We start from the raw sequence: 56,559 nt of genomic DNA on the forward strand, positions 1-56,559 counted from the left end.
ATCCCCGAGCCCGGTCCCGGCCCCGACGAGACGGTCGTCGACCGGGAACGCGCCCTCCTGCTCCACTCCGCCCTCGCCGAACTCCCGCAGACCCAGCGGGAGGTGGTGCACCTGGCCTACTTCGGGGGCCGCAGCTACCGGCAGGCCGCGGTCGACCTCGGCATCCCCGAGGGGACGGCCAAGACACGGCTGCGCACGGCGTTACGTACCTTGGCCGACTCTTTGGCGGACCCGCCCGACCCGGCGCTGGAAAGAGGCGCATGATGGCAGGAGACCTCGCGCGAAAGGGGGGCGTCCGGTGACCACCGAACACGACGGCGTGCGCGACCTGCTGGCCGCTTGGGCCTTCGGGGCCCTGGACCCCGCCGACCGCAGAACGGTCCCGCTGCACCTGGCCGAGTGCGAGAGCTGCGCGGCGGAGGCGCAGCGGCTGCGCGAGGCGGTACGACTCCTCGACGGCCCCGCGTCGAACGGCCCGGGCCGCCGCCCGGCCGCCGGCATCCTCTCCGGCGCCCTGCGCACCCGCCCCGCCGCACCCCGGGTCGCGCCGCACGCCGCCCCGTACGCCGCGGCGGTGGCCGGCCTCAAGGCGCTGCTGCCCGAGATCGAGGGCCGCTGGTCCACCCCGGTCGTGCACGACTGGGACGTGCACGCGACCCTCGCCCATCTCCTCGCCGCCGACGAGCACCTGGCGCGGCTGCTCGCCCTGGACACCCGTCTGCCGCTCTCCCGGATACCGCACGACACCGACTGGGGGGAGGCCTGGAACGCGCGGACCGCCGAGGTCATCGCCCACGAGTACGGCCGTACGCCCGAGGAGACCGTCGCCGACTGGGCGGCGCAGGCCGACGAGCTGCTCACCGCGCCCGAGGCCCTGGATCCCGAACCGGCCGCCCGCGTCGTGACGTTGACAGGGGTACGGCTGCCGGTCGCCGACCACTACGTGGTGCGCGCCTTCGAGGCGTGGATCCACACCGACGACATCGGCCGCGCCCTCGGACTCGCCGTCCCGCCGCCGCCCGAGGCGCACCTGTGGCAACTGGTCCATCTGGCCGTCCGCATCCTCGGCCTGGCCCTGGGCCGGGACGCCGCGCCGGTGCTGTTCTCGGTCACGGGCGGCGAACAATGGGTACTGGGCTCGCAGGACGATCCCGTACGGGCCGAACTCACCCTGGATCCCGTCGACTTCTGCCTGTTGGTGGGCGGCCGCCACACCCCCGACGAAGTACCGCGCGGCACCTCGGGCGACGAGGACGCCGCACAGAACGTACTGGACCAGGCGTCCCGGCTGGCCTGGCTCTGAGCGGTCCTCGCGGAACCTTCGACGCCCCCGACCGTAGGACGTTCTACGGCGGGGGCGTCGAAAGGCTGGACGGACTGCCCGGTGCTCAGCGGACGGGAGTGAAGTCCCGCGCGCCGATGCTGCATCTCCCGGGGGGCAACTCCCGGACCCCCGGCCGGACTTGCCTCACGGCACCGGAGTGAAATCCCTTGCTCCGATGAACTCGGGCCGGCGGATCGGTGCCGCGAACGGCTCCACGGCCGCGTTCTCCACACTGTTGAACACGATGAAGACGTTGCTGCGCGGGAACGGCGTGATGTTGTCGCCGGACCCGTGCATGCAGTTGCAGTCGAACCAGGTCGCCGAACCGGCCTTACCCGTGAACAGCTTGATGCCGTACTCACCGGCCATCGCGGTGAGCGCCTCGTCCGAGGGCGTACCCGCGTCCTGCATCTGCAGCGACTGCTTGTAGTTGTCCTTCGGCGTGGCCCCCGCACAGCCGAGGAACGTACGGTGCGAGCCCGGCATGATCATGAGCCCGCCGTTGGTGTCGTAGTTCTCCGTCAGGGCGATGGAGACGGACACCGTCCGCATGTTCGGCAGCCCGTCCTCGGCGTGCCAGGTCTCGAAGTCCGAGTGCCAGTAGAAGCCGGAGGCACCGAAGCCGGGCTTGACGTTGATCCGCGACTGGTGGACGTACACGTCCGAGCCGAGGATCTGCCGGGCACGGCCCACGACCCGCTCGTCGCGCACCAGATTCGCGAACACCTCGCTGATCTTGTGCACCTCGAAGACCGAGCGGATCTCCTTGGACTTCGGCTCGATGATCGAGCGCTCGTCCGCGCGGATGTCCGGGTCGGTGACGAGCCGTTCCAGCTCACGCTGGTAGACGGGGACTTCGTCGGGGCCGATGATCTGGTCGACGGCGAGGAAGCCGTCGCGCTCGAACGCCTCCAGCTCGCCCGTGGCGATCGGTCCCGGCGCGCCGGGGGCCGACCAGACGACCGGGTCCTTGCGGGGCGTCGACACCTCGGTGGCGCCGCGGCTGGGATAGAGATCGGTGACGGTGGTGGTCATGGGTGCGGTCACACCTCCTCGGATTCGGGTTCGGTGAGCAGCGGGTAGACGCCGTTCTCGTCGTGGTCCTCCCGGCCGGTGACGGGCGGGTTGAACACGCAGATGCAGCGGAAGTCCTCCTTGACCCGCAGCGTGTGACGCTCGTGTCCGTCCAGGAGGTACATGGTCCCGGGCGTGATCGAATGGGTCAGCCCGCTCTCGTGGTCGGTCAGCTCGGCCTCGCCCTCGACGCAGACGACGGCCTCGATGTGATTCGCGTACCACATCGACGTCTCCGTACCCGCGTACAGGATCGTCTCGTGCAGCGAGAAGCCGACCCGCTCCTTGGCGAGGACGATGCGTTTACTCTCCCAGGTGCCGGACGCGGCCTTCACATGGCGGTCGGTGCCTTCGATGTCCTTGAACGAACGGACGATCACGGTGCTGCGATGCCTCCTATGTAGACGGTTGGTGCAGAGGGTGGTTCAGACGGTTTCCCGTACGGAGCGGGCCAGGACGCTGAGCCCCTCGTCCAGCTCCTCGGGGGTGATCGTGAGCGCCGGAAGCAGCTTCACGACCTCGCTCTCCGGGCCCGACGTCTCGATGAGCAGCCCGAGCTCGAAGGCCCGGTGCGCCACCCGCCCGGCGCGCGCCTTGTCGTGGAACTCCAGGCCCCACACCAGCCCGCGCCCCCGGTACTCCTTCACATCGGCGAGGTTCTCCTCGGTGATGGAGATGAGGGCCTGCTCGATCTGCTCACCGCGCTTGCGGGTCTGCTTCTCCATCGCGGAGCCGTCCGCCCAGTACGTCTCCAGGGCGGCGGTGGCGGTGACGAAGGCGGGGTTGTTGCCGCGGAAGGTGCCGTTGTGCTCGCCCGGCTCCCAGATGTCCAGCTCCGGCTTGAACAGGCAGAGGGACATGGGAAGGCCGTAGCCGCTGATCGACTTGGACACGGTGACGATGTCGGGCGTGATGCCGGCCTCCTCGAACGAGAAGAAGGCCCCCGTACGTCCGCACCCCATCTGGATGTCGTCGACGATGAGCAGCATGTCCTGCCGCTCGCACAGCTCGGCGAGGGCCTGCAGCCACTCCTTGCGGGCCACGTTGATGCCGCCCTCGCCCTGCACGGTCTCGACGATCACGGCGGCCGGCTTGTTCAGTCCGGAGCCCTGGTCCTCCAGGAGCCGCTCGAACCACAGGAAGTCCTCGACCGTGCCGTCGAAGTAGTTGTCGAACGGCATCGGTGTGCCGTGCACGAGCGGGATGCCGGCGCCGGCCCGCTTGAAGGCGTTGCCGGTGACGGCGAGCGACCCGAGGGACATCCCGTGGAAGGCGTTGGTGAACGAGACGATGGCCTCGCGTCCCTTGACCTTCCGCGCCAGCTTGAGCGCGGACTCGACGGCGTTGGTGCCGGTCGGGCCGGGGAACATGACCTTGTACGGCAGGTCGCGCGGCCGCAGGACGATGTCCTGGAAGGTCTGCAGGAAGGCCCGCTTCGCGGTGGTGGACATGTCGAGCCCGTGCGTGACGCCGTCCCGCTCCAGGTAGTCGATCAACGCCCGTTTCAGGACGGGGTTGTTGTGCCCGTAGTTCAGGGAGCCGGCGCCCGCGAAGAAGTCCAGGTACTCGTGGCCGTCCTCGTCGAACATGCGGCTGCCCTGCGCGCGGTCGAAGACGGTGGGCCAGCCGCGGCAGTAGCTGCGCACTTCGGACTCGACGGTCTCGAAGACACTGAGGTCGGGCTGGGTGATGGTCACGAAGAATCGCTCCTCGATGCGTGGGGGAGTGCGTTCGGGTCGTCGCGGGTCGTCAGAGGGAGAGGGAGAGGGGGCCGATGCGGTACAGGACTTCGGGTTCGTGCGGCCCGTCGGGGAACAGGCCCGCGTCGAAGAGCACCTCACGCTCCAGGTCGGCGTCATGACGCTCGGCGAAGGCGCCGAACAGCCGCTCGGAAGCGGTGTTGCCGGGCGTGATGGTCGTCTCGACGGCGGTGATCCGCTGCTCGGCCGAGGCCCGCACGGCGAGGGCGTCGAGCAGCGCCGCGGCGAGCCCGCGCCCGCGGTACGCCTCGTCCACGGCCACCTGCCAGACGAGCAGGGTGCGCGGACGGTCCGGCCGCAGGTACCCGGTGACGAAGCCGACCGGCTCGCCGCTCCCGTCCCGGGCGACGGCCGACGTCGCGGCGAAGTCGCGGCACCACAGCAGATAGCTGTACGACGAGTTCAGGTCGAGGACCTTGGAGTCCCTCGCAATCCGCCACAACGCGGCGCCGTCCGCGACGGTGGGTCGGTCGATTTGCAGTTCTGCTGTCGTGTCTGCTGGTGCGGCAGTCATGCGAATTGAATTTACCCAGGGAAATTCAAAATTGCATCGCCGGAAGGGGTTACGGGTCGGCGGTGCATGTGTTATCACGCGGGCGCGGGCGGACGCGTGAAAGGTGCGAGGTATGGCCGGTTTTGACCATGTCAAAGGGTGTAAATCACCCTTGATGTGTAACGCGTCACAGCCATGTAATCCCCATGAGATCTGCCCGAATTCATCCGGTTGGTGTTCGCAAAATCTTTGCGTTTAGGACGAGAGAAAGCGGGCAGGAGAATACGGGAAGCTGCTCTGGAATGAATTCCAGAATTACCCCTGAATTAGGTTCCGGTTACCCCGTCGATTCGTTCCCGCAAGATGTCGGCATGTCCGTTGTGCCGGGCGTACTCCTCAATCATGTGGATAAACACCCACCGCAGACTCACCTCCATCCCGGGAACGGGCCCCTCCATGACCCGCCCCGTGTCGTCCAGTGACCGCCCGGCGACGATCTCGCGGCCCCGCGCGATCTCCCGCCGCCAGACACCGAGCGCGTCCTCGAGCGTGCGGGCGGGATCGAGGCGGTACCCGGTCGCCTCACCGAACACGGGCGGCACATCGAGCCCCGCGACCACCCTCTGGAACCAGTTCCGCTCGACCTCCGCAAGATGCTGCACCAACCCGAGCAACGTCAGCCCGGACGGCTCGGCCGAGGCCCGCCGCACCTGCTCGTCGTCCAGCCCCGCACACTTCAGTTCCAACGTGGCCCGATGAAAATCCAACCAGCTCTCCAGCATGGGGAGTTCGCCGCCGGTGACGAGCGGGATGGGGCGGCCGTCGGGGAGGATGTGGGGCGTGTCGGTGGTCATGCGGGGAGCATGACACGGGGGCACGGCCCGCCGGAACGTACCTTTCAGCCCCGTCCGCACCTTCCAGCCCGCCCGGCATTCAAGGACCAGGATCTGCCGTCCCGATCCCCCACCCGCCCGCAGGCGGCTCCGCCCCGCGACGCCGGTCCAGGCTTTCAGCCCGTCCGGCGTTTGAGGACGAGGCCCTTTGGGCCGATGGGGGTCCAGGGGGCGGAGCCCCCTGGGGGGCGGGGTCGAAGGGGCGGCAGCCCCTGGGGATGGGACGGGTAAGGGCGGCGGGGGCGAGAAAACCCGGCCCCCGCCCGAAACACCTACCGCCAGCTGTCCTCCACAGCCCGCAGCGCCCCCTCCACATCCACATCCAGCCCCTGCTCACTCAACGCGGCCCCCAGCGCCGCAAGACTCGCCCGCACGGCCCCCGGCGTCGCATCCGCCCCGTAGTGGTTGACCCGGATCATCTCCTTGGCCAACGCACCCCCACCCGCGGCCACCGGCAGCGCCGGATCCGATCCCAGCGCCCGAGCCACCAGCTCCGACGCCACCACCCCCGCCGGCGCCCGCAGCGTCGTGGCGACCGGCGCCGCGTCCCGCGCCTCGTACACATACGGCTCGAGCCCGCCCCCCAGCGCCACGGCCCCCGCCCGGACCGCCGCGGCCGCGGACGCGTGGCGGGCCATCACCACGTCGAGCCCGACCGCCTCGATCCGCTCGACGCAGGCTTCCAGCGCCAGCATCTCCAGCTGGGCCGGTGCGTGCAGCAGCGCCTTGCGTCCGCCGTCGACCCACCGCTCCTTCCAGTCCAGCAGCGAGAGGTACGACCGCCGAGGCGCCCGCGGATTCGCTTCCATCCGAGCCCACGCCCGCGAGCTCACCGAAACCGCCGAGACACCCGCGGGCCCGCCCATCGCCTTCTGTGCCCCGATCACACACAGGTCGACACCCCACGCGTCCGGCAGCACCGGCTCCGCCCCGATCGAGGCGACGGCGTCCAGGTAGAACAGCGCACCGTGCGACCGCACCACCTCCCCGATCTCCGCGACCGGGTTGGTGTTGCCCGTCGCCGCCTCCGCGTGCACCAGCGAGACGAAGTCGATCGACGGATGCTCGGCGAGGGCCTCCCGGATCTGCTCCGCGGTCACCGCCGTGTGGAACGGCACCGCCAGATCGATCACGGTGGCCCCGCAGTCCCGCAGCCAGTCCCCGAAGGTCTGCCCGTACGGCCCGGTGATCACGTTCAGCGCCACGGTGCCGGGACCCGCGGTCGCCCGGATCGCCCCCTCCAGCGGCAGCAACGCCTCCCCCTGCATGATCACGACATCCTGCGAGGTGTTCAGCAGCCGCGCCACGCGGTCCTCGATCGACGCGAAGTGCGCCGCGCTGAGCGGGGCCAGGTCCAGGAAGGGGTGCGTCACAGTGGTGCTCTCTTCACTCACGGGATCAACGAATCGAGGGTAACCGGCCCCCTGGGCACCCCAGCCCGCCACCGACTTCTTAGGTCAGACGGCTGTATAACCATCGGTTTGATTTGAGGGCCTCAAACTTCTCCTTATAATCGGAACCCGATATCCGGAACAGACAGTTCCCTCACAGGAGGCTTCCCCGTGAAGACGATCCTCGGGCGTCGGGCCCGCGTCCTGGCCGCCACCACCGTGACGGCCGGGCTCGTGCTCGTGGCCGGCTGCTCCTCGGACGACGACGGCGGCAGCGGCACCAAGACCGCCGCCGGCGGTGTCGAGCTCGTCAAGGCGGGGCAGCTCACCACCTGCACCCACCTTCCGTACCCGCCCTTCCAGTCGGAGATCGACGGCAAGGTGCAGGGCTTCGACGTGTCGCTGATCGACCTCGCCGCCAAGGACCTCGGCGTGAAGCAGGAGATCCTCGACACACCGTTCGAGAACTTCAAGACCGGTGCGTTCCTCAACTCCGGCGAGTGCGACCTCGCCGCCGCCGGCATGACCATCACCGACGAGCGCAAGAAGAACGTCGACTTCTCGGACCCGTACTTCGACGCCACCCAGGCCCTCCTCGTCGACAAGGGCAGCGGCATCACGTCCCTCGCCGACGTCAAGTCCAAGAAGATCGCGATCGGCGCCCAGGCGCAGACCACCGGCGAGGACTACGCCAAGAGCCAGGGCTTCGACCCGGTCTCCTTCGAGTCCTCCGACGCCGTCCTCAACGGTCTGCGCTCCGGCCAGGTCAAGGCCGTCGTCATCGACTACCCGGTCGTCCAGGGCTGGCTGAAGACCAAGGCCAACGCCGACGCCTTCCAGGTCGCCGAGCAGATCAACACCGGTGAGCAGTACGGCTTCACGGTGAAGAAGGGCAACACCAAGCTGCTCGCCGCCATCAACAAGGCTCTCGCCGAGGCCAAGTCCGACGGCACGTACAAGACGCTGTACGAGAAGTGGATCGGCCCCTACGACGAGTCCGCGGCCTCCGCGTCCCCGTCCGCCTCATGACGAGCTCCGACGCACAACTCCAGCCTCGCAAGAAGGGCCTGACCCGGAGTCAGAAGCGCCGCCTGTCGCGTGGCGCCCAGTACGTCGTGTTCGTCGCGGCCGTCGTCGCCTTCGCGGCGTCGGCCGACTGGGACCGGCTCAAGAACCAGTTCGCGCAGTGGGACATCGCCGAGCAGATGTTCCCCGACGTCATCACGCTCGCGCTGAAGAACACCGTGCTCTACACGCTGTCCGGCTTCGTGTTCGGACTCGTCCTCGGCATGGTCATCGCGCTGATGCGGCTGTCGTCGGTGGGCCCGTACCGCTGGTTCGCCGGTGTGTATATCGAGATATTCCGCGGTCTGCCCGCCCTGCTGATCTTCATCTTCATCGGCGTGGCCGTACCGCTGGCCTTCCCGGGGACCGAGATCCCCGGCGGCACCTACGGCAAGGTCGCCCTCGCGCTCGGCCTGGTGGCGGCCGCGTACATGGCCGAGACGATCCGTGCGGGCATCCAGGCGGTGCCCAAGGGGCAGATGGAGGCGGCCCGTTCGCTGGGCTTCTCGCCCGCGCGGGCCATGGTCTCGATCATCATCCCGCAGGCGTTCCGGGTCATCCTCCCGCCGCTGACCAACGAACTCGTCCTGCTCTTCAAGGACTCCTCGCTGGTCCTCTTCCTCGGCGTCACCCTGGAGGAGCGCGAACTGTCCAAGTACGGCCGTGACCTGGCCAGTACGACCGCCAACTCCACGCCGATCCTCGTCGCCGGCCTGTGCTACCTGCTGGTGACGATCCCGCTCGGCTTCGTCGTGCGCCGTATGGAGGCGAAGGCCCAGGAGGCCGTGAAATGAGCCGACCGGAAATCGAAGTCCGCGCACTGCACAAGTCGTTCGGCGACAACGAGGTCCTCAAGGGCATCGACCTGGAGATCGGCCAGGGCGACGTCGTCTGTGTCATCGGCCCCTCCGGCTCCGGCAAGTCCACGCTGCTGCGGTGCGTGAACCTCCTGGAGGAACCGACCGAGGGCCGGGTCTTCGTCGGCGGCACCGAACTCACCGACCCCGATGTCGACATCGACGCCGTACGCCGCCGTATCGGCATGGTCTTCCAGCAGTTCAACCTCTTCCCGCACCTCACCGTGACCGAGAACCTCACGCTGCCCCAGCGCAGGGTGCTCAAGCGGGACAAGGCGCAGGCGGCGAAGGTGGCCGCCGAGAACCTGGAGCGGGTGGGCCTGTCCGAGAAGGCGAACGCCTACCCGGCCTCCCTCTCCGGTGGCCAGCAGCAACGGGTCGCGATCGCCCGCTCGCTGTCGATGGGCCCCGAGGTGATGCTCTTCGACGAGCCGACCTCGGCACTGGACCCGGAGCTGGTGGGGGATGTGCTCGCGGTGATGCGGATGCTGGCGCAGGAGGGCATGACCATGATGGTCGTCACCCACGAGATGACGTTCGCGAGGGAGGTCGCCGACAGGGTGGTCTTCATGGACGGCGGAGTGATCGTGGAGGACGGCACCCCGGCCCAGGTCATCGGCAGTCCCAGCCACGAGCGGACGCGCCATTTCCTGTCGCGGCTACTGGACCCGGCGATGGCTGATGTCGAGGAGGAGACGTCCGACCAGGTCGGCGACGGTGGCTGATTAAGCTCCTGGGCATGAGCGATCACCCGGTGCTGCACGTGAAGGGCAGGGTCCTGGTCGGACCCGACGACGCCCGCGACGAACTGTGGGTCGTCGACGGCCGGATCTCCTACGACCGTCCCGTCGGCGCCCAGGACGTCCGTACCGTCGCGGGCTGGACCCTGCCCGGTCTGGTGGACGCACACTGCCACGTGGGCCTCGGCCCCCACGGCCCCGTTCCCCAGGACGTCGCCGAACAGCAAGCCCTCACCGACCGGGACGCCGGTACCCTGCTGATCCGCGACGCGGGCTCCCCCTCGGACACCCGCTGGACCGACACCCGCGAGGACCTGCCGAAGATCATCCGTGCCGGAAGGCACATCGCCCGCACCCGCCGCTACATCCGCGGCTACGCCCACGAGATCGAACCGGAGGACCTGGTCGCCTATGTCGCCCAGGAAGCCCGCCGAGGCGACGGCTGGGTCAAGCTGGTCGGCGACTGGATCGACCGCGACCTCGGCGACCTGGCCCCCAGCTGGCCGCGCGACGCGGCGCGGGCGGCGATCGCCGAGGCCCACCGCCTGGGCGCAAGGGTCACGGCCCACTGCTTCGCGACCTCGTCCCTCCGCGACCTCGTAGAGTCCGGCATCGACTGCATCGAACACGCCACGGGCCTCACCGACGACCTGATCCCCCTCTTCGCCGACCGCGGCGTGGCGATCGTCCCGACCCTGGTCAACATCGCCACGTTCCCGAAACTGGCCGAGGGCGGCGAGTCCAAGTTCCCCCGCTGGTCGGCCCACCTCCGCCGCCTCCACGAACGCCGCTACGACACGGTCCGGGGCGCCTACGACGCCGGCATCCCGGTCTACGTCGGCACCGACGCCGGCGGCACCCTGCCGCACGGACTGGTCGCGGCCGAGGTCGCGGAACTGACCAAGGCGGGCATCCCCCCGACCGAGGCCCTCGCGGCGACGACCTGGGCGGCCCGCGAGTGGCTGGGACGCCCCGGCCTGGAGGAGGGCGCCACGGCCGACCTCGTGGTGTACGACGAGGACCCACGGGCCGATGTACGCGTACTGGCGGCGCCGCGACGGGTCGTGCTGAACGGGCGCGTCGTTGACGGATCGTGACCGAAATTCGCCCCACGTCGTTGTGCACCCCGGCTCTCGAACCGGCGCGTCAACGGGAGCGCTCGCACACATGGGGGCCCAGGGGTGACTTCGAGGAACACCCGTGCCGCACGATTCGAAAAGGTTCACGGAAACACCACGTTGGGTGAAGTCCCGCCGGAGTGCTGACTGTTCACTCTGAGTGCGTAATTCTTGCCGGGTCCCGAGCACGTCTCCTCTGAGGGGTCCCCACCGTGAACGGCAAGAACCTCCGCATGCCCGCACGCCGTCTCGCGACCTTCGCGACGGCCACGGCCCTGGCCGCAGGTCCCGCGGTCCTGGCCGGCGCCGGCTCCGCGCACGCGACCGGTGACGAAGGGCGCGCGAGCGCCGTCGTCCTGCGCACCGGGCTCGACGTGTCCCTGCTCAACAAGACCGTGAACGTCCCGCTCGCGGTCTCCCTCAACGAAGTGCGGGCGCCGCAGAGCGCCGAGAAGACCGCGCTGAGCGCCCGGTTGGACGGCGTCGACGGCGGAAAGGCCTTCAGTGTGCTCGACGCGCAGGTGGCGTCGGCGAAGGCGGACGTGACCGGCACCAAGGCCGAGGCCTCCACCACCCTCGCCCACGCCAAGCTCCATGTCCCCGGCCTGCCCCTGCTCTCGCTCATCGAGCTCGGCACGGTCACCTCCAAGGCGACGTGCGAGGCCGGTAGGACCCCGACCGCCACCTCCAACCTGCTGGGCTCCGTCACTGTCCTCGGCAAGAAGGTCACGCTCACCGCCGACGGCCCGACCGACGTCGAGGTGCCCGGCGTCGGCGAGGTCCGTCTCGACCTCTCCAGGACCGAGACCACCACGGACACGGCAGCCGCCACCGCCCTCGAACTCACCGTCTCCATCAACCCGTTGAAGCTCAACGTGGCCGAGGTCGAGGGAACCCTGACGCTGGCGAAGGCCACCTGCGAGGCCCCCGCCGCACCCGCCGCCGCGACCACTCCCGCCAAAGACGTGAAGCCCCAAGGCGCCCCCGCCGAAGCGGGGTTGGCCGAGACCGGCGGCAGCTCGACGACCCCGTACATCGTGGGCGGAGCCCTCGCCCTGCTCGTCGCCGGCGCAGGAGCGGTCGCCCTCGCCCGCCGCGCCAGGAACTGATCCCGGGGTCCCGAAGGTCAACAGCCTTTCTCTGTCAGATCTGTTGACCGGCCAATGAAAACGTTTTAACTTCCTCTCGCTCCGACTTCGAGACGTGAGGGGGACCCGTGGCCGCTGTACTACGGGAACGTGCAGGTACCGAGGAGGTGAAGGAGGCGCGCCGTCGATCCGGCGGTGCGCCCCGACGGCGAAAAGGTTTTCAGGGCAAGGCCTCACGATCCCTGGTCCTGCTCATGCTGCCCGGCCTCGCCTACTTCCTGCTCTTCCACTACGGCGCCCTCGTCGGCAACGTCATCGCCTTCAAGGAGTACGTCCCCTTCGACGGCATCTGGGGCAGCCCCTGGGTCGGACTCGGCAACTTCCAGCGGATGTTCGAGGACGCGGCCTTCTGGGACTCCGTCCTCAACACCCTCTGGATCTCCGTCCTCCAGCTGGTCTTCTTCTTCCCGGTGCCGCTCGCCCTCGCCCTGCTCCTGCACAGCCTCACCTGGAGCAGCGTCCGCCGGTTCGTGCAGTCGGTGGCGTATCTCCCGCACTTCATCTCGTGGGTGATCGTCGTCGCCCTCTTCCAGCAGCTCCTCGGCGACACCGGGCTGCTCAACTCCGGCCTGGACGGCATGGGCCTGCACACCGTCGACATCATCGGCAACCCCGACGCCTTCAAGCCGCTCGTCGTCGCCCAGGTCGTCTGGAAGGACGCCGGCTGGGGCACGATCATCTTCCTCGCCGCCCTCGCCCAGGTCGACGAGCAGCAGTACGAGGCCGCCGCGATCGACGGCGCCGGACCCTGGCGGCGCTTCTGGCACGTCACGCTGCCCGCCATCCGCCCGGTGATCGTGCTGCTGCTGATCATGCGGCTCGGCGAGATCCTCTCCGTCGGCTTCGAGCAGATGCTGCTCCAGCGCGACGCGGTCGGCCCGGAGGCCGCCGAGATCATCGACACCTTCGTCTACTACCAGGGCATCGTCGGCGGCGACTACGGATTCGCCGCCGCCGCGGGCCTGTTCAAGGGCGTCATCGGCGCCCTCCTCGTCTACGCCGCCAACAAGGTCGCCCACCGCCTCGGCGAACAGGGGGTCTACAAGTGAGCAGCCCCGTACGGCCCGGCTGGATGGAGAAGCCGAAGCCGCTGACCCAGGCAGCCAAGGGCCTCGCCCTCGTGGCCGTCGTCCTCCTGGTCTGCGTCCCGTTCCTCGTCATCGTCTCGACCTCACTCGCCTCCACCGACGAGGTCGTGGCCAACGGCGGCTGGGTGCTCTGGCCGACCGAGCCCTCGCTCGACGCCTACCGCGACATCCTCGACGGCGGCATCGTCACCCACGCCCTCGGCGTCAGCGCCGGCGTCACCATCGTCGGCACCCTGCTCAGCCTCGCCTGCACGGTCACCCTCGCCTACGCCCTCTCCCGCCCCGGCGTCTTCGGCGGCAGGCCGGTCCTGCTGCTCGTCCTGTTCACGTTCCTCTTCCCGCCCGGCATGATCCCGAGCTTCCTGCTGGTCAAGGAGCTCGGCCTGCTGGACAGTTACGCCTCGCTCGTCCTGCCGGTCCTCGTGAACGTCTTCAACCTCGTCGTCCTGCGCGGCTTCTTCCAGGGCATCCCCGAGGAGCTGTACGAGGCCGCACGGCTCGACGGGGCGGGGGACTGGCGGGTGCTGTTCTCCGTCGTACTGCCGCTGTCCAAGGCCGCGTTGGCGGTCGTGGGACTGTTCTACGCGGTGGCCTACTGGAACTCCTGGTTCTACGCCTCGCTCTATCTGGAGAGCGATCACTGGCCGCTCCAGCAGGTGCTGCGCACCTATGTGGTGGCCGGCTCCGGACTCACCGACGCGACCACCGGCGAGGGCACGGTCACCGCTCCGCAGACCGTGCAGATGGCGGTCCTGGTGATCGCCACCGTGCCGATCCTGCTGGTCTATCCCTTCCTGCAGAAGTACTTCACCAAGGGCGTGCTCACCGGCGCCATCAAGAGCTGACGCAAGCTCCCACAAGCTGACACGAGGTGATTCACCCATGCCCCGCATGTCCCGTCGCACCCTGCTCGGCTCCATGGCCGTCGTCGCCGTCCCGGGCGTACTGACGGCCTGTTCCACCGGCTCCGGCGACAGCGACGTCTCCAACGCCGGCAAGAAGCTCGCCCCCTGGCCGTCCTACCGGCCCGCCACCGGCCCCAAGCCCGACCTGGCCCCCACCGACGCCGGTGTCCAGGCCGGATACACCGCCTACCCCGCCGAGTTGGTGAAGTCCGTCGCCCGCACCCCCGGCGACGGCTCCACCGTCAAAGTCATGTCGGTGTCCTTCGGCACCCCGCCCAAGCCGGCCTCCGCCAACCAGTTCTGGGCGGCGGTCGAGAAGGCCCTCGGCGTGAAGATCGAGTACACGATCATCTCCCAGGCCGACTACCAGAAGAAGATGGCGACGGTGATGGCGGGCGACCCCGACAGCCTGCCGGACATCATCAACATGTTCTCCGGGTTCGTCCTGCCCCGCGAGGCCGAGTTCGTGCAGCGCAGGGCCGAGGACCTCACCCCGTTCCTGTCGGGTGCGGCCGTCGCCGACTACCCCAACCTCGCCAACATCCCCACCCACGCCTGGCGGGACATGGGCCGCATCGGCGGCCGCGTCTACGGCATCCCCCTGGAACGCCCGCTGCCCGGCTCCACCCTCTGGCTCAACCAGGGGATGTTCACCGACGCCGGCATGACCGAGGGCTGGACCTCCGAGGACTTCGCGGCCGTCGCCAAGAAGGCCACGAGCGGCCGTACCTACGCACTCGGCGCCGCCCAGGGATCCCTGTTCGGCAACGCCGTGCACTCCGCCGCACACAACGCGCCCCAGGAGTGGTCCGTCACCAAGTCCGGTGCCTTCCAGCCGGGTTGGGCCGACGAACGCTTCAAGGCCGCGATCGCCTTCCAGGCCGGACTGCGCAAGGGCGGCGCGTACCACCCGGACGCGACCTCCATCTCCCAGATCGACCTGACGACCCTCTTCTACAACGGCACCGTCGGCTCCATGCAGGACGGCTTCGGCGCCTACCTCCCCAAGTACCGTGAGACTCAGGGCAAGTTGACCCCGGCCGCCGCCCTCCCGTACAGCGTCGACGGCACCCCCGGCGGCATCGTCGCCGCCCGCCGCTCCTTCGGCTACACCGTCCTGAAGAAGGCGAAGAAGGAACGCGTCGAACTGCTCCTGCGCATCCTCGACTACCTCGCCGCCCCCTTCGGCAGCAAGGAGTGGGAGCTCGTCCACTACGGCGTCGAGGGCACCCACTTCACCCGCGGCAAGGACGGCTCCCCGCAGCCCACCAAGCTCGGCGAGGTCGAGAACAACACCAACCTGCCGCTGAAGTACCTCGCCGAGGGCCCGCAGGTGCTGTTCGTACCAGGGATGCCGGACGCCGTACGGGCCCTGCACAGCTGGCAGCAGCAGACGGTGCCGCACGCCGTCCGCAACGCCTCGTACGGACTCCAGTCCCCTACGAAGAACGCTCAGGGCACCACACTCAAGGCGATGCTCGACGACACGGTCACCGGGATCGTCGCCGGACGGATCCCGCTGTCGGAGTGGGACGCGGCCGTGAAGAAGTGGCGATCGCGGGGCGGCGACAGAATGGCCGAGGAGTTCGCGAAGGACTATGCGGCCAATACGTGACGCTCCGCCGGTGGAGCGCGAGGCGCGGGGGATGGGGAACGGTATGACAGGCAAGGGACGGGTCACGATCCGCGAGGTCGCCGAGCGGGCGGGTGTCTCGACGGCGACGGCGTCGCGTGCGCTCACCGGGAACCATCCCGTGCCACCCGCGACCCGGGCCCGTGTGCTGCGTGCCGCGCGTGACCTCGACTATGTCGCCAACGCGCACGCCCGGGCGCTGGTCGGAGGCGGCCGGAAGATGGCCGCGGTCGTCGTCCGACAGGTCACCAGCCCCTTCTACGCCCAGGTCGCCGAGGGCGTCGAGGCCGAGGCCGCCGACCGGGGCTGGCTGTGCGTCGTGGGCGCCACCGGCGGGGATCCGCAGCGGGAGATGGAGTTCGTGCAGCTCATGCGGGAGGAGGGGGCGCGGCTGGTGATCCTGGTGGGCGGCGTGGTCGAGGACGACGCGTACCGGTCGCGGGTGGCTCACTATGCGCAGGCGCTGGACTCGTCGGGGGCGCGGCTCGTGCTGTGCGGGCGTCCGGCGCCGGATCCGGAGATTCCGGCGCTGGTCGTGGAGTTCGACAACGAGGCGGGGGCGCGGGCGATCACGGGGTATCTGCTGTCGGCGGGGCATCGGCGGATCGTCTTCCTCGGCGGACTGCCCGGGAACACGGCGTTGGACGCTCGTGTCGCTGGCTATCGTGCGGCGCTTGCCGAGCATGGGTTGCCTGTGGAGGCCGCGCGTGTCGTCGACTGTGGGCTCGGGCGGGCGGCCGGGTTGCGGGCCATGACCGAACTTCTCAAGGAGACCCGGGAGTTCACCGCTGTGGTGGCCGGTGACGACATGGTCGCTGCGGGGGCGCTCCGCGCGATAGCCGATGCGGGGCTGAGGGTTCCGGACGACGTTTCCGTCGTGGGTTACAACGACATCCCGCTTGCCGAGGACTTCAATCCGCCGCTGACCACTGTCCGTACGCCTGCCGAGGAGTTGGGGCGCGCTGCCGTGCGGATCGCTCTGCGGGATCCGGGCAGTGCGGCCGGGAGCCATCACCTGCTGGGCACGCACATCGTCGTTCGCAGCAGTGTCGCACCGCTGGGGAGGCCGTCGTGAAGCTGCGGGCTCGTGGGGCTGGTCGCGCCCACGCGGCGGTAGCCGCAAATCGACACAGCCCCGCGCCCCTAGGCATGTTGACCGACCGTCCCTTGAACAGAACCGGAGGGCTCAGTCCCGTATGACCGCGCCGTATGTGTCGCCCCCTGACGACCCGACGCATCTTCCCGACCTTCCACCCCAGGACCTGGAGACCTCACCCCTCACCGGCTGGACCCGCGCCCACTGGGAAGCCCTCGCCGACCGGCTTCTCGGTGGCCTGCTCCCTTACGCCTCTCCGAACTACGCCCAGTACCGGCTCCCCGGACCCCCCAGCCACTCCGGCCCCTGGTCCGACGGGCTCGAAGGGTTCGCCCGGTCCTTTCTGCTCGCCGCGTTCCGTATCGCGGGCGCCGAGGGTCGGGTCGACCCCGCCCTCGTCGAGCGGTACGCGGCCGGGCTGGCCGCCGGTACCGATCCGTACGGTGATGAGCGCTGGCCGCCCATCACCGACCGGGGGCAGCCGATGGTCGAGGCGGCCTCGATCGCCATCGCGCTGCACGAGTCGCGGCCGTGGCTCTGGGATCAGCTGGATGACACCGTACGAGGTCAAGTCACCGAGTGGCTGGGCCACTTCGTCGGAGCCGTCGCCAATGACTCCAACTGGCGGCTCTTCCAGGTCATCACGGAGGAGTTCCTCGCCTCCGTCGGCGCCCCGCACAGCCGTGGTGAGATCGACGCCGGGCTCGCCAGGCTGGACGACTGGTACCGGGGCGGGGGCTGGTACACGGACGGCGACGGCAAGAAGTTCGACTACTACAACGCCTGGGCGCTGCACCTGTACCCGGTGCTGTGGGCGCGGATCGCCGGCCCCCGTGCGGACGCCGGCACCGTCGCCCGGCACCGCGCCCGACTGCGGGAGTTCCTCGCCGCCCACCAGTACTTCTTCGGTGCGGACGGCGCCCCCGTCCACCAGGGCCGCTCCCTCACCTACCGCTTCGCCGCGGCCGCCCCCCTCTGGGCCGGCGCCCTCGCGGATGCCACCCCGCTGCCGCCCGGCCGCACCCGGCGCCTGGCCTCCGGCACCCTGAAGCACTTCGCCGAGCGAGGCGCACCCGACGAACACGGTCTGCTCAGCCTCGGCTGGTACCGGCCCTTCCTCCCCGTCACCCAGCGCTACTCGGGCCCCGCCTCCCCGTACTGGGCCGGCAAGGCCTTCCTCGGCCTCCTCCTGCCCGGGACCCACCCCGTGTGGACGGCCGCCGAGGAACCCGGCCCCGTCGACACCGCCGACTCCACCCTCGCCCTGCCCGCCCCGGGCTGGCTGCTGCACTCCACGGCGGCCGACGGGATCGTCCGGCTCGTCAACCACGGCAGCGACCGCCTCCCGCCCCCACCGGCCACGGACGGGGACAGCCCGCACTACGCCAAGCTCGCCTACTCCAGCGCCACCGCCCCGGACACACCGACCGGGCCCGACAACCACATCGCCCTCCTCGGCCCGGACGGGACACCGTCCGAACGGGGACGCATCCACCCCCTCGGCGTCGAGGGCCGACACGCCGCCTCCCGCCAGGCCACGGGGATCGAGACGGTGAGCGTCGTGCACGGACCGTGGGAAGTAAGGGTCCACCGGGTCCCGGGCAACTCGCGGGTGCGCGAAGGAGGTTGGGCCGTCGCCGACGACACCGCGGCACCCCACGCGCAGACCGGCCCCGCCCGCTCCCTCGCCCGCCGCACCGACGGCCTCACCAGCGCCCTCGTCGCCCTGTACGGCTGGGGCGACGCCGAGGGCACGGTCGTCCGCGCCCTCGACGCCAACGCCTACGGACGCCACTCCGCGACCCCGGTCCTCGAAGGCACCGGCCCGCTCCTGGTCACCCTCGTCGTCCTGACCAAGGGTGACGCCCGCACCACCGGCGCGAGCGCCACCGTCGACGACGAGGGCGCCGTCGACATCCGCTTCCCGGACGGAACCCGGGAGCGGATCAGTACTTCGCCAGGACCATCGCCTGATCCAGCGCCTGGAGGAACGAGTTGACCGTCTGCCGGTCCCGCACCGCCAGCCGCAGCCACTCCTCGTCCAGACCCGGGAACGTGTCCCCGCGCCGCACCGCGAAACCGAGGTCGCGCAGATGTCGGCGTACGGCGGCCGCACGAGGCAGCCGTACGAGGACGAAGGGGCCCTCCGCCGGTTCGGCCACCGTCAGTCCGTCCGGGGCGAACTCCCGTAGCCCCGCGACGAGATGGGCGCGGTCGGCGGCGATGCGGTGGGCGGCGTGGGCCGCCTCGGCCAGGGCCTGCGGCTCGACGCACGCCTGGGCCGCCGCGAGCGCCGGGGTGGACACCGGCCACAGGGGCTGGGCGCGCTCCAGTTCCGCGACGGTCTCCGGGGCGGCCAGGACGTAGCCGATGCGCAGACCCGCCAGACCCCAGGTCTTCGTCAGGCTCCGCAGGACGACCAGACCGGGGATGTCCGTGCGGCCCGCCAGCGCCTCGCGCTCGCCCGGCACCGCGTCCATGAACGCCTCGTCCACCACCAACGTCCGCCCTGGACGGGCCAGTCGGGCGACGGCGTCGGCCGGGTGCAGGACGGACGTGGGGTTGGTCGGGTTGCCGATCACCACCAGGTCCGCGTCCGCCGGGACGGCCGCAGGGTCCAGGCGGAAGCCGTCCTCCTGGCTCAACAGCAGCCGCTCGACCGTGTGGCCCGCGTCCCGCAGCGCCGCCTCCGGCTCCGTGAACTGCGGGTGCACGACGAGCGGCCGGCGGACATTCAGGGCACGGGCGAGGAGCACGAAGGCCTCCGCCGCGCCCGCCGTCAGCAGGACGCGTTCCGCCGGGAGGCCGTGCCGTGCCGCGACCGCCGCCCTCGCGTCCCTGCCGTCCGGGTAGGCGGCCAGGCCGGTCAGTGACTCGGCGATCCGCTCCCGCAGCCACGCCGGGGGCGTGTTCGCGCGGACGTTCACGGCGAGGTCGGTGAGCCGGGCCCCGTCGTCGCGGACCTCCGCGTCGCCGTGGTGGCGGAGGTCGTGCGCCGCCGCACCCTCCGCGTCAGTGCGCATGTGAGGGGGCGCCATGGTGGTGTCCGTGGTGGTGATGGTGGCCGTCGTCGTCGGGGTGGAAGTGCGGCTGCTGCGGCAGACCGACCTTGTCCTCGAAGCCCGGCAGCGCGATGCGGTACACGCACGAGTCGCAGTTCATCCGAAGATCGCCCGCGACGGCCTCCCGGTACCGCTCCATCACCAGGTCGAGCAGCTCCGGCTCCGGACCGATGACGTCCGCCGAGTGCACCTCGACCTCCGGGTGGGCGGCCGCCCAGCCCTCGGTCTGCTGCCGGACCCGCTCCGGGAGGATGCCGGTGAACAGGAAGTAGGGGAGTACGACGATCCGCCCCGCGCCCAGCTTCACACACCGGTCGAGCCCACTCGGCACGTCCGGCGCGGCCAGCGACACGAACGCCGTCTCCACACCGGCGTACCCGCGCCCCTCCCACAGCAGCCGGGCCGCCTTGTACACCTCGGCGTTGGCGTCCGGGTCGGTCGAGCCGCGCCCGACGAGCAGCACGGTCACGTCCGAACGGTCGCCGGGGGAGCGCTCGGCGGAGCCGAGGGCCTCGTCCAGCCGCCGCTCCAGCACCGACAGCAGCGCCGGGTGCGGGCCCAGCGGACGGCCGTAGGTGTACGAGATCCCGGCGTGCCGCTCCTTCTCGCGGGCCAGCGCCGCCGGGATGTCACCCTTGGCGTGCCCGGCGGACACCAGCATCAGCGGAACGGCGGCGAACCGTCGTACACCCCGCTCCACCAGCTCGGCGACGGCCTCGCCCAGCGGCGGTGGGGACAGCTCGATGAAGCCGCCCGCGACGGGCAGCTCGGGGTTGCGGCGCCCCAGCTCCCGTACGAAGTCGCGGAACGCCTCGGCGCCGGCCTCGTCCCGGGTGCCATGGCCGGCGATGAGCAGGGCGGGCTGGGGGGTGGTCACGATGTCTCCTCGGACGGGGGAACGGGGTGGTACAGCAGGGCGTTGAGCGCGGCCGAGGCGACCGCGGAGCCGCCCTTCTCGGACACGTTGCTCACGGCGGGCAGCCCGCTCTCGCGCAGCGCGGCCTTGGACTCGACCGCGCCGACGAAGCCGACGGGCAGACCGATGACGAGCGCCGGGGCGGCGTCCAGGGTCAGCAGCTCCTCCAGCGCGGTGGGCGCGTTGCCGATGACCCACAGGGCGCCGGGCCCGACCTGCTCGTAGGCGAGCCGGACGGCGTGCGCGGAACGGGTCAGCCCCGCACCGGCCACGGCGTCCCGCAGCCGGCAGACGGTCTCGCGCCGGGTGATGCCGGCCGCGACCATCTCCACGTCCACGACGACGGGCGCACCGCCGTGCAGGGCCGCGTGCGCCTTCTCCAGCTCGCCCTCGTCCATGACGAGATCGCTCGCGTACTCCAGGTCGGCGGCGGAGTGGATGACCCTCTCGACCACTGACCGGGTCAGCGGCGGGAAGTGCGAGGTGTCCAGGCGGGCGCGCAGCCGCCGGTAGGACTCCACCTCGATCGGATGGACCTCACGGATCACCGGGCGCCCTCCTCTGCCGTCTGCCAGCGGTAGCCGCGCGGCGTCACCATGCGCCCCGCGATGTCACGGGTCGCCGTGTTGCCCACGGTCACCACCGTCATCATGTCGACCGTCGCCGGATCCAGGGAGCCCAGTGACGTGAGACGACTGGACTCGTCCGGCCGCGACGCGTTCCGTACGACACCGACCGGCGTCGTCGGCTCCCGGTGCCCGGCGAGGATCGCGAGCGCCTTCGGCAGCTGCCAGTCCCGGCCGCGCGAGCGGGGGTTGTAGAAGGTGACCACGATGTCCGCCTCGGCCGCCGCACGCACCCGCCGCTCGATGACCTCCCACGGAGTGTGCAGGTCGGAGAGGCTGATGGACACGTGGTCGTGACCGAGGGGCGCACCGAGAAGGGCCGCCGCGGCGAGGGCGGCGGTCACCCCCGGTACGCCGATCACGTCGATGTCGTCGGACGCCTCGGCGAGCGCGGGGGAGGCCATGGCGTACACGCCCGCGTCCCCGCTGCCGATCAGCGCGACGGCCTGCCCCTCACGGGCCTGCGCCACAGCGGTCCGCGCCCGCTCCTCCTCGGCCCCGAGCCCCGACTCCAGGATCCGGGTGCCGGGCCGCAGCAGATCGCGGATCTGGTCGACGTACTGGTCAAGGCCGACGAGCACCGAAGCCCGCCGCAACTCCGCCTTCGCGCGGGGCGTGAGCAGGTCCCGGGCGCCGGGGCCGAGCCCCACGACCGCGAGCCGGCCGCGCGCGGGACGCCGTACGACGGCACAGGTCGCCATGGCCGGCAGCCCGTCCGCACGCTCCGACTTCCGCTTGGGGACGAGGAGTTCGCCGCCCCGGACGAGCGCGGCGGCCTCCGCCACCGACGGCGTGCCCACGGCGGCGAGGGGCGCGTCCGAGGGGTTCGGGACCTCGACGGACGCCAACTCCGCGGCGGAGTACGTCACCAGGGGCACGCCGAGCCGCTGAGCCGCCCCGACGATGCCGGCCTCCTCGGACTTGGCGTCCACGGTGGCCAGTTCGGCGACCGACGCGGCCGACAGCCCGGCGTCCCGCAGCACACCCTCGATCAGGCCCAGCACCTCGTCCACCGGCGCTCCCTTCGAGGCACCGACCCCGACGACGAGGGACGGCGGCCGCAGCACGACCTCGCGCTCGGTGGCCTCGGCGAGACGGTCGGTGAGACGGACGGAGTAGTCGCCCTCCTCCGTGACCTTCAGCGCGGGCAGCGGCCACGTGAAGTCCGCCTTGAAAGCCACCGGTTCACCGTCGAGCAGCGCCCGCGACACCGCGGCCACATCACCCTCCACCGGGAACCCGAGCGTGTCCAGGCCCGGCAGCCCGACGGCGTCCGTGGCCGTCGTCACCACGGGCTCCGCGCCCAGCAACTCCCCGACCTCACGGGCGAGTTCATTGGCGCCACCGCCATGCCCGCCGACCAGCGACACGGCGAACCGCCCGCCCTCGTCGACACACACCACACCCGGGTCCGACGACTTGTCGCCGAGCAGTGGCGCGACCAGCCGCACCACCGCCCCCGTGGCGAGGAAACACACGAGCTGCTCGCACTCCGCGAACGCGGCCCGTACGGCATCCCCGACGGGACCCTCGTACACACGCGTCCGCTCCGGCCACGCCGCGGCCAGCCGGTCCCGCGCAGCCGCCCCCGCCGAGGTGGCGGAAATGAGGCCGATCACTGAGCAACTCCTTCTTCAGGGTCGGGGATTCGGACCCCCCACAACAGAAAAACAGGATTGGTGGCCGCCAGCCGGGTCACCTCACCCGGCAGCGGCGCGAGCCGCGAGGACTGCAACAGCACCCCGTCACAGGTGAACCCGGCACCGGTGAGCGCCTCACGCACCGCCGGCACCCGGTCGATCGCCGCCATCGCGACCACGACCGTCCGCCGGGCCCGTCGCGCACACGCCGTGACGATGGCGGGCAGCTCGCGCCCCCCGCCGCCGATGAACACGGCGTCCGGGTCGTCGAGATCGGACAGCACGGTCGGCGCGGCCCCGTGCACGGCCCGTACGTCGACACCGTGCGCCGCCGCGTTGGCGCGGATCCGCTCGACGCCGTCCCGGGTCTTCTCGACCGCGACGACGGCGGCCCCGAACCGCGCGCACTCCACCGCCACGGACCCGGAGCCCGCGCCGATGTCCCAGACCAGCTCACCGAGCCGGGGACCGAGCCGCGCCAGCGCCAGCGCCCGCACCTCGAACTTGGTGATCATCGAGTCGCGGTGGGTGAACTCGCCCTCGTCCAGGGCCCATTGCGCGGGCCCGGGCGTGGTCCCGGCGACCGTCCGCACGGCACCGAGCGCCCGCGCCCCGTCCAGACACAGCACCACGCTCACCGCCGTCCCCCAGTCCCGGGCGGCGGCCTCGGCGGGCGTGACCCGCTCGACGCGCTCCTCCGGCGACCCGAGCGCGGACGCCACGACGAGGATTCGGTCGTCGGCCCGGAGCGCGGCCCCGATCTCCGCGGGCCCGGCCTCCGGCCCGGTCAGCACGGCGACCTTGGGCCGCGCCCGGCACACGTTGACGGCCGTCCGCAGGTCTCTGCCGTGTGCGCTGACCACCACGGCGTCGTCCCACGGCAGCCCGGCGCGCGCGAAGGCGGCGGCGACGGAGGAGACCCCGGGACGGACATCGAGCCGCTCGGCCCCGAACCGCTCGGCCAGCACCCGGACGATCCCGAAGAACCCGGGGTCGCCGGAGGCCAGCACGACCACCCGGTCCTGCTTGTCCAGATGCCGCTCGATGACGTCCAGCGCGGGCGCGAGCGGCCCGAGGACGACCTGCTCGACGTCCCCGGGGACGGCCGCGGACGCCAGATGACGCCGACCGCCCACGACCAGCCGGGCCCCGGCCAGCACCTCGGCGGGAACCGGCGTCCCCGTGCCCGTACCGAAGACCGTGATCACGTACTCGCACCCCGCTGCCGCAACGCCCGGCGGGCCTCCGGGTCGGCCTTGCGGTACCCGTGGAAGTGGCCGGGGTGGTAGAGGTGCGAGCGCGTGCCCTCGGCGTCGAGCGCCGGGCCGACGAGGAAGAGGGTGTGCTTCCAGAGCTTGTGCTCCTTGACGGTCTCCTCCAGCGTCTCGATCGTGCACCGCACGATGAGCTCCTCGGGCCAGGTGGCCTGGTAGGCGACGACGACGGGGGTGGCGGTCGGATAGCCGCCCTCGAGCAGCTCCCGCACGAGCTGCCCGCTACGGGCCGCCGACAGGAAGATCGCCATGGTGGTCCCGTGCTTGGCGAACTCCCGCACCTCCTCGCCGGGCGGCATCGGCGTCTTGCCGCCGCCGAGCCGGGTCAGCACGACGGACTGCGCGACCTCCGGGATGGTCAGCTCCCGCCGGGCGAGCGCGGCGACGGCGGAGAACGCGGAGACGCCGGGGATCACCTCGGTGGCGATCCCGATCCGGTCGCACCGGTCGAGCTGCTCCTGGGTGCCGCCCCACAGGGCGGGGTCGCCGGAGTGGATACGGGCGACGCGCAGGCCCTCGGCGACGGCCCGCTCGTACACGGCGACGACGTCCTCCAGGGACATGGTCGCCGAGTCGAGGATCTCCGCGCCTGCGCGGGCGTGCTCCAGAACCTCCGCCTGGACCAGGCTGGCCGCCCAGATCACGACGTCGGCCTCGGCGATCGCGCGCGCGGCACGGAACGTCAGCAGGTCGGCGGCGCCGGGGCCGGCACCGACGAAGGTCACCTTGCCGGCAGGGGCGTCGGCCATGGTTTCGGGTCCTCTCGAACGAAGATTCACGGAGATTCACAGGGCAGCTGGATGTGCGCGCACAGGGCCTGATCGGATACGAAGGGCCCATGGCGGTGTTCGTCGCGCTCGGCGCGTTCCTGATGACGTTGGCCGGCGGCTGGACGGCACAACGCGTCACCGACCGCCGTCACCTCGTCCTCGGCCTGGCCGGCGGCCTGATGCTGGGCGTGGTGGGCCTGGACCTGCTGCCGGAGGCGCTGGAGGCGGCGGGCACCGAGGTGTTCGGCGTACCGGCGGCACTCCTGCTGTTCGTGGCCGGCTTCCTGTTGGCCCATCTGGTGGAACGTCTGCTGGCGGTCCGCCAGGCGGCCCACGGCGGCGAGGAGCACGACGGCCGGGTCCCCGAGGTGGGCCTGACGGCCGCGGCCGCGATGGTCGGTCACAGCGCGATGGACGGAGTGGCGATCGGCGCGGCCTTCCAGGTCGGCGGCGGCATGGGTACGGCCGTGGCCCTGGCGGTGATCGCCCACGACTTCGCGGACGGCTTCAACACGTACACGATCACGAGTCTGTACGGCAACGCCCGCCGCAAAGCCCTCGCGATGCTGTTCGCGGACGCGGTGGCCCCGGTGGCGGGAGCCGCGTCCACCCTGTTCCTCACCATCCCTGAGCAGCTGCTCGGCGCCTATCTGGGTTTCTTCGGCGGAGCGCTCCTCTACCTGGCGGCGGCCGAGATCCTCCCCGAGGCGCACCACCAACACCCCGCCCGCTCGACCCTGTTGTGCACGGTCGCGGGCGCGGCGTTCATCTGGCTGGTGGTCGGCATCGCCGACTGAGCCTCTGGCGGGCGGACCGGGGGGTGTCACAGCTTGCCGCCCCGACCGCCGCCGCGCGGGGCGGGCGCGATAAGTGTGGAGAGATAGGGCAGCGCGGCCTCGCCGAGCTCGGAGGCAGGCCGCACCGACTCCTCCGGCAGCCCGAGCGCGGACCCCCATACGGCGTCGTCGATCCGCCCGGTCTCCCGCAGCGCCTCGGCGACCTCCTGCGCCTGCCGCCCGAACTTGTACGCCACCACGGTCCCGGGCCCGGCAAGGGCCTCCTTGAGCGCCGCGGCCCCGGCGGTCACCGGCACGAGGGTCAGCGGCTCGGTCCCCTCGGTGAGCACGGCACCGGAACGGGCGGCGAGATCCTGCATGGCGGTGATGCCCGGCACGGTCTCCACGACGGTCCCCGGCACGAGCTCGGCGATGGTCTGCGCGAGATAGGTGAAGGTGGAGTACACGTTCGGATCACCGATGGTGGCGAAGGCGACACAGGAGTGCTCGGCGAGCAGCTGGGCGACCCGCTCCCCGGCGGCGTCCCAGGCGGTCTCGCGCCGGGCCCGGTCGGTCCGCTCGTTCAGCGCGAACACGACCCGTACGACCTTCTCCTGACCCACGTAGTGCAGGACCGTCGCCTCGGCCCGCCCCCGCTCCCCGCCATCTTTTCCATCGAACGCAGCCATCACCGGCACGACGACGACATCGGCGGCCCGCAGAGCGTTGACGCCCTTGACGGTCACCAACTCCGGATCACCGGGCCCTACCCCGACCCCGACCAGCTTGCTGCTCATGACGTCCGGCACCTCTCCACGAACCGACGGGCGACACCGGGCTGCGACGCCCAGTGCGTGTGCACATAACTCGCGTGCACCCCTTCTTGTACGAAACCTTCGACCCGCCGTTGAGGGGCGCGCACACCCCAGGCGGGAGTCGCCCCCGAGCCCGGCTCGACGACGGTCCGATGAAACTCGTGCCCGCGCATCCGGGTCCCGGCGACGGCGAGGGCACTGTCACTCACGGCCACGGCATCCCGGTACCCGAGCGTCAGCCGCTCGCTCATCCGCGCGGAAGCGTCGAGCACCCCGCACATCGGCAGCCCGTCGAGCTCCCGGCACAGATAGAGCAGCCCGGCACACTCGGCGGCCACGGGAGCACCGCTGAGAGCGAGCTCCCCGATGGCCTTGCGCAGCGGCTCGTTGGCGGACAACTGGGACGCATACACCTCGGGAAACCCACCCCCGATGACCAACCCACGGGTACCGTCAGGCAGTTGCTCGTCACGGAGCGGATCGAACGCCACGACGACGGCCCCGGCAGCGATGAGCAACTCGGCATGCTCGGCGTAGGAAAAGGTGAACGCGGACCCACCGGCAACGGCGACCACCGGGGCCTTCAGCCCGTCCGGGGGTGCCCCCTCTGGGGGAGTTCGAGGACGAGGCCTTTCGGGCCGAAAGCGGGGGTCTGGGGGCGCAGCCCCCAGGGTCGGGACGGGAAGGGGCGGAGGGGGCGAAGAAGCCAGGACCTCAGCCGCGTCCCAGGCCGCACAGGACAACACACCCGCACCCCGCGCCAACCCCACCAGCGCCTCAAGATCACACCCGGCGGAAACCTGCGCGGCCATCGCCGCCACCGCGTCCACCGCCTCCGCCCGCCGCTCGGCGACCGGCACCAACCCCAGATGCCGCGACGGCGTATCCACCTGAGCCACCCGCCGCAACACCCCGAGCACCGGCACCCCGGCCGAGTCCAACGCCTCCCGCAACAACTCCTCATGCCGATCCGACGCGACCTTGTTGAGGATCACGCCCCCGACCCGCACCTCGGGATCCCAGGAGGCGAACCCGTGCACCAGCGCCGCCACCGACCGCGACTGCGACGACGCGTCCACGACCAGCACCACCGGCGCCCGGAGCAACTTCGCCACATGAGCCGTGGACGCCAGCTCACCTTCCCCCGCGGCCCCGTCGTACAGTCCCATCACCCCCTCGACGACGGCGATGTCACACCCGCGCGCCCCATGCGCGAACAGCGGCCCGACCAACTCGGACCCGCACAGATACGCGTCGAGATTCCGCCCCACCCGCCCGGTGGCGAGCGCGTGATACCCGGGATCGATGTAGTCGGGACCCACCTTGTGCGGAGACACGGCAAGCCCCCGCGCGGCGAACGCGGCCATCAACCCCGTGGCCACGGTGGTCTTGCCGCTGCCCGACGAGGGCGCGGCGATGACCAGCCGAGGAACGGAAACGGACGAGGACATCACCACTCGATACCCCGCTGCCCCTTCTGCCCGGCATCCATGGGGTGCTTGACCTTGGACATGTCGGTCACGAGATCGGCGAGGTCGACCAGCTTCTCGGGAGCGTTCCGCCCGGTGATGACGACGTGCTGCGTGCCCGGCCGGTCCCGCAGCACGGAGATCACCTCATCGGTGTCCACCCACCCCCAGTGCATGGGATAGGCGAACTCGTCGAGCACGTACAGCTGATACGTCTCGGCGGCCAGGTCCCGCTTGACCTGCTCCCAGCCCTCCCGGGCCTTCTCCTCGTTGTCCATCTGCTGGTCGCGCTGGACCCAGGACCAGCCCTCACCCATCTTGTGCCAGTCGACGGAGCCACCCTCGCCACTGGCGCCGAGCACCCGCAGCGCGTTCTCCTCGCCGACCTTCCACTTCGCCGACTTGACGAACTGGAACACCCCGATGGGCCACCCCTGGTTCCAGGCCCGCAGCGCGAGCCCGAAGGCGGCGGTCGACTTCCCCTTGCCGATCCCCGTATGCACGACCACCAAAGGCCGATTACGACGCTGACGCGTGGTCAGGCCGTCGTCCGGCACCACACTCGGCTGCCCCTGAGGCATTACGCGGCCCTCCTCTGTACGTCCTTCACGAGCCCGGCGATGGAGTCCGCCCGCAGCTCGTCCAATGTGACCGCGGTACCGCCCAGTTCACCGGCGAGCTGCCCCGCCAGCCCCAACCGCACCGGCCCCGACTCACAGTCGACGACCACGGAGGCAACCCCCTCGGCGGCGAACAGCCGGGCCGCCCGCGAAGCCAGCGCGACCGGCTCGGGCCCGCCGGTGGCCCGACCGTCGGTCACGACCACGACGAGCGCCCGCCGCGCGGGATCCCGCAGCCGCTCGACCCGCAGCACGTCATGGGCCTTCAGCAGTCCGGCGGCGAGCGGCGTCCGCCCACCGGTGGGCAACGTCTCCAGCCGGGCCGCGGCCGCGTCCACGGACGACGTCGGCGGCAGCGCCACATCCGCCGCCGAACCCCGGAACGTCACCAGCCCCACCTTGTCCCGCCGCTGGTACGCGTCCAGCAGCAGCGACAGCACGGCTCCCTTCACCGCACTCATCCGCTGCCGCGCCGCCATCGACCCGGAGGCGTCCACGACGAACAGCACGAGGTTCCCCTCACGCCCCTCCCGCGTCGCCTGCCGCAGATCGTCCCGGCGCACCACGAGGCCGGGCCCGGACCGCCCGCGCGCCCGCTGATGCGGGGCGGCAGCCTGCACCGTCGCCGCCAGGTGCAGCTTGGTCAGCGCCCCTCGAGGCCGTCGCGCACCGGTCGTCCGGCCGTGCTCGGTCCGCGCCCGCGAACGCCGCCCGGCGGCCCCGTCCCCGAGCCCCGGCACGCTGAGCACCTTGGTACGGAAGGGCTCGGCAGCCCGTACGGCGGACTGCTCACCCGCACCGGCACCGCCGGCCTGCGGCTCACCGCCGTCACCGGCCTCGGGCTGAGCACCGGAGGAACCGTCGTCCTGCGGCCCCTCGGAGGGCGGCTGACCGCCACCCCCGCCGGGCCCGTCCGGATCGGGGTCCTCGTCGCCCTCGCCGTCGCCGGAGAACTCCTCCAGCGTCTCGTCGAGCTTGTCCTCGTCAAGTCCCGGCGCGTCAAAGGGATTACGGCGGCGCCGATGCGGCAGCGCGAGCAGCGCGGCCTGCCGCACGTCCTCCGCCAGCACCTCGGTCCGCCCCGCCCAGGCCGCCAGCGCGGTGGCCGTCCGGGCCATCACGATGTCGGCCCGCATGCCGTCCACCTCGAACGCCGCGCAGGTCGCCGCGATCTGCCGCAGCGCACCGTCGCCCAGCCGCACCGACGGCAACAACTCCCGCGCGCCGGCGATCCGTTGACGTACGGAAACTTCCTCGTCCGCCCAACGCGCCGTGAACGCGCCCGGATCGTCGTCGTACGCCAGCCGCCGCCGTACGACCTCCACCCGCTGGTCCGGCTCCCGCGAGGCCGCGACCTCGACGGTCAGCCCGAACCGGTCGAGCAACTGCGGCCGCAGCTCGCCCTCTTCGGGGTTCATGGTGCCGACGAGCAGGAACTTCGAGGCGTGCCGTACGGAGACACCTTCACGTTCGACGTACGACGCGCCCATCGCCGCCGCGTCCAGCAGCAGGTCGACCAGGTGGTCGTGGAGCAGGTTGACCTCGTCGACGTAGAGGATGCCGCGGTGCGCGTCCGCGAGGAGGCCCGGCTCGAAGGACTTCACGCCCTCGGCGAGCGCCCGCTCGATGTCGAGCGACCCTACGAGCCGGTCCTCGGAGGCGCCGACCGGGAGTTCGACCATGCGGGCGGGGCGCTCGACGCCGTTGCCGGCCTCGTGCGGCCCGTCCGGGCACGCGGGGTCCGGCTTGGCCGGATCACAGGAGAAACGGCACCCGGCGACGACCGGCACCTCCGGCAGCAGTGCCGAGAGGGCCCGCACGGCCGTGGACTTGGCGGTGCCCTTCTCGCCGCGCACCAGCACGCCGCCGACCGCCGGGCTCACCGCGTTGAGAAGCAGCGCGAGCCGCAGGTCGTCCTGTCCGACGACGGCCGTGAACGGAAAGGGGGTACTCACGCGGCGATCACTCCTTCGAGTGCTTCAGGACTCAGGTGTGGGCGCCGCAGCTGCCCAGCTGTCACGGTCGAAGCCTGCTCCCCGCTGACGCGGGGGTGGTCCGAAGTCAAACCCGTGGGCACTGCGCGGGATGACGTGCTCCCTGCCGACGCGGGGGTTCGGAGGGGCCTCATGCGTCTCCCTCCAGGTCGCCCTCAAGTTCGAGGTAGGTCGCGCGGAGCCGTTCCAGAGTCTCCTGGTCCGGCTCCGCCCACAGGCCACGGTCCGCCGCCTCAAGGAGCCGCTCGGTGATGCCCCTGAGCGCCCAAGGGTTGGACTTGCGCATGAAGTCCTGGTTCTCCGCGTTGAAGACGTACTCCGCAGACAACTTCTCGTACATCCAGTCGTCGACCACGCCCGCCGTGGCGTCGTAGCCGAACAGGTAGTCCACGGTCGCTGCCATCTCGAAAGCACCCTTGTACCCGTGCCTCCTCATGGCGCTCATCCAACGCGGGTTGATGACGCGAGCCCGGAAGACCCGGTGCGTCTCCTCTCCCAGCGTGCGGGTCTTCACCTGGTCCGGAGTGGCCGAATCACCCACATACGCTTCCGGGTTGGCGCCGGTGAGATGCCGCACCATCGCGACCATGCCGCCGTGGTACTGGAAGTAATCGTCCGCGTCCGCGATGTCATGTTCCCTGGTGTCGACGTTCTTCGCCGCCACGTTGATCCGCTTGAACGCCGTCTCCATGTCCCCGCGCGCCGCCCGCCCGTCGAGCCCGCGCCCGTAGGCGTAACCGCCCCAGACGGCGTACACCTCGGCGAGGTCCGCGTCCGACCGCCAGTTGCGCGCGTCGATCAGCGGCAGCAGACCCGCGCCGTACGCACCCGGCTTGGAGCCGAAGATACGGGCCGTCGCGCGCCGCCGGTCACCGTGCTCGGCGGTGTCCTCGTCGGCGTGGGCCTTGACGAAGTTCCGGTCGGCGGGCTCGGCCAGCTCGGCGACCTTGCGGACGGCGTCGTCGATCAGCGCGACCACGTGCGGGAACGCGTCCCGGAAGAAGCCGGAGATACGGACCGTCACGTCGATACGGGGACGGCCCAGTTCCTCCAGGCCGATGATCTCGAAGCCGGTCACCCGCCGCGAGGCCTCGTCCCACACCGGACGGCAGCCCAGCAGCGCGAGGATCTCGGCGATGTCGTCGCCCTGGGTGCGCATCGCGGAGGTACCCCAGACCGTCAGGCCGACGGACTTCGGGTACTCGCCGGTGTCCTGGAGATACCGCTGCACCAGCGAGTCGGCGAGCGACTGCCCGACCTCCCAACTGAGCCGGGACGGAATGGCCTTGGGGTCCACCGAGTAGAAGTTGCGGCCGGTCGGGAGCACGTTGACGAGACCGCGGGTGGGGGAGCCGGACGGACCGGCGGGGACGTAACCGCCGTTCAGCGCCTTGAGGATGTGGCCGATCTCGTCGGTGGTCTTCGCGAGCCGCGGTACGACCTCGTTGCAGGCGAACTCCAGCACCGCGACCGCGTCCGGGAGTTCGGTGCCGAGCACACCACGGACGAGAGCCGGGACGAGCGCGGCGTCCCAGCCCCGCGCCTCCATCCCCTCCGCGACCCGCCGGCACAGCTGCTCCAGCAGGTCGATCGCGTCGGCGGCCGTACGCGACGGGCCCTCGACGAGGTCGGAGAGTTCCACCGGCACCTTCACCGGCGCCCCGGGCTCGGCGAGCAACTCCTTCTCGACCAGCCCGAAATGGGCCGCGAAGGAGGCCCGCAGTCCCGGCAGCGCGTTCGCCTGCCCGCCCCACACCTGTGAGGCGCGCAGCACGGCGAGCACGAGGTTGACCCGTGCCTCGTCGACCGGGCCCCCGCCGAGGATGTGTAGTCCGTCGCGGATCTGCACGTCCTTGATCTCGCACAGATAGCCGTCGATGTGCATGACGAACTCGTCGAAGGCGTCGTCGTCCGGCTGGTCCTCGACATGCAGGTCGTGATGGAGCTCGGCGGCCTTCACCAGCGTCCAGATCTGCGCCCGCACGGCCGGTGCCTTCGTCGGGTCCAGGTCGGAGACGAGCGCGTACTCGTCGAGGAGCTGCTCCAGCTTGGCCAGATCGCCGTAGGTGTCCGCACGCGCCATGGGCGGTACCAGGTGGTCGACGACGGTGGCGTGCCCGCGGCGCTTGGCCTGGGTGCCCTCACCGGGGTCGTTGACGATGAAGGGGTAGATGAGCGGCAGCTCACCGAGGACGGCGTCCGGCGCGCAGCCCCCGCTGAGTCCGAGGCCCTTGCCGGGCAGCCACTCCATCGTGCCGTGCTTGCCCATGTGGACGACGGCGTCGGCGCCGAAGCTGTTGTCCAGCCACCGGTAGGCGGCCATGTAGTGGTGCGACGGCGGCATGTCCGGGTCGTGGTAGATCGCGATCGGGTTCTCACCGAAGCCGCGCGGCGGCTGGATCATCACGACGACGTTCCCGAACTGGAGGGAGGCGAGCACGATGTCGTCGCCGTCGACGTACAGGTTGCCCGGCGGCTCGCCCCAAGCCTCCAGCATGCCGTTCCGCAGCTCGGGGTCGAGCTTGTCGAACCACGCCCGGTAGTCGGCCAGCGGCACGCGCGCGGGCGCGGCGGCCAGCTGCTCCTCGGTGAGCCACTCCACGTCGTGGCCACCGGCGTTGATGAGCCGGTGGATCAGCTCGTCACCGTTGTCGGGGTGCCCTTCGACGACGTAACCGGCGTCCCGGAGCGCGTCCAGCACCCGCACCGCCGACACGGGCGTGTCCAGTCCCACCGCGTTGCCGACGCGTGAGTGCTTGGTCGGGTACGCGGTGAAGACGAGCGCGAGCTTCTTCTCGGCGTTCGGCTTGTGCTTCAACCGGGCGTGCCGTACGGCGATGCCGGCGACGCGCGCGGCCCGCTCGGGGTCGGCGACATAGACCGGGACCTCGTCCGGACCCTGCTCCTTGAAGGAGAAGGGAACCGTGATCAGCCGCCCGTCGAACTCGGGGATCGCGACCTGCATCGCCGCGTCCATGGGGGAGAGGGCGGCGTCGGACTCGTCCCAGGCGGCCTTGGACGAGGTGAGGCAGAGTCCTTGCAGCACCGGCACGTCCAGGTCGGCCAGGGCCCCGATGTCCCAGGCCTCCTCGTCACCGCCGGCCGAGGCCTGCGAGGCGTGGGTGCCGCCGGCGGCGAGGACGGTGGCGACGAGGGCGTTGGCCTTGGTCAGCAGTTCGTAGAACTCCGCGTCGGCGCCGCGCAGCGAACCGCAGTACACGGGAAGGGCGTTGGCGCCGCGTGCCTCGACGGCGTCGCAGAGGGTGTCCACGAAGGCGGTGTTGCCGCTGAGTTCATGGGCCCGGTAGAAGAGCACGCCGATGGTCGGGCGGCCTTCCACAAAGGTCCGTTCGCCATGGACGCCGTACTCCGGCATCTTCTGCGGCTCGTCGAACCCCTCACCGGTCAGCAGGACGGTGTCGGACAGGAACCGGGCCAGCTCGGTCAGGTTGGCGGGGCCGCCCTCGACGAGGTATCTGAGCGCCTCGGCCACGACACCGGCCGGCACCGAGGACTCGGCCATCAACTCGGCGTCCGGAACGGTCTCGCCGCCCAGCAGCACGGTCGGGACACCGGCGGCCTTCAGCGCGGCCAGCCCGTCCTCCCAGGCGCGCTTGCCGCCGAGCAGCCGTACGACGGCGATGTCGGCGCCCTCGACGAGCGCGGGCAGCTCCTCGGCGACGTCCACGCGGGTCGGGTTGCCGATCCGGTAGTCGGCACCGGAAGCGGCGCGGGCCGCCAGCAGGTCCGTGTCGGCGGTCGACAACAACAACACAGTGCTCATGCAGGCGCTCCCGGTGGAATGAAAGGCAGTCCTTGCGGCGCGCCGGACTCGATGAGCCGCCACAGCGCGTCGGTGTCCGCGTGCTGTTCGATGAGGTCGCCGAGCCGGTCGAGCTGCTCCTCGCGCAGCGCGGCGAACGACGTGTCGGGGGCCGGTACGAAGCGGCGGCCCGCGGCGGCCGCCACTTCGCGCAGGAAGGCCCGCCGGAATCCGTCCGACTCCAGCGAGCCGTGCCAGTGGGTGCCCCAGGTCTGTCCGACCCGGCAGCCGTCCAGGAAGGCTTCTCCGCCGCTGACGTCGGCGACCCCGTGGTGGATCTCGTACCCGGCGACGTGCTCGCCGAGGGCTTCGCCTTCCGGCCGGGTGAGGGTCTTCTCGCGGGCGAACCGTACCCGCACAGGCAGCACGCCGAGCCCCTCGACATGCCCCTGCCGGCTCTCGACCTCGTCCTCGATGTGCTCACCGAGGACCTGGAAGCCACCGCAGATGCCGAGGACGGGCCGCTGCTCGGCGACCCTGCGCTCGATGGCCCGCGCGAGTCCCCGCTCCCGCAGCCACTCCAGCGCCCGGACCGTCCCCCGGGTCCCGGGGATCACCACGAGGTCGGCGTCGGCCAGTTCCTCCGGCCGGTCCACGAACCGCACGACGACGCCCGGTTCGGCGGCGAGGGCGTCCACGTCGGTGAAGTTGGACATGAGGGGAATCGCGCAGACGGCGACCCGCAGCACGTCCTCGCCGACGGGCGGGGCCGTGTTCGACTCCCGTACGGTCCCCCGCAGGGAGACCCGGAGCCCGTCCTCCTCGTCGATGCCGAGCCCGTGCTGAAAGGGCAGCACGCCGTACGTGTGCCGCCCGGTGAGGCCGTGGAGCATGTCGAGCCCGGGCTCCAGGAGGCTGACATCGCCGCGGAACTTGTTCACGAGGAACCCGGCGACGAGGGCCTGGTCCTCCGGCGAGAGCAGCGCGACGGTCCCGAAGAAGGAGGCGAAGACGCCTCCGCGGTCGATGTCGCCGACGACGAGGACAGGGAGCCGGGCGTTTCTGGCGATGCCCATGTTGACGATGTCGGTCCGCCGCAGATTGATCTCGGCAGGACTGCCGGCCCCCTCACAGATCACCGCGTCATACGTGCCCCGCAGTTCGGCGAGACAGTCCAGCACGGTGCCGAGCAACTGCTGCTGGCGTCCCCCGTGGTACCCGCGCGCACTGAGCTCACCGACCGGCTTGCCGAGCAGCACGACCTGACTGCTCTGCTCGCCACCCGGCTTCAGCAGCACGGGGTTCATGAGCGCGGTCGGCTCGACACGGCAGGCCTGGGCCTGCATGGCCTGCGCCCGCCCGATCTCGGCGCCCTCGCGGGTCACGAACGAATTGAGGGACATGTTCTGCGCCTTGAAGGGCGCGACCTTGACCCCCTGCCGTACCAGCCACCGGCAGATCCCGGCGGTGACGACACTCTTGCCCGCGTCGGACGTGGTGCCGGCGACGAGCAGCCCACCGCCGCTCATGACGCACGCGCCCGGAGAGCGGCCCGCGCGGCGGCACTGGCGCCGAGCGCGAGCAGACCGACGCGACGGGACAGCCGTACGGCCCGCTCGATGTCCTGGACCTCCACGGAACGCCCCTCCTGATTCAGCACGGGCCGGTGCTCGACACGCCCCGCATACGACAAGGTCCCGCCGAGCCGCACGCCCAGGGCCCCGGCGAACGAGGCCTCCACGGGCCCGGCGTTGGGGCTCGGATGCTTATCTGCGTCGGCGCGCCAGGCCCGCAGTGCCCCCCGCGGATCGCTCCCGGCGACGGCGGCCAGTACGGCGGTCAGCCGGGCCCCCGGCCATCCGGCGACGTCGTCGAGCCGCGCCGAAGCCCAGCCGTACCGCCGGTGCCGCGGCGACTTGTGCCCGACCATGGCGTCAAGGGTGTTGACGGCGCGGAACCCGAGCAGTCCGGGCACCCCACCGACGGCTCCCCACACCAGGGCCCCCACGACGGCGTCGGAGGTGTTCTCGGCGACGGACTCGACCACGGCCCGGGCGATCCCGTCGGCGTCGAGGGCCTGCGGATCCCGCCCGCACAGATGAGGCAGCCGCTCCCGCGCCGCCTCGACGTCCCCGACTTCCAGGGCCCGCCCGATGGTGCGGGCCTCGCGCACGAGCGAAGTGCCGCCCACGACGGCCCAGGTGGCGACACCGGTCAGCGCGACGGAGGCGGCGGGGGAGGGACGTACGGCCTTCTGCGCCACCGCTCCGAGCACGACGGCGCCCCCGGCGCACACCGCGGTGTGCAAGGCCCCCCACCCCCGGTGGTCCCGCCACAACACGCGCTCCACGGCACCAGCGGCCCGCCCGAACACGGCGACCGGATGCCCCCGGCGTGGATCACCGAGCAGCAGGTCACCGAGAAGTCCGGCGGCGGCGCCGTACGCGAAGACGCGATCGGCACGCATCGGCTCAGCCGGCCGTGGCGTCGGACAGCGACCTGGTGCGGTATCTCAAACGGCAGGCGAGCATGGCGATATGTCCTCACTCAGGGTGTCCACGCCCTGGTTCGACGAGACCGACGACGAGAGTTCCTGGCTCCCGGGGCTATCTACCCCGGTGACAGTGGCGGGACCGCGCCGGACTTCCACCGGCTTCCTCTTCTGCCGTCGTACATGGCCCCGGCAGTCCACCACGGGCCCGGAAGGGCCGTCAACTTGCCGTTGACCTGGGACGGGAGAGTGTGCTGAGGCCCACACACGGGGGGTTGCGGGCGCGACAAAAACCTGGGGTGCGGGACGGTGAACCGTCCCGCACCCCACGGGGTGTTCGCTCGTCGCGTCAGGCGACGATCAGATAGATCCCGTACGTCACCGCCGCCGCGCACGCCGCGAAGCAGGCGTATGCGCCGGTGACCGCGAGAGCCGCGGATCCGCCCTGGGCGGTGGCCCGCTCCTGGCGGGTCAGGCCCATGATGCCGAGGGTGAACAGGGCCACGAGGGCCACGGTGACCACGAGGCTGACGCCGAAGACGGAACTCAGCGCTTCCCAGTCGATCTTCATGTCGGTGATTCCTTCGTTCCTGGGTGCGGCGGGCTCAGACGGCGGCCGGCGGAGCGGCGGGCTCCGGGGCGACGGCCGGGGCCGGGATCGTGGCCGTGAGGTCCTCGGTCACCGTGCCCGCCGGGGGAGGGGTGACCGCGGCGATCGCCGTCGTCACCACGCCGGCCGGCTCCTCGTCGCTGTCGTTGACGTTCGTGTGGTCGATGACCTCGCGGCGCGAGAGCTTCCAGATCGCCGCGCTGGAGGCGATCAGGAAGACCGCCACGACCGCCGTGCCCCAGTCGCCGAAGCCGGTGACCCACTCCGCCAGCGCGCCCACCACGGCCGCGGCCGGCAGGGTCAGGCCCCACGCCACGAACATCCGCGTCGCCGTGGACCAGCGGACGACGCCGCCCTTGCGGCCGAGGCCCGCGCCCATCACCGAACCGGAGACCGAGTGCGTGGTGGAGAGGGAGAAACCGAGGTGCGAGGAGGCGAGGATGACCGTGGCCGCGCTGGTCTGGGCGGCGAAGCCCTGCTGCGGCTGGAGGTCGGTCAGGCCCTTGCCCATCGTGCGGATGATGCGCCAGCCGCCGAGGTAGGTGCCGAGCGCGATGGCGAGACCCGCGGAGAGGATGACCCAGGTGGGCGGGTCGGAGTCGGGAGCGACGGCGCCGCCGGCGACCAGGGCCAGGGTGATGATGCCCATCGTCTTCTGCGCGTCGTTCGTGCCGTGGGCCAGCGAGACCAGGCCCGCCGAGGCGATCTGGCCGGCGCGGAAGCCCTTCGCGGCGGCCTTGCCGTCGGCCTTCTTGCCCATGGAGTAGGAGAGGCGGGTCGCGAGCATCGCGGCGAGGCCCGCGACGATGGGCGCCGCGATTGCCGGGATCAGGACCTTGGTGACCAGGACGTCACCGTGGACCGCGCCCATGCCCGCGGAGGCGATGGTGGCACCGATCAGACCGCCCATGAGGGCGTGCGAGGAGCTGGAGGGGAGTCCGACCAGCCAGGTCAGCAGGTTCCAGAGGATCGCGCCGACCAGGGCGGCGAAGATGACCTCGGGACGTATGCCGCTCTCGTCGACGAGACCCTTGGAGATCGTGTTGGCGACCTCCACGGAGAGGAAGGCGCCCACAAGGTTCAGCACGGCGGACATGGCCACCGCGACCTTGGGCTTGAGCGCACCGGTCGAGATGGTGGTGGCCATCGCGTTGGCGGTGTCGTGAAAACCGTTCGTGAAATCGAACGCAAGTGCGGTTACTACCACAATCGCGAGGATCAGCGAGAAGTTTTCCATTTACCCAGGCAATCGTTCGAGCGTCATTGGCTCGTCGAACGTAAGTAACCAGGGTGAACGGAAGGTGAACTGAGGCGGGCCGCACGGTGTCTGGAACCGAGGGATTCCCCTCCGATCCTCCGGCGCGGCCCGACCGCCGCACGATTACGAGCCCCGGGCGAACTTCTTCAGCTGTGCCAGGGACCCGTTGAAGAGATTCTGATCACCCGGCAGGCTGCCGCCGTTGTCGTACTGCCAGATGGTCCAGTACCCCCATCCGGCCGGCAGCGCCCCGGCGTCCGCCGCGTTGTAACGGGCCACCCACAGCGCGTGGTTCGAGGCGAAGGCGCCGCTGCCGCCGGTGCAGGTGTTCCACCAGTGGGCGGTCGTGTAGATCACCGGGCGGCGCCCGGTCAGCCGCTTCACCTCGTTGCTGAAGGACTTGATCCAGCTGACCATCCTGGCCTTCTTCAGGCCGTAGCACTTGTGCTTCCTGTCGTACGGGTTGTACTCGATGTCGAGCGCCGGCGGCAGCGTCCAGCCGTCCGCGCTCCAGCCGCCGCCGTTGCGTACGAAGTGCGCCGCCTGCGTCTTGCCCGACGACTTGTCCGGCAGGGCGAAGTGATAGGCCCCGCGGATGAGGCCCGCGTCGCGCGCGCCGCTGTACTGCTGGTCGAAGTACGGATTGCGGTAGGAGTGGGACTCGGTCGCCTTGACGTAGACGAACCTCGCCCCCTTGGACTTCGCCTTCTGCCAGTCGACGTTCTTCTGATGCGAGGAGACGTCGTGCCCCTTGGGTTTACCGGCCGCCGACGCCGGAAACTCGGCCAGCGCGGTCCCCGCGAGGGTGAGCGCTGCCACGGACGCGGCAAGGACGCGGCCGCGCCCGCGGTGACGGGAAGGTGTGCGATCACGGGCCATATTTCCCCCCGGAATGGCGACGTGCACGACAAAACAGGCAGAGATTACCGGAAGCTCCGCGCATGCCCGGCGCTCTACGGCCAAGCCGTCACAGAGGGGGAAGTATCCGCATTTGTGACCTTCCGGACGCCTGGCCTCCGCCCTAAAGTGCCCCCGCCCGGCCGTGTTCGGCGGCCCCACCTGACAGGATCGCGGCATGGCTGAGCAGCGACGCGACCGGCGGGACGGACGGGGCGCCGGAGAGGGCGCACAGGATGTGCCGGAGCCGTGGCGGCGGAGTGTGCGCGCCGAGGAGGTGCCCGCCTGGGAGGAACTGGTCGCCACCGCCCGCCGCACCGTCTCCGACGGACTCGTCGTCGGCACCTCCGGCAACGTCTCCGTACGCGTCGGCGACACCGTGCTGGTCACGCCCTCGGGTGTGCCGTACGACCGGCTGACACCGGACGACGTGACCGGCGTCGATCTCGACGGCCGCCGGGTCCTGGGCTCGCTCGTCCCGACCAGCGAACTCCCCATGCACCTCGCGATCTACCGCACCACCGACGCCGGCGCCGTCGTCCACACCCACGCCGTCCACGCGACGGCCGTCTCGACGCTCGTCCCGGAGCTCCCGGCGATCCACTACATGTCCGGCGCCCTCGGCGGTGCCGTCCGAGTTGCCCCGTATGCGACATACGGCACCGAGGAGTTGGCCGAGAACATGCTCCACGCCCTCGCCGACCGCGCCGGCTGGCTCCTGCGGAACCACGGCACGATCACCTACGGCACCACCCTGGACCAGGCCTACGACCGCGCCGCCCAGCTGGAATGGATGTGCCGCCTGTGGCTGACGGCGTCCTCCGTGCCGGGCCTGACCCCGACCCTGCTGTCGCCGGAACAGGTGGCCGAGGCGGGGGAGCGGCTACGGGGGTACGGGCAGCGCGAGTGACACGGCCCCCGTGAGCGCCCGGCCGTCCCCGCGATGACCGGGCCCGGCGGCGCCGAACTGTCCCGCATCACTCGGAATCGCCCGCCCACTGGCCCGTGACCGGGTCCGCCAGGACACTGGACGGGTGCGCACTGTCAAAGCGACGGCCGCAGCCGTCACCATGGCCCTGGCCGCCGGCGCCGCGAGCGTCGCCGCCGGACGACTCGCCAGCGACGCCGCGCTGAAGGCGCCCCCGGGCCGTCCGCTGCCCAACGAGCCCCGGCTCACCGTGCACGCCACGGCCGCCGGCCAGGTCGCGCTCACCCGGGATCTGGCCGCCCTGCGCCCCGGCATCTACGGCCTCTCCGGCGACACCGCCCATGCGGTCGTCGGCCCCGTCCTCGACACCCCGTCCCACTCCGCCGACACCGTCGTACGCCGCCTGGAACGCGTCACACACGGCACTCTGCGACCCGGCGACACGGTGTGGTTCACCCCGAACACCCACATCGGCGACCCCGGATCCGCGCTGGGCCTCGACCACGAGGACGTCGAGATCCCGGGCGAACGCGGCACCCTGCCCGCCTGGTTCGTCCCCGGCGTACGGAGTACGTGGGTCATCTGCGTGCACGGCCTCGGCACCACCCGCGAACTCTCCCTGAACGGCATGGAGTTCCTCACGAGCCGCCGCTTCCCGGTGCTCGCCCTCGCCTACCGCGGCGACCTCGGCGCGCCCCGCCCGCCGGACGGCCTCAACCACCTCGGCGAGACCGAGTGGCGCGACCTGGACGCGGCGATCCGCTACGCCGTCCGCCTCGGCGCCAGGAAGGTCATCCTGCACGGCTGGTCCACCGGCGCCACCATGGCGCTGCGCGCCGCCGCCCACTCCGGGGTCCGCGACCGCGTCTCCGGACTGATCCTGGACTCCCCGGTCCTCAGCTGGCAGACCACCCTGCGCGCCCTCGCCGCCGCCCGCCGCACCCCCGGCGCCCTGCTGCCGCTCGCCGTCCGCGCCGCCCAGGGCCGCACCGGACTGCACGCCGACGCCGCCGCCGAGGCCGCCGACCCGGACCTCCTCAAGGTGCCCACCCTGATCGTCCACGGCCCCGACGACACGATCGCCCCCTGGGACCACTCGCGCCGCCTCGCCGCCGCCCGCCCCCACCTGATCGCCCTCCACACCGTTGCGCACGCTCCGCACGGAGCCATGTGGAACGCCGACCCCGCGGGGTACGAAGAGGCGCTCCGCCGCTTTCTGACCCCGCTGATGTAACGACCGCCGACGGCACCCGGCAGACTCATCCACCGGTTCCGTTTAAGGGCGTACCACTGGCTGGTTCCCGGCCCCCGGCCGCCCGCCGGGACCCCTGCGTTGGCCATCCCCGTAGCCCGCCGTTACATTCCGTTTGGGTTTTCGGACCGTCAACCGGAAGACTGCACCCGTGACGTCCCGTATCCCGCGCGACTCCAGGCTTCGACTCGTCCGACCGCGACCCCTGGCCGCCGCCCCCCGAGCGATGACCCAGCGGCCCTCGCGCCGCCCCGCACCCCGCCCCCCGGAGGGCACCCCGGCCCGGGCCGAGCTGGCCAGAATGGCGCGCTCCCTCCTGGCCGGCGCCGCCCGCGTCGCCCACTGGGCCGACGCCGCCCTGGGCCCCGACCGGGACGCCGGGCAGCACGACGCCAAGGCCACCCTGTCCGACGCCAGCGCCGAACAGGCCGCGGCCTCTCTGGGCCTGAGCACGGCTCAGGTGCGTGCCGAGTGGGACACCGCCCGGCTCGCCGGCCTGGTCGAGGTGCACGGCGACAGCGCCCGCCCCGGCTGGCGCCTGCGCGCCTGGGACCGCGACGACAGCGCCGTTCTGCGCGGCTGGGTCGCCCTCTTCGACGCCTGGTCGCTCGCCCACCCGGAACCCGCGGAGCACGAGGCCGCCACGGTCGCCGAGGTCGTCTCCGCCATGCCGCAGGTGCTCTCCTTCCTTCAGCTCTCCGCCGGGCCCGTGCCCGTGGAACAGCTGCTGGACCTCCTGGAGCAGCGGGTCACCGAACTGCGCACCGAACGCTGCGAGATCCCCTACGGCCCGCAGCCCGACCCGGACCAGACACCGCCCCGGGACACCCCGCTCGGCCCCCTCCTCGACTGGGCCCTGCACGCCCTCGCCTCGGTCGGCGCCCTCACCTACGGCGACGGGCAGGCCACGCTGACCCCGCTCGGCAGCTGGGCGGTCTGGGTCAAGCTGGAGCAGATCTGCGTCGCCGCGCAGAGCCCCGCCGGCAACATCGAGGCCGTCGCCGAGGAGATGCTCCGCGGCTGTGCCCAGCTCCGCCCCCAGGCGGCCCGCGACGAGTACCGGGCCTGGCTCGCCGCCCGCCCGGTCGGCAGCGCCGTCACCGAACTCCTCGGCGCCGCCCGCGGCGAGGACGCCCTGCTGCGCGGTCTCGCCTTCGAGGCGCTGCGCGTCGTCGGCGCCCCCGCCGAGCCCGATGTGCGCGCGGTCGCCGACGAGCCGACCCTGCGGCCGTACGCCCTGCTCTGGCTCGCCGTGCACGACGGCGCCGACCCGGAGGACGCCCACGAGGTGCTCACCCGGGAGGAGGCCACCTGGCTGTGGGTCGACACCGCCGCCGCCGTCGCCGACCACGGGGAGGCCCCGCTGCTGGTGCGGCATCTGGAGTCCGCGGTGCAGCCCACGATCCCCATGCTGCTCGACGAGGTGCGCGCCGTCGGTCACCCCCGCACCGTGCAGGTCCTGGTCGCGCTCGCCGCCGCCCACCCCGACCCCGCGCTGGCCAAGGCGGTCCGCCGGGCGGCCTTCCAGGTGCACACGGGGAGCAGCTGACAGCGGGTCAGGCCGTGATCTCGGGGGCGTACGTCCCGAAGCTCCACACGTTGCCCTCGAGGTCCCGGGCCATGTAGTCGCGCGATCCGTAGTCCTGGTCGGTCGGGGGCATCAGGATCTCCGCGCCCTGCTCCACCGCACGTCGGTGGTGTGCGTCGACGTCGTCCACGACGACGTACACCCCGGTGGTGCCGGCGTCCTTCATGGCGATGTCGAACTTGCTGCCGGTGCCCTTCGAGCCGAGCATGATCACGCCGTTGCCCTGCGCCAGCTCGGCGTGCGCCACCTTGCCGTCCTCGCCCTCGAAGACCGCCAGCTCGGAGAAGCCGAAAGCCTCCGTGAGCTGTCTGACCGCGGCCTTGGCGTCCGCGTACAACAGCGTCGGACAGATGCTGGGCCGCCCACCGCTCGTGCCTGCCATGCGGATCACTCCCTTGTGATCAAATGCCGCGAATCCGAACCTGCCACCAGTCTCGCAGCGACCACTGACAACGCGGTCCGACCAGCCGGAACACCGCCAGGACAGCTCAGCGGAAGGTATTGCACCGGGCCATGTCGCCGGTCTCGAACCCCTGGTGGAACCACTGCTGCCGCTGCGCCGCCGACCCGTGCGTCCACGACTCCGGCGTCACCCGCCCCTGGAACCGCTCCTGGATCCGGTCGTCCCCCACGGCCGCCGCCGCGTCCAGACCGTCGGCGATGTCCGCCTCGGTGAGGCTGGTGATCAGCGGCCGCCCGGTCGACTCGTCGGTGGGGGAGCGGGTGTACGTCCCGCTGCGCCGCTGGAACTCCTGGTCCCAGTAGTCCTGGACGCTGTTGACCACGGCCACCATGCGGCAGTCGTGCCTGGTGTTGGCATCCTGGCCGGTGCGGCAGGACTGAGGGACCTGGGCGAGGCCGGAAGCCGTGGCGACGGGGCGGTCGCCTCCTTCGTCGCTGAGTCCGAGCCGGTCGGGACCGACTCCGAAGAACAGCCCCAGCAGCAGCGCGATCAGTCCGGCGATGCCGCCGCCCACGGTCGCCCTGCCCCCGGGGATGCGGCTGCCGCGCACGTCCTGGACCTCGGAGGTGTCCAGCGGGGCGTCGTCGTCGAACTGCATGCGGCACGGCCGCGGGCGCTCACCCGAACGGGGGACACCGCACCGTGTGCCATCGAACACCCGAACTCAGAAAAAGTGGTTGCACGGCCCCGTTAGACTTGGCCCATGGCCATTCTCCTCGCGCATTAGACGGCGGGAACGTCCTCAGCCGCCCAACCGCCAAACAACCTGCCCTGGAGTCTGTCCGTGATCTCCGCCTCCGGTATCGAGCTGCGCGCCGGCGCCCGAGTACTCATCGAGTCCGCCACCTTCCGTGTCGCCAAGGGCGACCGCATCGGTCTGGTCGGCCGCAACGGCGCGGGGAAGACCACCCTCACCAAGTGCCTCGCCGGCGAGGGCCAGCCGGCCGGCGGCACCATCACCCGCTCCGGCGAGGTCGGTTACCTCCCGCAGGACCCCCGCACCGGCGACCTCGACGTCCTCGCCCGCGACCGGATCCTCTCCGCGCGCGGTCTCGACGTACTGATCCGCAAGATGCGCGACAACGAGCAGCGGATCGCCAACGGCTCCGGCGCCACCCGTGAGAAGGCCCTGCGGCAGTACGAGCGCCAGGAGACCGAGTTCCTCACCAAGGGCGGGTACTCCGCCGAGGCCGAGGCCGCCACCATCGCCGCCGCGCTGAACCTGCCCGACCGGGTGCTCGGCCAGCCGCTGCACACGCTCTCCGGCGGTCAGCGCCGCCGTATCGAGCTGGCGCGGATCCTGTTCTCGGACGCGGACACCCTGCTCCTCGACGAGCCCACCAACCACCTCGACGCCGACTCGATCGTCTGGCTGCGTGACTACCTCAAGACCTACCGCGGCGGCTTCATCGTGATCTCCCACGACGTCGACCTGGTCGAGACGGTCGTCAACAAGGTCTTCTACCTGGACGCCAACCGCGCCCAGATCGACGTCTACAACATGGGCTGGAAGCTCTACCAGCAGCAGCGCGAGGCGGACGAGAAGCGTCGCAAGCGCGAGCGGCAGAACGCCGAGAAGAAGGCCGCCGCACTGCACTCCCAGGCCGACAAGATGCGCGCCAAGGCCACCAAGACGGTCGCCGCGCAGAACATGGCCAAGCGTGCCGACCGGCTGCTCGCCGGGCTCGACGCGGTGCGGGTCTCCGACAAGGTCGCCAAGCTCCGCTTCCCCGACCCCGCGCCCTGCGGCAAGACACCGCTGACGGCCGAGGGACTGTCGAAGTCCTACGGCTCACTCGAGATCTTCACCGATGTCGACCTGGCCATCGACAAGGGCTCCAGGGTCGTCATCCTCGGGCTCAACGGCGCCGGAAAGACGACCCTGCTCCGGCTCCTCGCCGGTGCCGAGCAGCCGGACACCGGCGCGGTCGTCCCCGGCCACGGGCTCAAGATCGGCTACTACGCCCAGGAGCACGAGACCCTCGACCCGGAGCGCTCGGTCCTGGAGAACATGCGCTCCTCGGCCCCCGACCTGGACCTGGTCGAGGTCCGCAAGGTGCTGGGCTCCTTCCTGTTCTCCGGCGACGACGTGGACAAGCCCGCCGGGGTCCTCTCCGGCGGTGAGAAGACCCGTCTGGCCCTCGCCACCCTGGTCGTCTCCTCGGCGAACGTGCTGCTTCTGGACGAGCCCACCAACAACCTCGACCCGGCCAGCCGCGAGGAGATCCTCGGCGCGCTGCGCACCTACAAGGGCGCTGTCGTCCTGGTCACCCACGACGAGGGCGCCGTCGAGGCGCTCCAGCCGGAGCGGATCATTCTGCTGCCGGACGGGGTCGAGGATCTGTGGGGTTCCGACTACGCGGACCTTGTCGCCCTCGCTTGATCGAACTCGTTGATCAACTAGGTATGGATCATTCGGCCTACCGGTGATCCATCATCTGTGTGAGATCTCCTCGTACCGAGGTGTGTCCTACATCCAATTCGCGGCCGAGCCCTTTATCGACAAGGGCTCGGCCGTGCCGCGTCTCTGACCAGGCACTTCACAAAAGAACTCGTTCGGCGGTACGAACGGTTCGCTGCGGAATCACAGATTCCGTATGTGGGGATGCGCTCCTGTCGTCACAACCTTGTCTTACGGACCTTGCCGAATGGGTGGCCAGGAAGCCCCGGAGGGGTGATCATGAGGGGACCAGAGCGCACTTCCCATGAGGAGGCACGGGTGGCCGAGACTCTGAAGAAGGGCAGCCGGGTAACCGGCGCCGCGCGCGACAAGCTCGCGGCAGACCTGAAGAAGAAGTACGACTCCGGTGCGAGCATCCGAGCGCTGGCCGAAGAAACCGGCCGCTCGTATGGCTTCGTCCACCGGATGCTCAGCGAGTCGGGCGTCACGCTCCGTGGGCGTGGCGGCGCGACCCGAGGCAAGAAGGCCGCGTCGTCCTGATTCCGGGCGGCCCCTCGGCTTTCGATGGTGGCCACCCGGTCGGTCTTTCGATCGTCCGGGTGGTTACTGTGCAGTCACTTAGCCGTGCCATGTGGCACGGAGGATGACCGCACTCATCGGAGGCGCCCCATGGGCCAGGAACTCGTTCCCCTGCTCGACAAGGACGGCGTACGGCTCACCGTCGACAACGCGCTCGCCACGGTGACGCTGACCAACCCCGCCAAGCGCAACGCGCAGAGCCCCGCTCTGTGGCGCACGCTCGCCGAGGCCGGTCGGCTCGTGCCCGGCTCCGTCCGTGTCGTCGTGCTGCGTGGAGAGGGCAAGTCCTTCTCCGCGGGGCTCGACCGGCAGATGTTCACGCCGGAGGGGATCGAGGGCGAGCCGTCGTTCATCGACCTCGCCCGCAGTGGTGACGCCGAACTCGACGCTGCCATCGCGGAGTTCCAGGAGGGCTTCACCTGGTGGCGGCGTAGTGACGTCGTGTCCATCGCCGCCGTCCAGGGGCATGCCATCGGGGCGGGCTTCCAGCTCGCGCTCGCCTGCGACTTTCGCGTCGTCGCCGACGACGTGCAGTTCGCCATGCGCGAGACCAGCCTGGGCCTGGTCCCGGACCTCACGGGCACGCATCCGCTCGTCTCGCTGGTCGGCTACGCCCGGGCGCTGGAGATCTGCGCCACCGGGCGCTTCGTGCTGGCCGAGGAAGCGGTGAACACCGGCCTCGCCAACATCGCCGTACCGATCGACCAGCTCGACGGCGCGGTCCATGACCTGGCCGCGGCACTTCTGGCCGCCCCCAGGGACTCCGTCATCGAGACGAAGGCCCTGCTGCGCGGTGCGCAGGACCGCACCTACGACGAGCAGCGCGCAGCCGAGCGCGCCGCTCAGACGCGCCGTCTGCGGGACCTGGCCGGCGTGGGCGAGTGAGCCCTCACCCGACGGCGGTGACCAGCACCGCCACCGTCGGGTGACCGGGGAGCGCCTTCCCCACTTCTCGGCGGACCGCCCGGGCGACATCCACCGCCCGGTGCTCCGCGTCCACCGCCACCTCCACCCGGACGTGCGGCCGCGGCAGGGCCGTCCCGCCCTGCCGCTCCTCGATGTGCACCGCACGGCCCAGCGCGGCGGTCAGCCCGGTGACACCGGGCACCGACAGCGCCGCGGCGGCCACGGGATCGCCGGCCGGCTCGGCCGACGGCGGTTCCGGCCGCCGTACGGGACCGGCTGCCGGTTCCTCGTCCAGCAGGGACGTCACCCGCAGATCGACCTCGGTCACCGTCAGCCCCAGCCGCTCCGTCGCCGCCGTCGCCAGGGCGGTGCGCAGGAGGGCCGCCGTGGTCGGCAGCGGCTCGTCCGCCGTCGCCGCGAACTCCGCCGTCACCCGCAGCGGGCCCGGCGGCAGCGCACTGGGCGGAGGCGGTACGACGGGGTCGTGCACGTCCTCCGGGTCGGCGAGGGAGATCCGCGCCCGGTCCAGCCGTACGCCGCGCACCTCCCGTACCGCACGCCGCAGCACCGCCTCGGCCGCCTCCTCCGCGATCCACGCGCCCTCGTGCGCGCCGCCCAGCGGCAGCAGCCTGCCGAGCCCCAGCTGATGCCGCACTGTCTGCGCCCACCGGTCCGCCGTCATACCCCCAGCCTGCCGCATCACGGGCGCGCGACGGCGCAACCCCGCTTACGGTGGTCGAAGGAGACGATCGAAGGGATGTACCGCGATGACTGACATGACGCAGACTCCCGAGGTGGAGACCGGCGTGCAGCCGCGCAAGCCCACCAAGCGCGGTGGCGGGGATCCGGCGACGCGCGGGCGCACGACCATCGCCGACGGGGTCGTGGAGAAGATCGCCGGACTGGCCGCCCGGGACGTGGTCGGCGTGCACGCGATGGGCAGCGGGCTGAGCCGTACCTTCGGGGCCGTGCGGGACCGGGTGCCGGGCGGGGCGAAGTCCGTGACCCGGGGCGTGAAGGTCGAGGTCGGCGAGGTGCAGACCGCGCTCGACCTCGAGATCGTCGTCGACTACGGCGTGTCGATCAACGAGGTGGCCCACGCCGTACGGGAGAACGTGATCGCGGCGGTGGAGCGGATGACCGGCCTCGAGGTCGTCGAGGTCAACATCGCGGTGAGCGATGTGAAGCTGCCGGAGGAAGAGGACGAAGAGCCGGAGTCCCGGCTCCAGTGAGTCCGCCGAGAGCTGAGGGGAGCGCAGGATGAGCATGGCCGTGGTCGGCATGATCGCCGGCATGGCGCTGGGCTTCGCCGGGTACTTCGGCGGGTTCGGTGCCTTCCTCCTGGTGGCGGCGCTGGGCGCCATCGGTTTCGTCGTCGGGCGGTTTCTGGAGGGCGACCTGGAGCTCGGTGACTTCTTCCGTACCCGTGACAGCCGCCGTGACCGGCGGTGACCTTGGTGACCACCGGCTCCGGTGAGCTCCGCAGACCGCTGTCCGTCGTCCCGCCCGGCGAGCGCGGTGCGACCCGGATCGCCGACCGGGTCGTGGCGAAGATCGCCTCCCAGGCGGCGGGCGAGGCGGTCGGCGACCTCCCCGAGGGGGCCGCACGCCCGCACGCCACCGTGGTCGTCCTCCCCCACTCTCGGCTTCGCTCGAGCGGGGGGACCCCCATCGAGACCGCCCGCGTGCGTGTCCACCTCGACCTCGGCTACCCCGGTGACATCGGGGCCCGCTGCGCGCGGGTGCGTCGTCATGTGGGGGAGCGGGTAGTCGCGTTGGTGGGAATGGAGGTGTCGGAGGTCGTCGTCCATGTGGAACGACTGCACCTGACCCCGGCGCACGGTCCGGCACAGGGGAGGACGCGATGAGCGAGCCCCAGGGCTCACAGGGCACGGAAGGCACCACACAACGACTGCCGGTACTGGAGAAGGCGGCCGACACCGACGTCGGGGAGTACGAACCCCCACCCGTACCGGAGGGTGCGGCGGAGGGCCGTTTCTGGTCGGCACGGCGCGTCCCCGCGGCCATCGTGGCGCTGCTGCTCGTGGTGATCGCCGGATTCTTCCTCTACGACATCACAGCGGTCCGCGCCGAGCAGCCCGCCATGCGCTGGCGCCGAGAGCTGGCCGCGCAACTCGCCGAACGCCCCCTCGACGACATCTGGGTCCTCGTCGGCGCCGGCATCGCCGCGGCCCTCGGCGTCTGGCTGATCGTCCTCGCCGCCACCCCCGGTCTGCGCGGCGTCCTGCCGATGCGGCGCACCGGGACCGACGTACGCGCCGGACTCCACCGCGAGGCCGCCGCCCTGGTCCTGCGCGACCGGGCCGTGGAGGTCGCCGGCGTCCAGTCGGTACGCGTACGTCTGACCCGCACCAAGGCCGACGTCGGCGCGGTCGCGCACTTCCGTGAACTGGACGACGTACGCGCCGACCTGGACGCCACGCTGGCCGAGGCGATCAGCGGGCTCGGTCTGGCCAGGCCGCCCGCGCTGTCGGTGCAGGTACGGCGGCCGGGGAAGAAGGGGTGAGTCCGATGCTGCGGATCGTCAACCGTGTCGTGCTCGGTGTGGCCGGACTCGTCCTGCTGGTGGCCGGCGGTGCGGTGCTGGCCGTGGGCCTGGGACTGAACCCGCCGTCCTGGTGGATCCACGACGGCCCGCACGACGTACTGCTCGACGACGCCGACCGCACCCGCTGGGAGCACCACGGCTGGTGGTGGCCGACCGTCCTCGCCGTACTGGCCGTCCTCGTCCTGCTCGCCCTGTGGTGGCTGACCGCGAACCTGCGCCGGCACCGGCTGACCGAGGTCCTGGTGGACACCGGCGACGGCGAGGGCGCGCTGTTGCGGGGCCGGGCCCTGGAAGGCGTACTGGCCGACGACGCGACCGAGCTGGAGGGCGTGTCCCACGCCCACGTCCGGCTGACCGGCAGGCGCAACGCCCCGGAGACCCGCGTACGGCTCCTGCTGGAACCGCACGTGGACCCCGGGACGGCGCTGAGCCACCTGACGACGCAGGCGCTGACGCACGCGCGGAACTCGGCAGGGCTGGCGTCACTGCCGGCGGAAGTCCGCATGAAAGCGGTCAAGCACCGTGCGGAAAGGGTCAGTTGACGTCTAGAACCCGTGCCGCATCCCACCGTCGACAGGCACCATGATCCCGGTCAGGTAGGAGGCGGCCGGCGACAGCAGGAACGCCGCCGTCCGACCGAACTCCTCCGGCGTCCCGTACCGCCGCAACGGAATCCTCGACTCGTTGGCCGCACGCGTGGCCTCCGGGTCCGCGGACAACCCGTCCAGCTCGCGCACACGGTCCGTGTCGATACGGGACGGCAGCAGCCCCACGACCCGGATCCCGCGCGGCCCCAACTCGTCCGCGAGGGACTTCGCGAACCCGGCGAGCCCCGGCCGCAGCCCGTTCGAGATGGTCAGCCCCGGAATCGGCTCGTGCACCGAGCCCGACAGCACGAAGCCGATGACGCCGCCCGCCTCCAGCTCGGCCGCCGCCGCACGGGCGAGCCGCACCGCGCCGAGGAACACCGACTCGAAGGCCGCGGCCCACTGCTCGTCCGTGTTGTCCGCGAGGAAGCCGGGCGCCGGACCGCCGACGCTGATGAGGATGCCGTCGAAGCCGCCGAAGCTCTCCCGCGCGGCCGCGATCAGCCGTGCTGGCGCCTCCGGATCGGCGTTGTCGACGGCCACCCCGACCGCGCCGGGTCCCAGCTCGGCGGCCGCGTCGGCGGCCCGCTTCTCGTCGCGCCCGGTGAGAACGACCTTCGCCCCGTCGGCGACCAGCTCACGCGCGGACGCGTTGCCGAGGCCACGCGTGGCCCCGGTGACGACGTACACGCGGTCCTTCAGTCCAAGATCCATGGCTCCTATCCTGCCTCCTCGCCCCCGAACAGGGCGAGGGCGGTGTTCACCAGACCGATGTGGCTGAACGCCTGCGGGAAGTTGCCGAGCTGCACGCCGGCCACCGGGTCGTACTCCTCGGCCAGCAGCCCCACGTCGTTGGTCAGCGCCAGCAGCCGTTCGAAGAGGTCCCGTGCCTCCTTCGTGCGGCCCGTCATGTGGAGCGCGTCGGCGAGCCAGAACGAACACGCCAGGAACGCGCCCTCGCCGCCCGGCAGCCCGTCCACGGGCGTCCCCTCGACGCTGTAACGCCGTACGAAACCGCCGTGGTTCAGCTCCGCGCGGATCGCGTCGACGGTGCCGACGACCCGGGGGTCGTCGGGCGGCAGGAAGCCGACGCGCGGGATCAGCAGCAGGGACGCGTCGAGCTCGCGCGAGCCGTAGTACTGGGTGAACGTGTTCCGCTCGGCGTCGTAGCCCTTCTCGCACACCTCGCCGTGCACCTCGTCGCGCAGCGCGCGCCAGGCGTCCACGTCGCCGCTCAGCTTCGGGTAGGCCTCCAGGGCGCGCACCGCGCGGTCGGCGGCGACCCACACCATGACCTTCGAGTGGACGAAGTCGCGGCGGCCGCCGCGCACCTCCCACAGCCCCTCGTCCGGCTGGCGCCAGGAGGACCGGAGGAAGTTCAGCAGGACGCTCTGCAGGGACCACATGTGCGGTTTGGCGGGCAGGCCCGCCCGACGGGCCAGCGACAGCGAGTCCATGACCTCGCCGTAGACGTCCAGTTGGAGCTGTTTCACGGCCTCGTTGCCGATCCGGACGGGCTTGGAGCCGGCGAAACCGGACAGCCAGGGCAGCTCGTACTCGGGCAGCCGCCGCTCGCCCGCGAGGCCGTACATGATCTGGAGGTCCGCGGGGTCGCCGGCGACCGCGCGCAGCAGCCAGTCCCGCCAGGCCTCGGCCTCCTCCAGGTAGCCGCACGACGCCAGGGCGCTCAGGGCGAGCGTGGAGTCGCGCAGCCAGCAGTAGCGGTAGTCCCAGTTGCGTACCCCGCCCAGTTCCTCGGGCAGTGAGGTGGTGGCCGCGGCCACGATGCCGCCGGTCGGCCGGTAGGTGAGCGCCTTCAGGGTGATCAGGGAACGGACCACGGCGTCCCGGTGCGGACCGTCGTAGCGGCAGCACGCCGCCCAGGCCTGCCAGTCGGCGACGCTGGACTCCAGCGCCTCGTACGGGTCGACCAGCGCGGGGCGCGGCTCGTGCGAGGGGTGCCAGGTGAGCACGAACGCGACCTTCTCGCCCTCCTCGACGGTGAACTCGGAGTACGTTCCGAAGTGCTCGCCCCAGGTGCGGACCGGGGGCTCGCTGCGCAGCCACGTCGAGTCGGGCCCCGCCACGGCCACCCGGTGTCCGTCGGACCTGCGCACCCACGGCACGACCGAGCCGTAGTCGAAGCGCAGCCTGAGAGTGCTGCGCACGGTGACCCGGCCGCTGAGACCTTCCACGATGCGTACGAGGTCGGGAGCTTGGTGGCGTTGCGGCATCAGGTCGGTGACGCGTATCGCCCCCTCGTCCGTCTCCCATTCGGTGTCGAGGACGAGGGTGCCGGGGCGGTAGGCGCGGCGGGTGCACTCTCCGTCGGCGCCCTTGGGTGCGATGCGCCAATGGCCGTTCTCCTCGTCGCCGAGCAGTCTGGCGAAGCAGGCGGCGGAGTCGAAGCGTGGCAGGCACAGCCAGTCGACGCTGCCGTCCTTGCCGACCAGGGCCGCTGTCTGTTCATCGCCGATCAGGGCGTAATCCTCGATACGGGGCACGGGAGTGCGGGTTCCCGGTGAACCCCGGCGACAATCAGGGGGAGGGCCGGGGGAGTGACACCTGTGCGTTGGAGAAGATGACCCCCGGATCCGTGGGCGCCTGGTTCAGCACCCAGAGACCGATCAGCGTCGCCAGCGCGAAGACGACCGCGATGAGTACGGCCAGGACGAGCCGGCGGCGGCGTTCGCGGCGCAGCCACTCGCCGCGTGCCGTGCGATAGGCGTCGGGGGCCGCGTGCACACCGCCCGCCAACGCGGCCAGCGCCTCCTGGAGTTCCCGCTCGGTGCGGTCCGGAGTCGTGTCCTTCATCGCCGGGCCTCCATCGCCTGGGTCAGGGCGGCGAGGCCGCGTGCCGTGTGCGTCTTGACGGAGCCGCAGGAGATCCCCATCGCGGAGGCGATCTCGCTCTCCTTCAGACCGAGCCAGTGTCGCAGCACCAGCGCCTCCCGCTGCCGGGGCGGCAGTTGCTGGAGGGCGTCGATGAGGACGCGCTGGTCGTCGTGGAGGAGCGCGGTGCTCTCGGCGGAGGCGACGAGTTCGTCCAGTGGGGCAGGGGGATTCTCCACATGTCTGCGGGCGACCTGGAGGTGCCGTATCCGCATGCGGGTCAGATTGCAGACGGTGGAGCGCAGATAGGCCTCCGCCGCCTCGGTGTCCCGGAGCCGCCGCCACTTGCGGTAGATCTGGTAGTAGGCCTCGGCGACCACGTTCTCCGGGTCGTCGGCGCCGAGCAGCACGGCGAGCCGCAGCATCGAGGCGTAGTGCTGCTCGAAGAGCCGGGCCACGCCGGCCTCGCGTTCCAGCTCGGCCGGATCGGTTGCCGCGGGGGTGAGCGGTACCGGTACGGAGGTGGTGTGTCTCAGGTGCTGTCTCACGGGTTGTTCGCTCCCGTCTCCGGGCGCCGGCCGAGGCTCAGACGCGACGGCAGATCGGTCAGGTCGGCGCCGCGCGGGACGCCGAGTCGTTCGAGGACCGCGGTGCCGATCACGGCGACGGTCAGGTTCAGCAGGAGGGCGGTGAGGCCGGCGTAGATCTGGAAGGGGCCGGTGCCGACCGACGAGAACCCCTCGCGGACGACCAGGTAGGTGCCGGACAGCATCCCCGCGCCCCAACCGGCGAGCAGCGCCCGTGGATGCAGCCGGCCGGTGAACAGGCCCACGGCGACGGCCGGGAAGATCTGCAGGATCCAGACCCCGCCGAGGAGTTGGAGATTGACGGCGTCCTGGTCGCGCAGCCCGAACACGAACGCGACCGCGCCGACCTTCGCCGTCAGCGACACCGCCTTGGCGATGCGCACCTGGCGCTTGGGCGTGGCCGTCGGGTGCACGTACTCGACGTAGACGTTGCGCACGAAGCTGGTGGCCGCCGCGATCGACATCACCGCGGCCGGGACGAGCGCCCCCACGGTGATCGCCCCGAACACCAGTCCGGCGAGCGGTCCCGGCATCAGCCGGTCGACCAGCATCGGTACGGCGGTCTCGGCGCCGCCCTCCGGTGCCCGCACGCCCGCCGCGAGCGCCGCGATGCCGAGGAACCCGAAGAGGGCGAGCAGTCCGGTCCAGGCGGGCAGGGCCACGGCGACCTTGCGCAGGGTGCGCGGGCTGTCGGCGGCGAAGGCGGCGGTCAGGACGTGCGGGTACATCAGCAGGGCGAGGGCGGAGCCGAGGGCGAGGGTGGCGTAGGAGGGCTGCTGCTCGGGGGAGAGGAGCAGCGCCGGTCCGCCGAGGCGTTCGGCGGCTCCGTCGAAGACGGCGCCCGGTCCGCCGAGCCGTTCCAGGACCAGCCAGGTGACGGCGGTGAGCGAGACGAAGACGGCGACCGCCTTGAGCGCGGAGATGACGGTGGGCGCCCGCAGTCCGTGCCGGTAGGTGGCCACCGCGAGGCCCGCGAACAGCGCCACCATCACCAGATCACCGGCCGCGCCCCGCGGATAGACGCCGCCCGCGGTCAGCACCGCCCGTATCCCGAGCAGTTGGAGCGCCAGATACGGCATGGTCGCGAGGATCCCGGTCAGCGCGACCACCAGGGCCAGCGGCGCCGAACCGTAGCGGCCGCGCACGAAGTCGGCGGCGGTGATGTAGCCGTGCCGCCGGGCCACCTCCCCGAGGCGGCTGAGCAGCACGAAGGCGATCGGGCAGACGATCACCGTGTACGGCACCGCGAAGAAGGCGGCCGCGCCGTTGCCGTACGCCAGTCCCGGTACGGCCGTGAAGGTGTACGCGGTGAAGATCGTGCCGCCCAGCAGCAGCCAGGTCCACACCGGGCCGAGGCCGCGGTCGGCGAGCGCCCAGCCCTCCAGGGACGGCAGCCGGTCGCTGGGGTGCAGCCGGCGCGCGGTCACGGCGAGCAGCGACGCTCCGCCGATCACGGCGAGGAACGTCGCGGTCATGGCGCTGTCGGCCATGGTCACCGTCCTTGGTGTGCCCGCAGGTGTGGCTTGACCCTCGCGCAAGAGTTGCGCGGGCGGCCGGTTCGGATGACAGGGAACCGGCGGAAAATCTTCTGGACATTCGCTGTCAACCGTCTGCGACGGGTGGGCAACTCTTGCACAGACCCACAGCGAAGGGGAGAGGAGCGCAGGTCATGGCACGGACCGGTCATCACCGGCTACGGCGCGTCGCGATCGCCGTACTGCTTCTCGCACCCGCCGCGGGACTGCTGTGGGTTCCGCTGTACGCCGGTGCCGAGCCGCGGCTCGCGGGGACGCCGTTCTTCTACTGGTACCAGCTCGCCTGGGTGCCGGGGTGCGGTCTCTGTCTGCTCGCGGCGTACGCGCTGACGGACCGACATCGCCGCTGAGTCTCTTACGCCTTTCCCGTTCCACCGTTTCCGGTGAGGAGCCGCCATGCCCGAAACCATCCTTCAGCCTGCCCTCGAGGCGCCTGAAAAGTCACGTATGTCACCTCGGTCGATCCTCGTGTGGACCGTCGTCGCGCTGCTCGGCGCGGTCGCCTGGGGCGTCCTCGCGCTGGCCCGCGGGGAGAAGATCTCCGCGGTCTGGCTGGTCGTCGCCGCGCTCGGCTCCTACGCGATCGCCTACCGCTTCTACTCCCGCTTCATCGTGCGGCGCGTCCTGAAACCGGACGACCGCCGGGCCACCCCGGCCGAGCGCCTGGAGGACGGCGTCGACTTCCACCCCACCGACCGCCGGGTGCTCCTCGGCCACCACTTCGCGGCGATCGCCGGTGCCGGACCGCTCGTGGGCCCGGTCCTCG

The 56,559-nt window shown here is 71.3% G+C and carries 56 protein-coding genes and 1 riboswitch (2 of these 57 cut by a window edge); of the genes, 26 read left to right on the forward strand and 30 right to left on the reverse strand.

The features are described from left to right. Positions 1–264 carry the 3' end of an RNA polymerase sigma factor gene (locus QF037_RS35800; RefSeq protein WP_307032427.1) on the forward strand. 354 nt of this gene lie to the left of the window's left edge, so 264 of the gene's 618 nt are visible here — the last part of the coding sequence; the start codon falls outside the window, past its left edge; its stop codon occupies positions 262–264. Positions 265–298: 34 nt separating this feature from the next. Next, positions 299–1,303, forward strand: a complete 1,005-nt coding sequence (locus QF037_RS35805; RefSeq protein WP_307032429.1) for a maleylpyruvate isomerase family mycothiol-dependent enzyme — start codon at positions 299–301, stop codon at positions 1,301–1,303. Between the two features lie 165 nt (positions 1,304–1,468). Here QF037_RS35805 and thpD read toward each other — a convergent pair whose 3' ends face one another. From thpD to QF037_RS35835, 6 genes are all read right to left on the reverse strand, one after another. Next, complete coding sequence (thpD, locus tag QF037_RS35810) at positions 1,469–2,359, reverse strand: ectoine hydroxylase (protein WP_307032431.1); 891 nt, start codon at positions 2,357–2,359, stop codon at positions 1,469–1,471. 8 nt (positions 2,360–2,367) lie between these two features. Continuing rightward, entirely contained in the window at positions 2,368–2,778 is a 411-nt protein-coding gene (locus QF037_RS35815) for an ectoine synthase (RefSeq protein ID WP_307032434.1), read from the reverse strand. A 45-nt stretch (positions 2,779–2,823) separates the two neighbouring features. Continuing rightward, entirely contained in the window at positions 2,824–4,095 is a 1,272-nt protein-coding gene (gene ectB, locus QF037_RS35820) for a diaminobutyrate--2-oxoglutarate transaminase (protein WP_307032436.1), read from the reverse strand. Positions 4,096–4,147: 52 nt separating this feature from the next. Further along, positions 4,148–4,672, reverse strand: a complete 525-nt coding sequence (gene ectA / locus QF037_RS35825; protein WP_307032438.1) for a diaminobutyrate acetyltransferase — start codon at positions 4,670–4,672, stop codon at positions 4,148–4,150. Positions 4,673–4,977: 305 nt separating this feature from the next. Beyond that, positions 4,978–5,505: a DinB family protein gene (locus tag QF037_RS35830; RefSeq protein WP_307032441.1), complete on the reverse strand. Its 528-nt coding sequence runs from the start codon at positions 5,503–5,505 to the stop codon at positions 4,978–4,980. 311 nt (positions 5,506–5,816) lie between these two features. Beyond that, positions 5,817–6,917, reverse strand: coding sequence for a pyridoxal-phosphate-dependent aminotransferase family protein (locus QF037_RS35835; protein ID WP_307037529.1), 1,101 nt, complete (start codon positions 6,915–6,917; stop codon positions 5,817–5,819). 189 nt (positions 6,918–7,106) lie between these two features. Between QF037_RS35835 and QF037_RS35840 the strand changes: the two genes are divergently transcribed. The 10 genes from QF037_RS35840 (at position 7,107) to QF037_RS35885 (ending at position 18,584) form a co-directional block, all read left to right on the forward strand. After that, the gene (locus tag QF037_RS35840) at positions 7,107–7,964 is read left to right on the forward strand and encodes a transporter substrate-binding domain-containing protein (protein WP_307032443.1); all 858 of its coding nucleotides are present in this window, start codon (positions 7,107–7,109) and stop codon (positions 7,962–7,964) included. Next, positions 7,961–8,794, forward strand: a complete 834-nt coding sequence (locus QF037_RS35845; RefSeq protein ID WP_307032445.1) for an amino acid ABC transporter permease — start codon at positions 7,961–7,963, stop codon at positions 8,792–8,794. The genes QF037_RS35840 and QF037_RS35845 overlap by 4 nt, the downstream gene beginning before the upstream one ends. Then, complete coding sequence (locus tag QF037_RS35850; protein ID WP_307032447.1) at positions 8,791–9,582, forward strand: amino acid ABC transporter ATP-binding protein; 792 nt, start codon at positions 8,791–8,793, stop codon at positions 9,580–9,582. The genes QF037_RS35845 and QF037_RS35850 overlap by 4 nt, the downstream gene beginning before the upstream one ends. 14 nt (positions 9,583–9,596) lie before the next feature. Continuing rightward, complete coding sequence (locus tag QF037_RS35855) at positions 9,597–10,694, forward strand: amidohydrolase family protein (RefSeq protein WP_307032449.1); 1,098 nt, start codon at positions 9,597–9,599, stop codon at positions 10,692–10,694. Positions 10,695–10,927: 233 nt separating this feature from the next. After that, positions 10,928–11,824, forward strand: a complete 897-nt coding sequence (locus QF037_RS35860; RefSeq protein WP_307032451.1) for an SCO1860 family LAETG-anchored protein — start codon at positions 10,928–10,930, stop codon at positions 11,822–11,824. Positions 11,825–12,057: 233 nt separating this feature from the next. Next, positions 12,058–12,912 carry an ABC transporter permease gene (locus tag QF037_RS35865; RefSeq protein WP_307032453.1) on the forward strand — a complete coding sequence of 285 codons (855 nt, stop codon included), beginning with the start codon at positions 12,058–12,060 and terminating at the stop codon, positions 12,910–12,912. Beyond that, a complete protein-coding gene (locus QF037_RS35870; protein WP_307032455.1) occupies positions 12,909–13,796 on the forward strand; it encodes a carbohydrate ABC transporter permease in 888 nt (295 codons plus the stop codon). Before QF037_RS35865 ends, QF037_RS35870 begins: the two co-directional genes overlap by 4 nt. A 37-nt stretch (positions 13,797–13,833) precedes the next feature. After that, positions 13,834–15,471 carry an extracellular solute-binding protein gene (locus QF037_RS35875; RefSeq protein WP_307032457.1) on the forward strand — a complete coding sequence of 546 codons (1,638 nt, stop codon included), beginning with the start codon at positions 13,834–13,836 and terminating at the stop codon, positions 15,469–15,471. Between the two features lie 43 nt (positions 15,472–15,514). Continuing rightward, positions 15,515–16,564 (forward strand): LacI family DNA-binding transcriptional regulator, encoded by a 1,050-nt coding sequence (locus tag QF037_RS35880; protein ID WP_307032459.1) that lies wholly within the window; start codon positions 15,515–15,517, stop codon positions 16,562–16,564. Between the two features lie 121 nt (positions 16,565–16,685). Further along, on the forward strand, positions 16,686–18,584 hold the full coding sequence (locus QF037_RS35885; RefSeq protein WP_307032461.1) for a DUF2264 domain-containing protein: 1,899 nt from the start codon (positions 16,686–16,688) through the stop codon (positions 18,582–18,584). Here QF037_RS35885 and cobC read toward each other — a convergent pair. Genes cobC through cobM form a run of 6 tightly spaced genes read right to left on the reverse strand, consistent with a single transcriptional unit; the run spans position 18,532 to position 24,852 of the window. Then, complete coding sequence (gene cobC / locus QF037_RS35890; protein WP_307032463.1) at positions 18,532–19,608, reverse strand: Rv2231c family pyridoxal phosphate-dependent protein CobC; 1,077 nt, start codon at positions 19,606–19,608, stop codon at positions 18,532–18,534. The two genes, QF037_RS35885 and cobC, sit on opposite strands and share 53 nt — an antisense overlap. Next, complete coding sequence (locus tag QF037_RS35895) at positions 19,598–20,524, reverse strand: sirohydrochlorin chelatase (protein ID WP_307032465.1); 927 nt, start codon at positions 20,522–20,524, stop codon at positions 19,598–19,600. The genes cobC and QF037_RS35895 overlap by 11 nt, the downstream gene beginning before the upstream one ends. After that, entirely contained in the window at positions 20,521–21,111 is a 591-nt protein-coding gene (locus tag QF037_RS35900) for a precorrin-8X methylmutase (protein WP_307032467.1), read from the reverse strand. Before QF037_RS35900 ends, QF037_RS35895 begins: the two co-directional genes overlap by 4 nt. Continuing rightward, the gene (cobJ, locus tag QF037_RS35905; RefSeq protein WP_307032469.1) at positions 21,108–22,808 is read right to left on the reverse strand and encodes a precorrin-3B C(17)-methyltransferase; all 1,701 of its coding nucleotides are present in this window, start codon (positions 22,806–22,808) and stop codon (positions 21,108–21,110) included. The genes QF037_RS35900 and cobJ overlap by 4 nt, the downstream gene beginning before the upstream one ends. Then, a complete protein-coding gene (cbiE, locus tag QF037_RS35910) occupies positions 22,805–24,037 on the reverse strand; it encodes a precorrin-6y C5,15-methyltransferase (decarboxylating) subunit CbiE (protein ID WP_307032471.1) in 1,233 nt (410 codons plus the stop codon). The genes cobJ and cbiE overlap by 4 nt, the downstream gene beginning before the upstream one ends. Further along, positions 24,034–24,852, reverse strand: a complete 819-nt coding sequence (gene cobM, locus QF037_RS35915; RefSeq protein ID WP_307032473.1) for a precorrin-4 C(11)-methyltransferase — start codon at positions 24,850–24,852, stop codon at positions 24,034–24,036. The genes cbiE and cobM overlap by 4 nt, the downstream gene beginning before the upstream one ends. An 89-nt stretch (positions 24,853–24,941) precedes the next feature. On the opposite strand from cobM, the gene QF037_RS35920 reads away from it, so the two are divergent. Further along, on the forward strand, positions 24,942–25,670 hold the full coding sequence (locus tag QF037_RS35920) for a ZIP family metal transporter (RefSeq protein ID WP_307032475.1): 729 nt from the start codon (positions 24,942–24,944) through the stop codon (positions 25,668–25,670). A 26-nt stretch (positions 25,671–25,696) separates the two neighbouring features. Here the strand turns inward: QF037_RS35920 and cobI are convergent, their stop codons facing one another. The 10 genes from cobI to QF037_RS35970 form a co-directional block, all read right to left on the reverse strand. Then, positions 25,697–26,446, reverse strand: a complete 750-nt coding sequence (cobI, locus tag QF037_RS35925; RefSeq protein ID WP_307032477.1) for a precorrin-2 C(20)-methyltransferase — start codon at positions 26,444–26,446, stop codon at positions 25,697–25,699. Next, positions 26,443–27,915, reverse strand: coding sequence for a cobyrinate a,c-diamide synthase (locus QF037_RS35930; RefSeq protein ID WP_307032479.1), 1,473 nt, complete (start codon positions 27,913–27,915; stop codon positions 26,443–26,445). The genes cobI and QF037_RS35930 overlap by 4 nt, the downstream gene beginning before the upstream one ends. Then, a complete protein-coding gene (cobO, locus tag QF037_RS35935) occupies positions 27,915–28,514 on the reverse strand; it encodes a cob(I)yrinic acid a,c-diamide adenosyltransferase (protein ID WP_307032481.1) in 600 nt (199 codons plus the stop codon). Before cobO ends, QF037_RS35930 begins: the two co-directional genes overlap by 1 nt. Then, positions 28,514–30,508 carry a putative cobaltochelatase gene (locus QF037_RS35940; RefSeq protein ID WP_307032483.1) on the reverse strand — a complete coding sequence of 665 codons (1,995 nt, stop codon included), beginning with the start codon at positions 30,506–30,508 and terminating at the stop codon, positions 28,514–28,516. The genes cobO and QF037_RS35940 overlap by 1 nt, the downstream gene beginning before the upstream one ends. 169 nt (positions 30,509–30,677) lie before the next feature. Further along, positions 30,678–34,331, reverse strand: coding sequence for a cobaltochelatase subunit CobN (cobN, locus tag QF037_RS35945; RefSeq protein WP_307032485.1), 3,654 nt, complete (start codon positions 34,329–34,331; stop codon positions 30,678–30,680). Next, a complete protein-coding gene (locus QF037_RS35950; RefSeq protein WP_307032487.1) occupies positions 34,328–35,839 on the reverse strand; it encodes a cobyric acid synthase in 1,512 nt (503 codons plus the stop codon). Before QF037_RS35950 ends, cobN begins: the two co-directional genes overlap by 4 nt. Next, the gene (locus QF037_RS35955) at positions 35,836–36,777 is read right to left on the reverse strand and encodes a cobalamin biosynthesis protein (protein WP_307032489.1); all 942 of its coding nucleotides are present in this window, start codon (positions 36,775–36,777) and stop codon (positions 35,836–35,838) included. Before QF037_RS35955 ends, QF037_RS35950 begins: the two co-directional genes overlap by 4 nt. A 101-nt stretch (positions 36,778–36,878) precedes the next feature. Further along, positions 36,879–37,018: riboswitch (cobalamin riboswitch) on the reverse strand. Positions 37,019–37,150: 132 nt separating this feature from the next. After that, positions 37,151–37,372: a hypothetical protein gene (locus QF037_RS35960; protein ID WP_307032491.1), complete on the reverse strand. Its 222-nt coding sequence runs from the start codon at positions 37,370–37,372 to the stop codon at positions 37,151–37,153. A gap of 34 nt (positions 37,373–37,406) precedes the next feature. Next, positions 37,407–38,648: an inorganic phosphate transporter gene (locus tag QF037_RS35965; RefSeq protein WP_307032493.1), complete on the reverse strand. Its 1,242-nt coding sequence runs from the start codon at positions 38,646–38,648 to the stop codon at positions 37,407–37,409. A gap of 144 nt (positions 38,649–38,792) precedes the next feature. After that, positions 38,793–39,548: a lysozyme gene (locus QF037_RS35970; RefSeq protein WP_307032495.1), complete on the reverse strand. Its 756-nt coding sequence runs from the start codon at positions 39,546–39,548 to the stop codon at positions 38,793–38,795. A gap of 196 nt (positions 39,549–39,744) precedes the next feature. Between QF037_RS35970 and QF037_RS35975 the strand changes: the two genes are divergently transcribed. The 3 genes from QF037_RS35975 to QF037_RS35985 all read left to right on the forward strand — a co-directional run bounded on the left by QF037_RS35975 (position 39,745) and on the right by QF037_RS35985 (position 43,295). After that, positions 39,745–40,476 (forward strand): class II aldolase/adducin family protein, encoded by a 732-nt coding sequence (locus QF037_RS35975; protein ID WP_307032497.1) that lies wholly within the window; start codon positions 39,745–39,747, stop codon positions 40,474–40,476. Positions 40,477–40,600: 124 nt separating this feature from the next. Beyond that, on the forward strand, positions 40,601–41,728 hold the full coding sequence (locus QF037_RS35980; RefSeq protein WP_307032499.1) for an alpha/beta hydrolase: 1,128 nt from the start codon (positions 40,601–40,603) through the stop codon (positions 41,726–41,728). A gap of 244 nt (positions 41,729–41,972) precedes the next feature. After that, positions 41,973–43,295, forward strand: a complete 1,323-nt coding sequence (locus QF037_RS35985) for a hypothetical protein (protein WP_307032501.1) — start codon at positions 41,973–41,975, stop codon at positions 43,293–43,295. 7 nt (positions 43,296–43,302) lie between these two features. Here the strand turns inward: QF037_RS35985 and QF037_RS35990 are convergent, their stop codons facing one another. Both QF037_RS35990 and QF037_RS35995 read right to left on the reverse strand, forming a co-directional pair. Then, the gene (locus QF037_RS35990) at positions 43,303–43,716 is read right to left on the reverse strand and encodes a VOC family protein (RefSeq protein ID WP_307032503.1); all 414 of its coding nucleotides are present in this window, start codon (positions 43,714–43,716) and stop codon (positions 43,303–43,305) included. Between the two features lie 106 nt (positions 43,717–43,822). After that, a complete protein-coding gene (locus QF037_RS35995) occupies positions 43,823–44,395 on the reverse strand; it encodes a neutral zinc metallopeptidase (protein ID WP_307032505.1) in 573 nt (190 codons plus the stop codon). A 186-nt stretch (positions 44,396–44,581) separates the two neighbouring features. Between QF037_RS35995 and QF037_RS36000 the strand changes: the two genes are divergently transcribed. The 3 genes from QF037_RS36000 (at position 44,582) to QF037_RS36010 (ending at position 47,662) form a co-directional block, all read left to right on the forward strand. Further along, positions 44,582–46,180: an ABC-F family ATP-binding cassette domain-containing protein gene (locus tag QF037_RS36000; RefSeq protein ID WP_307032507.1), complete on the forward strand. Its 1,599-nt coding sequence runs from the start codon at positions 44,582–44,584 to the stop codon at positions 46,178–46,180. Between the two features lie 336 nt (positions 46,181–46,516). Then, entirely contained in the window at positions 46,517–46,738 is a 222-nt protein-coding gene (locus QF037_RS36005; protein ID WP_004002281.1) for a helix-turn-helix domain-containing protein, read from the forward strand. 129 nt (positions 46,739–46,867) lie between these two features. Next, a complete protein-coding gene (locus tag QF037_RS36010) occupies positions 46,868–47,662 on the forward strand; it encodes an enoyl-CoA hydratase/isomerase family protein (RefSeq protein WP_307032509.1) in 795 nt (264 codons plus the stop codon). Between the two features lie 4 nt (positions 47,663–47,666). On the opposite strand, the gene QF037_RS36015 is transcribed toward QF037_RS36010, so the two are convergent. Beyond that, a complete protein-coding gene (locus QF037_RS36015; protein ID WP_307032512.1) occupies positions 47,667–48,365 on the reverse strand; it encodes a nucleopolyhedrovirus P10 family protein in 699 nt (232 codons plus the stop codon). Positions 48,366–48,450: 85 nt separating this feature from the next. Between QF037_RS36015 and QF037_RS36020 the strand changes: the two genes are divergently transcribed. Genes QF037_RS36020 through amaP form a run of 5 tightly spaced genes read left to right on the forward strand, consistent with a single transcriptional unit; the run spans position 48,451 to position 50,794 of the window. Next, positions 48,451–48,915 carry an Asp23/Gls24 family envelope stress response protein gene (locus QF037_RS36020; RefSeq protein WP_046257708.1) on the forward strand — a complete coding sequence of 155 codons (465 nt, stop codon included), beginning with the start codon at positions 48,451–48,453 and terminating at the stop codon, positions 48,913–48,915. A 28-nt stretch (positions 48,916–48,943) separates the two neighbouring features. Next, positions 48,944–49,135 carry a hypothetical protein gene (locus tag QF037_RS36025; RefSeq protein ID WP_046257709.1) on the forward strand — a complete coding sequence of 64 codons (192 nt, stop codon included), beginning with the start codon at positions 48,944–48,946 and terminating at the stop codon, positions 49,133–49,135. Then, positions 49,132–49,551: a hypothetical protein gene (locus QF037_RS36030; protein WP_373463857.1), complete on the forward strand. Its 420-nt coding sequence runs from the start codon at positions 49,132–49,134 to the stop codon at positions 49,549–49,551. The genes QF037_RS36025 and QF037_RS36030 overlap by 4 nt, the downstream gene beginning before the upstream one ends. Further along, positions 49,548–50,210 (forward strand): DUF6286 domain-containing protein, encoded by a 663-nt coding sequence (locus tag QF037_RS36035; RefSeq protein ID WP_307032516.1) that lies wholly within the window; start codon positions 49,548–49,550, stop codon positions 50,208–50,210. Before QF037_RS36030 ends, QF037_RS36035 begins: the two co-directional genes overlap by 4 nt. A gap of 5 nt (positions 50,211–50,215) precedes the next feature. Beyond that, positions 50,216–50,794, forward strand: coding sequence for an alkaline shock response membrane anchor protein AmaP (gene amaP / locus QF037_RS36040; protein ID WP_307032518.1), 579 nt, complete (start codon positions 50,216–50,218; stop codon positions 50,792–50,794). A gap of 3 nt (positions 50,795–50,797) precedes the next feature. Here the strand turns inward: amaP and QF037_RS36045 are convergent, their stop codons facing one another. Genes QF037_RS36045 through QF037_RS36065 form a run of 5 tightly spaced genes read right to left on the reverse strand, consistent with a single transcriptional unit; the run spans position 50,798 to position 55,748 of the window. Next, positions 50,798–51,553: an SDR family oxidoreductase gene (locus tag QF037_RS36045; RefSeq protein ID WP_307032520.1), complete on the reverse strand. Its 756-nt coding sequence runs from the start codon at positions 51,551–51,553 to the stop codon at positions 50,798–50,800. Positions 51,554–51,558: 5 nt separating this feature from the next. After that, positions 51,559–53,343 carry a glycoside hydrolase family 15 protein gene (locus QF037_RS36050; RefSeq protein ID WP_307032522.1) on the reverse strand — a complete coding sequence of 595 codons (1,785 nt, stop codon included), beginning with the start codon at positions 53,341–53,343 and terminating at the stop codon, positions 51,559–51,561. Between the two features lie 34 nt (positions 53,344–53,377). Further along, on the reverse strand, positions 53,378–53,653 hold the full coding sequence (locus QF037_RS36055) for a hypothetical protein (protein ID WP_307032524.1): 276 nt from the start codon (positions 53,651–53,653) through the stop codon (positions 53,378–53,380). After that, positions 53,650–54,219 (reverse strand): SigE family RNA polymerase sigma factor, encoded by a 570-nt coding sequence (locus QF037_RS36060; RefSeq protein WP_307032526.1) that lies wholly within the window; start codon positions 54,217–54,219, stop codon positions 53,650–53,652. Before QF037_RS36060 ends, QF037_RS36055 begins: the two co-directional genes overlap by 4 nt. Continuing rightward, the gene (locus QF037_RS36065; protein ID WP_307032528.1) at positions 54,216–55,748 is read right to left on the reverse strand and encodes a sodium:solute symporter family protein; all 1,533 of its coding nucleotides are present in this window, start codon (positions 55,746–55,748) and stop codon (positions 54,216–54,218) included. Before QF037_RS36065 ends, QF037_RS36060 begins: the two co-directional genes overlap by 4 nt. 179 nt (positions 55,749–55,927) lie before the next feature. Between QF037_RS36065 and QF037_RS36070 the strand changes: the two genes are divergently transcribed. Beyond that, entirely contained in the window at positions 55,928–56,143 is a 216-nt protein-coding gene (locus QF037_RS36070) for a DUF3311 domain-containing protein (RefSeq protein ID WP_266829048.1), read from the forward strand. A gap of 46 nt (positions 56,144–56,189) precedes the next feature. Continuing rightward, positions 56,190–56,559, forward strand: the beginning of a protein-coding gene (locus QF037_RS36075; RefSeq protein WP_307032530.1) for a carbon starvation CstA family protein. The gene runs 1,784 nt beyond the window's last position; 370 of the gene's 2,154 nt are visible here — the first part of the coding sequence; it begins with the start codon at positions 56,190–56,192; its stop codon lies beyond the right edge, outside the window.

The sequence above is a fragment of the Streptomyces canus genome, from assembly GCF_030815415.1.
Taxonomy (GTDB): domain Bacteria; phylum Actinomycetota; class Actinomycetes; order Streptomycetales; family Streptomycetaceae; genus Streptomyces; species Streptomyces canus_F.

Coding starts and splice junctions, on each gene's coding strand:
- QF037_RS35955 (WP_307032489.1), bottom strand. CDS start 36,777: ATGCGTGCCGATCGCGTCTTCGCGTACGGCGCCGCCGCCGGACTTCTC.
- cobM (WP_307032473.1), bottom strand. CDS start 24,852: ATGGCCGACGCCCCTGCCGGCAAGGTGACCTTCGTCGGTGCCGGCCCC.
- QF037_RS35865 (WP_307032453.1), top strand. CDS start 12,058: ATGCTGCCCGGCCTCGCCTACTTCCTGCTCTTCCACTACGGCGCCCTC.
- ectA (WP_307032438.1), bottom strand. CDS start 4,672: ATGACTGCCGCACCAGCAGACACGACAGCAGAACTGCAAATCGACCGA.
- QF037_RS35880 (WP_307032459.1), top strand. CDS start 15,515: ATGACAGGCAAGGGACGGGTCACGATCCGCGAGGTCGCCGAGCGGGCG.
- QF037_RS36035 (WP_307032516.1), top strand. CDS start 49,548: ATGAGCGAGCCCCAGGGCTCACAGGGCACGGAAGGCACCACACAACGA.
- amaP (WP_307032518.1), top strand. CDS start 50,216: ATGCTGCGGATCGTCAACCGTGTCGTGCTCGGTGTGGCCGGACTCGTC.
- QF037_RS35830 (WP_307032441.1), bottom strand. CDS start 5,505: ATGACCACCGACACGCCCCACATCCTCCCCGACGGCCGCCCCATCCCG.
- QF037_RS35965 (WP_307032493.1), bottom strand. CDS start 38,648: ATGGAAAACTTCTCGCTGATCCTCGCGATTGTGGTAGTAACCGCACTT.
- QF037_RS35950 (WP_307032487.1), bottom strand. CDS start 35,839: ATGAGCGGCGGTGGGCTGCTCGTCGCCGGCACCACGTCCGACGCGGGC.
- QF037_RS36025 (WP_046257709.1), top strand. CDS start 48,944: ATGAGCATGGCCGTGGTCGGCATGATCGCCGGCATGGCGCTGGGCTTC.
- QF037_RS35875 (WP_307032457.1), top strand. CDS start 13,834: ATGCCCCGCATGTCCCGTCGCACCCTGCTCGGCTCCATGGCCGTCGTC.
- cobC (WP_307032463.1), bottom strand. CDS start 19,608: ATGCGCACTGACGCGGAGGGTGCGGCGGCGCACGACCTCCGCCACCAC.
- QF037_RS36020 (WP_046257708.1), top strand. CDS start 48,451: ATGACTGACATGACGCAGACTCCCGAGGTGGAGACCGGCGTGCAGCCG.
- QF037_RS35885 (WP_307032461.1), top strand. CDS start 16,686: ATGACCGCGCCGTATGTGTCGCCCCCTGACGACCCGACGCATCTTCCC.
- QF037_RS35845 (WP_307032445.1), top strand. CDS start 7,961: ATGACGAGCTCCGACGCACAACTCCAGCCTCGCAAGAAGGGCCTGACC.
- QF037_RS35985 (WP_307032501.1), top strand. CDS start 41,973: ATGACCCAGCGGCCCTCGCGCCGCCCCGCACCCCGCCCCCCGGAGGGC.
- QF037_RS35960 (WP_307032491.1), bottom strand. CDS start 37,372: ATGAAGATCGACTGGGAAGCGCTGAGTTCCGTCTTCGGCGTCAGCCTC.
- thpD (WP_307032431.1), bottom strand. CDS start 2,359: ATGACCACCACCGTCACCGATCTCTATCCCAGCCGCGGCGCCACCGAG.
- QF037_RS35995 (WP_307032505.1), bottom strand. CDS start 44,395: ATGCAGTTCGACGACGACGCCCCGCTGGACACCTCCGAGGTCCAGGAC.
- QF037_RS35850 (WP_307032447.1), top strand. CDS start 8,791: ATGAGCCGACCGGAAATCGAAGTCCGCGCACTGCACAAGTCGTTCGGC.
- QF037_RS35855 (WP_307032449.1), top strand. CDS start 9,597: ATGAGCGATCACCCGGTGCTGCACGTGAAGGGCAGGGTCCTGGTCGGA.
- QF037_RS36055 (WP_307032524.1), bottom strand. CDS start 53,653: ATGAAGGACACGACTCCGGACCGCACCGAGCGGGAACTCCAGGAGGCG.
- QF037_RS35975 (WP_307032497.1), top strand. CDS start 39,745: ATGGCTGAGCAGCGACGCGACCGGCGGGACGGACGGGGCGCCGGAGAG.
- QF037_RS36045 (WP_307032520.1), bottom strand. CDS start 51,553: ATGGATCTTGGACTGAAGGACCGCGTGTACGTCGTCACCGGGGCCACG.
- QF037_RS36070 (WP_266829048.1), top strand. CDS start 55,928: ATGGCACGGACCGGTCATCACCGGCTACGGCGCGTCGCGATCGCCGTA.
- QF037_RS35930 (WP_307032479.1), bottom strand. CDS start 27,915: ATGTCCTCGTCCGTTTCCGTTCCTCGGCTGGTCATCGCCGCGCCCTCG.
- cobN (WP_307032485.1), bottom strand. CDS start 34,331: ATGAGCACTGTGTTGTTGTTGTCGACCGCCGACACGGACCTGCTGGCG.
- QF037_RS36065 (WP_307032528.1), bottom strand. CDS start 55,748: ATGGCCGACAGCGCCATGACCGCGACGTTCCTCGCCGTGATCGGCGGA.
- QF037_RS35920 (WP_307032475.1), top strand. CDS start 24,942: ATGGCGGTGTTCGTCGCGCTCGGCGCGTTCCTGATGACGTTGGCCGGC.
- QF037_RS36010 (WP_307032509.1), top strand. CDS start 46,868: ATGGGCCAGGAACTCGTTCCCCTGCTCGACAAGGACGGCGTACGGCTC.
- QF037_RS35970 (WP_307032495.1), bottom strand. CDS start 39,548: ATGGCCCGTGATCGCACACCTTCCCGTCACCGCGGGCGCGGCCGCGTC.
- cobO (WP_307032481.1), bottom strand. CDS start 28,514: ATGCCTCAGGGGCAGCCGAGTGTGGTGCCGGACGACGGCCTGACCACG.
- cobI (WP_307032477.1), bottom strand. CDS start 26,446: ATGAGCAGCAAGCTGGTCGGGGTCGGGGTAGGGCCCGGTGATCCGGAG.
- QF037_RS36015 (WP_307032512.1), bottom strand. CDS start 48,365: ATGACGGCGGACCGGTGGGCGCAGACAGTGCGGCATCAGCTGGGGCTC.
- QF037_RS35990 (WP_307032503.1), bottom strand. CDS start 43,716: ATGGCAGGCACGAGCGGTGGGCGGCCCAGCATCTGTCCGACGCTGTTG.